Source organism: Neobacillus massiliamazoniensis (assembly GCF_001048695.1).
In the GTDB taxonomy this organism is placed as follows: Bacteria; Bacillota; Bacilli; order Bacillales; family Cytobacillaceae; genus Neobacillus; species Neobacillus massiliamazoniensis.
On record NZ_CVRB01000002.1, the window covers coordinates 922,384 to 980,054 of the forward strand.

55 protein-coding genes and 1 pseudogene (2 of these 56 only partly in view) are annotated in these 57,671 nt (G+C 44.0%); 46 read left to right on the forward strand and 10 right to left on the reverse strand.

Translation table 11 applies throughout. From position 1 onward, the window contains the following. Positions 1 to 663: the 5' portion of a bacillithiol biosynthesis deacetylase BshB2 gene (gene bshB2 / locus BN1082_RS12220; protein ID WP_090634687.1), read on the reverse strand. 9 nt of this gene lie to the left of the window's left edge; 663 of the gene's 672 nt are visible here — the first part of the coding sequence; the start codon lies at positions 661 to 663; its stop codon lies beyond the left edge, outside the window. 21 nt (positions 664 to 684) lie between these two features. Next, on the reverse strand, positions 685 to 1,032 hold the full coding sequence (locus tag BN1082_RS12225) for a YojF family protein (protein ID WP_090634689.1): 348 nt from the start codon (positions 1,030 to 1,032) through the stop codon (positions 685 to 687). Positions 1,033 to 1,376: 344 nt separating this feature from the next. Here BN1082_RS12225 and fdhD point away from each other — a divergent pair, with 344 nt between their 5' ends. The 14 genes and pseudogenes from fdhD to BN1082_RS12295 all read left to right on the forward strand — a co-directional run bounded on the left by fdhD (position 1,377) and on the right by BN1082_RS12295 (position 14,427). Then, a complete protein-coding gene (gene fdhD / locus BN1082_RS12230) occupies positions 1,377 to 2,117 on the forward strand; it encodes a formate dehydrogenase accessory sulfurtransferase FdhD (RefSeq protein WP_090634692.1) in 741 nt (246 codons plus the stop codon). Positions 2,118 to 2,217: 100 nt separating this feature from the next. Continuing rightward, on the forward strand, positions 2,218 to 2,781 hold the full coding sequence (locus BN1082_RS29005; RefSeq protein WP_245640398.1) for a twin-arginine translocation signal domain-containing protein: 564 nt from the start codon (positions 2,218 to 2,220) through the stop codon (positions 2,779 to 2,781). A gap of 12 nt (positions 2,782 to 2,793) precedes the next feature. Beyond that, positions 2,794 to 5,193 (forward strand): annotated as a pseudogene (gene fdnG, locus BN1082_RS12240) (formate dehydrogenase-N subunit alpha); the annotation flags it as partial. Between the two features lie 2 nt (positions 5,194 to 5,195). After that, positions 5,196 to 6,023, forward strand: a complete 828-nt coding sequence (locus BN1082_RS12245; RefSeq protein WP_090634701.1) for a 4Fe-4S dicluster domain-containing protein — start codon at positions 5,196 to 5,198, stop codon at positions 6,021 to 6,023. Next, positions 6,016 to 6,720 (forward strand): formate dehydrogenase subunit gamma, encoded by a 705-nt coding sequence (locus tag BN1082_RS12250; protein ID WP_090634703.1) that lies wholly within the window; start codon positions 6,016 to 6,018, stop codon positions 6,718 to 6,720. The genes BN1082_RS12245 and BN1082_RS12250 overlap by 8 nt, the downstream gene beginning before the upstream one ends. A gap of 424 nt (positions 6,721 to 7,144) precedes the next feature. Continuing rightward, a complete protein-coding gene (locus BN1082_RS12255; RefSeq protein WP_245640399.1) occupies positions 7,145 to 7,957 on the forward strand; it encodes a formate dehydrogenase accessory protein FdhE in 813 nt (270 codons plus the stop codon). Positions 7,958 to 7,968: 11 nt separating this feature from the next. Beyond that, positions 7,969 to 8,568 (forward strand): molybdenum cofactor guanylyltransferase, encoded by a 600-nt coding sequence (mobA, locus tag BN1082_RS12260; RefSeq protein WP_090634708.1) that lies wholly within the window; start codon positions 7,969 to 7,971, stop codon positions 8,566 to 8,568. Positions 8,569 to 8,573: 5 nt separating this feature from the next. Next, positions 8,574 to 9,806: a molybdopterin molybdotransferase MoeA gene (locus BN1082_RS12265; protein WP_090634711.1), complete on the forward strand. Its 1,233-nt coding sequence runs from the start codon at positions 8,574 to 8,576 to the stop codon at positions 9,804 to 9,806. A gap of 13 nt (positions 9,807 to 9,819) precedes the next feature. After that, positions 9,820 to 11,748, forward strand: coding sequence for a molybdopterin biosynthesis protein (locus BN1082_RS12270; RefSeq protein WP_090634713.1), 1,929 nt, complete (start codon positions 9,820 to 9,822; stop codon positions 11,746 to 11,748). A gap of 5 nt (positions 11,749 to 11,753) precedes the next feature. Beyond that, on the forward strand, positions 11,754 to 12,218 hold the full coding sequence (locus BN1082_RS12275) for a molybdenum cofactor biosynthesis protein MoaE (RefSeq protein ID WP_090634715.1): 465 nt from the start codon (positions 11,754 to 11,756) through the stop codon (positions 12,216 to 12,218). After that, positions 12,211 to 12,444, forward strand: coding sequence for a molybdopterin converting factor subunit 1 (gene moaD, locus BN1082_RS12280; RefSeq protein ID WP_090634718.1), 234 nt, complete (start codon positions 12,211 to 12,213; stop codon positions 12,442 to 12,444). Before BN1082_RS12275 ends, moaD begins: the two co-directional genes overlap by 8 nt. Before the next feature lie 8 nt (positions 12,445 to 12,452). Continuing rightward, on the forward strand, positions 12,453 to 13,472 hold the full coding sequence (locus BN1082_RS12285) for a thiazole biosynthesis adenylyltransferase ThiF (protein ID WP_090635004.1): 1,020 nt from the start codon (positions 12,453 to 12,455) through the stop codon (positions 13,470 to 13,472). A gap of 275 nt (positions 13,473 to 13,747) precedes the next feature. Beyond that, positions 13,748 to 14,038 (forward strand): YwdI family protein, encoded by a 291-nt coding sequence (locus BN1082_RS12290; protein WP_090634720.1) that lies wholly within the window; start codon positions 13,748 to 13,750, stop codon positions 14,036 to 14,038. Positions 14,039 to 14,055: 17 nt separating this feature from the next. Beyond that, entirely contained in the window at positions 14,056 to 14,427 is a 372-nt protein-coding gene (locus BN1082_RS12295) for a DUF423 domain-containing protein (RefSeq protein ID WP_090634722.1), read from the forward strand. Between the two features lie 176 nt (positions 14,428 to 14,603). Here BN1082_RS12295 and gerQ read toward each other — a convergent pair whose 3' ends face one another. Both gerQ and hemQ read right to left on the reverse strand, forming a co-directional pair. Beyond that, positions 14,604 to 15,092, reverse strand: a complete 489-nt coding sequence (gene gerQ / locus BN1082_RS12300; RefSeq protein WP_245640400.1) for a spore coat protein GerQ — start codon at positions 15,090 to 15,092, stop codon at positions 14,604 to 14,606. Between the two features lie 233 nt (positions 15,093 to 15,325). Next, positions 15,326 to 16,069 carry a hydrogen peroxide-dependent heme synthase gene (gene hemQ / locus BN1082_RS12305; RefSeq protein ID WP_090634724.1) on the reverse strand — a complete coding sequence of 248 codons (744 nt, stop codon included), beginning with the start codon at positions 16,067 to 16,069 and terminating at the stop codon, positions 15,326 to 15,328. Positions 16,070 to 16,291: 222 nt separating this feature from the next. On the opposite strand from hemQ, the gene pta reads away from it, so the two are divergent. Both pta and lipL read left to right on the forward strand, forming a co-directional pair. Further along, complete coding sequence (pta, locus tag BN1082_RS12310; RefSeq protein WP_090634726.1) at positions 16,292 to 17,263, forward strand: phosphate acetyltransferase; 972 nt, start codon at positions 16,292 to 16,294, stop codon at positions 17,261 to 17,263. A gap of 305 nt (positions 17,264 to 17,568) precedes the next feature. Further along, a complete protein-coding gene (gene lipL / locus BN1082_RS12315) occupies positions 17,569 to 18,384 on the forward strand; it encodes an octanoyl-[GcvH]:protein N-octanoyltransferase (RefSeq protein ID WP_090634729.1) in 816 nt (271 codons plus the stop codon). A 45-nt stretch (positions 18,385 to 18,429) separates the two neighbouring features. Here lipL and BN1082_RS12320 read toward each other — a convergent pair whose 3' ends face one another. After that, complete coding sequence (locus BN1082_RS12320; RefSeq protein ID WP_090634731.1) at positions 18,430 to 19,164, reverse strand: RsfA family transcriptional regulator; 735 nt, start codon at positions 19,162 to 19,164, stop codon at positions 18,430 to 18,432. A gap of 369 nt (positions 19,165 to 19,533) precedes the next feature. Between BN1082_RS12320 and BN1082_RS12325 the strand changes: the two genes are divergently transcribed. The 3 genes from BN1082_RS12325 (at position 19,534) to BN1082_RS12335 (ending at position 21,730) form a co-directional block, all read left to right on the forward strand. Next, positions 19,534 to 19,755, forward strand: coding sequence for a YuzB family protein (locus BN1082_RS12325; protein ID WP_090634733.1), 222 nt, complete (start codon positions 19,534 to 19,536; stop codon positions 19,753 to 19,755). Positions 19,756 to 19,887: 132 nt separating this feature from the next. Then, complete coding sequence (locus BN1082_RS12330; RefSeq protein ID WP_090634735.1) at positions 19,888 to 21,189, forward strand: HD domain-containing protein; 1,302 nt, start codon at positions 19,888 to 19,890, stop codon at positions 21,187 to 21,189. A gap of 31 nt (positions 21,190 to 21,220) precedes the next feature. After that, complete coding sequence (locus BN1082_RS12335) at positions 21,221 to 21,730, forward strand: YwgA family protein (RefSeq protein WP_090634739.1); 510 nt, start codon at positions 21,221 to 21,223, stop codon at positions 21,728 to 21,730. 185 nt (positions 21,731 to 21,915) lie between these two features. Here the strand turns inward: BN1082_RS12335 and BN1082_RS12340 are convergent, their stop codons facing one another. Next, on the reverse strand, positions 21,916 to 22,101 hold the full coding sequence (locus BN1082_RS12340; protein WP_090634741.1) for a 2-hydroxymuconate tautomerase: 186 nt from the start codon (positions 22,099 to 22,101) through the stop codon (positions 21,916 to 21,918). A 171-nt stretch (positions 22,102 to 22,272) separates the two neighbouring features. Between BN1082_RS12340 and BN1082_RS12345 the strand changes: the two genes are divergently transcribed. Together BN1082_RS12345 and BN1082_RS12350 are read left to right on the forward strand one after the other, a co-directional pair. Further along, entirely contained in the window at positions 22,273 to 22,923 is a 651-nt protein-coding gene (locus BN1082_RS12345) for a site-2 protease family protein (protein WP_090634743.1), read from the forward strand. 18 nt (positions 22,924 to 22,941) lie between these two features. After that, positions 22,942 to 23,445 carry a YwhD family protein gene (locus tag BN1082_RS12350; RefSeq protein ID WP_090634746.1) on the forward strand — a complete coding sequence of 168 codons (504 nt, stop codon included), beginning with the start codon at positions 22,942 to 22,944 and terminating at the stop codon, positions 23,443 to 23,445. A gap of 291 nt (positions 23,446 to 23,736) precedes the next feature. On the opposite strand, the gene BN1082_RS12355 is transcribed toward BN1082_RS12350, so the two are convergent. Further along, positions 23,737 to 25,800, reverse strand: coding sequence for a transglycosylase domain-containing protein (locus tag BN1082_RS12355; RefSeq protein WP_090634749.1), 2,064 nt, complete (start codon positions 25,798 to 25,800; stop codon positions 23,737 to 23,739). 390 nt (positions 25,801 to 26,190) lie between these two features. Here BN1082_RS12355 and speE point away from each other — a divergent pair, with 390 nt between their 5' ends. From speE to argS, 4 genes are all read left to right on the forward strand, one after another. Beyond that, positions 26,191 to 27,018 carry a spermidine synthase gene (gene speE / locus BN1082_RS12360; protein ID WP_090634751.1) on the forward strand — a complete coding sequence of 276 codons (828 nt, stop codon included), beginning with the start codon at positions 26,191 to 26,193 and terminating at the stop codon, positions 27,016 to 27,018. 179 nt (positions 27,019 to 27,197) lie between these two features. Beyond that, positions 27,198 to 28,070, forward strand: coding sequence for an agmatinase (gene speB / locus BN1082_RS12365; protein WP_090634753.1), 873 nt, complete (start codon positions 27,198 to 27,200; stop codon positions 28,068 to 28,070). Positions 28,071 to 28,251: 181 nt separating this feature from the next. Continuing rightward, positions 28,252 to 28,650 carry a YwiB family protein gene (locus BN1082_RS12370; RefSeq protein ID WP_090634755.1) on the forward strand — a complete coding sequence of 133 codons (399 nt, stop codon included), beginning with the start codon at positions 28,252 to 28,254 and terminating at the stop codon, positions 28,648 to 28,650. Beyond that, entirely contained in the window at positions 28,647 to 30,317 is a 1,671-nt protein-coding gene (gene argS, locus BN1082_RS12375) for an arginine--tRNA ligase (RefSeq protein ID WP_090634756.1), read from the forward strand. The genes BN1082_RS12370 and argS overlap by 4 nt, the downstream gene beginning before the upstream one ends. A gap of 58 nt (positions 30,318 to 30,375) precedes the next feature. Here the strand turns inward: argS and BN1082_RS12380 are convergent, their stop codons facing one another. Continuing rightward, positions 30,376 to 30,621 carry a DUF2164 domain-containing protein gene (locus tag BN1082_RS12380; RefSeq protein ID WP_090635008.1) on the reverse strand — a complete coding sequence of 82 codons (246 nt, stop codon included), beginning with the start codon at positions 30,619 to 30,621 and terminating at the stop codon, positions 30,376 to 30,378. A 196-nt stretch (positions 30,622 to 30,817) separates the two neighbouring features. Here BN1082_RS12380 and BN1082_RS12385 point away from each other — a divergent pair, with 196 nt between their 5' ends. Next, positions 30,818 to 30,997, forward strand: a complete 180-nt coding sequence (locus tag BN1082_RS12385; RefSeq protein ID WP_090634758.1) for an H-type small acid-soluble spore protein — start codon at positions 30,818 to 30,820, stop codon at positions 30,995 to 30,997. A gap of 221 nt (positions 30,998 to 31,218) precedes the next feature. Here BN1082_RS12385 and cls read toward each other — a convergent pair whose 3' ends face one another. Then, positions 31,219 to 32,412 (reverse strand): cardiolipin synthase, encoded by a 1,194-nt coding sequence (cls, locus tag BN1082_RS12390; RefSeq protein ID WP_090634760.1) that lies wholly within the window; start codon positions 32,410 to 32,412, stop codon positions 31,219 to 31,221. A gap of 494 nt (positions 32,413 to 32,906) precedes the next feature. On the opposite strand from cls, the gene BN1082_RS12395 reads away from it, so the two are divergent. The 10 genes from BN1082_RS12395 to BN1082_RS12445 all read left to right on the forward strand — a co-directional run bounded on the left by BN1082_RS12395 (position 32,907) and on the right by BN1082_RS12445 (position 47,519). Then, positions 32,907 to 35,054 (forward strand): heterodisulfide reductase-related iron-sulfur binding cluster, encoded by a 2,148-nt coding sequence (locus BN1082_RS12395; protein ID WP_090634762.1) that lies wholly within the window; start codon positions 32,907 to 32,909, stop codon positions 35,052 to 35,054. 245 nt (positions 35,055 to 35,299) lie between these two features. Then, positions 35,300 to 36,487 (forward strand): acetyl-CoA C-acetyltransferase, encoded by a 1,188-nt coding sequence (locus BN1082_RS12400; RefSeq protein WP_090635010.1) that lies wholly within the window; start codon positions 35,300 to 35,302, stop codon positions 36,485 to 36,487. Positions 36,488 to 36,690: 203 nt separating this feature from the next. Next, positions 36,691 to 37,542, forward strand: a complete 852-nt coding sequence (locus BN1082_RS12405) for a 3-hydroxybutyryl-CoA dehydrogenase (protein WP_090634764.1) — start codon at positions 36,691 to 36,693, stop codon at positions 37,540 to 37,542. A gap of 12 nt (positions 37,543 to 37,554) precedes the next feature. Further along, positions 37,555 to 38,685, forward strand: a complete 1,131-nt coding sequence (locus BN1082_RS12410) for an acyl-CoA dehydrogenase (protein WP_090634766.1) — start codon at positions 37,555 to 37,557, stop codon at positions 38,683 to 38,685. 222 nt (positions 38,686 to 38,907) lie between these two features. Next, positions 38,908 to 40,047 carry an acyl-CoA dehydrogenase gene (locus BN1082_RS12415; protein WP_090634767.1) on the forward strand — a complete coding sequence of 380 codons (1,140 nt, stop codon included), beginning with the start codon at positions 38,908 to 38,910 and terminating at the stop codon, positions 40,045 to 40,047. Between the two features lie 13 nt (positions 40,048 to 40,060). Next, positions 40,061 to 40,726 carry a TetR/AcrR family transcriptional regulator gene (locus BN1082_RS12420; protein WP_090634768.1) on the forward strand — a complete coding sequence of 222 codons (666 nt, stop codon included), beginning with the start codon at positions 40,061 to 40,063 and terminating at the stop codon, positions 40,724 to 40,726. 91 nt (positions 40,727 to 40,817) lie between these two features. Further along, positions 40,818 to 44,063: a fused isobutyryl-CoA mutase/GTPase IcmF gene (gene icmF, locus BN1082_RS12425; protein WP_090634770.1), complete on the forward strand. Its 3,246-nt coding sequence runs from the start codon at positions 40,818 to 40,820 to the stop codon at positions 44,061 to 44,063. Between the two features lie 475 nt (positions 44,064 to 44,538). Then, positions 44,539 to 44,748 (forward strand): hypothetical protein, encoded by a 210-nt coding sequence (locus BN1082_RS12435; protein ID WP_090634776.1) that lies wholly within the window; start codon positions 44,539 to 44,541, stop codon positions 44,746 to 44,748. A gap of 146 nt (positions 44,749 to 44,894) precedes the next feature. Then, positions 44,895 to 45,497 carry a DNA-directed RNA polymerase subunit delta gene (rpoE, locus tag BN1082_RS12440; protein WP_425412145.1) on the forward strand — a complete coding sequence of 201 codons (603 nt, stop codon included), beginning with the start codon at positions 44,895 to 44,897 and terminating at the stop codon, positions 45,495 to 45,497. A 426-nt stretch (positions 45,498 to 45,923) separates the two neighbouring features. Beyond that, positions 45,924 to 47,519 carry a CTP synthase gene (locus tag BN1082_RS12445; RefSeq protein WP_090634781.1) on the forward strand — a complete coding sequence of 532 codons (1,596 nt, stop codon included), beginning with the start codon at positions 45,924 to 45,926 and terminating at the stop codon, positions 47,517 to 47,519. A 635-nt stretch (positions 47,520 to 48,154) separates the two neighbouring features. Here BN1082_RS12445 and BN1082_RS12450 read toward each other — a convergent pair. Beyond that, positions 48,155 to 48,676 carry a DUF2529 domain-containing protein gene (locus BN1082_RS12450; RefSeq protein WP_090634783.1) on the reverse strand — a complete coding sequence of 174 codons (522 nt, stop codon included), beginning with the start codon at positions 48,674 to 48,676 and terminating at the stop codon, positions 48,155 to 48,157. Positions 48,677 to 48,830: 154 nt separating this feature from the next. On the opposite strand from BN1082_RS12450, the gene BN1082_RS12455 reads away from it, so the two are divergent. From BN1082_RS12455 to prfA, 10 genes are all read left to right on the forward strand, one after another. After that, on the forward strand, positions 48,831 to 49,202 hold the full coding sequence (locus BN1082_RS12455) for a response regulator (protein WP_090634785.1): 372 nt from the start codon (positions 48,831 to 48,833) through the stop codon (positions 49,200 to 49,202). A 194-nt stretch (positions 49,203 to 49,396) separates the two neighbouring features. Next, the gene (locus BN1082_RS12460) at positions 49,397 to 50,254 is read left to right on the forward strand and encodes a class II fructose-bisphosphate aldolase (protein ID WP_090634787.1); all 858 of its coding nucleotides are present in this window, start codon (positions 49,397 to 49,399) and stop codon (positions 50,252 to 50,254) included. A gap of 342 nt (positions 50,255 to 50,596) precedes the next feature. Beyond that, the gene (gene fsa, locus BN1082_RS12470) at positions 50,597 to 51,247 is read left to right on the forward strand and encodes a fructose-6-phosphate aldolase (protein ID WP_090634790.1); all 651 of its coding nucleotides are present in this window, start codon (positions 50,597 to 50,599) and stop codon (positions 51,245 to 51,247) included. Positions 51,248 to 51,416: 169 nt separating this feature from the next. Then, positions 51,417 to 52,703: a UDP-N-acetylglucosamine 1-carboxyvinyltransferase gene (locus tag BN1082_RS12475; RefSeq protein ID WP_090634792.1), complete on the forward strand. Its 1,287-nt coding sequence runs from the start codon at positions 51,417 to 51,419 to the stop codon at positions 52,701 to 52,703. Between the two features lie 63 nt (positions 52,704 to 52,766). Next, positions 52,767 to 53,729 carry a class II fructose-bisphosphatase gene (gene glpX / locus BN1082_RS12480; protein ID WP_090634793.1) on the forward strand — a complete coding sequence of 321 codons (963 nt, stop codon included), beginning with the start codon at positions 52,767 to 52,769 and terminating at the stop codon, positions 53,727 to 53,729. Positions 53,730 to 54,073: 344 nt separating this feature from the next. Then, positions 54,074 to 55,339, forward strand: coding sequence for a transcription termination factor Rho (gene rho / locus BN1082_RS12485; protein WP_090634795.1), 1,266 nt, complete (start codon positions 54,074 to 54,076; stop codon positions 55,337 to 55,339). 225 nt (positions 55,340 to 55,564) lie between these two features. Next, the gene (rpmE, locus tag BN1082_RS12490; RefSeq protein ID WP_090634796.1) at positions 55,565 to 55,771 is read left to right on the forward strand and encodes a 50S ribosomal protein L31; all 207 of its coding nucleotides are present in this window, start codon (positions 55,565 to 55,567) and stop codon (positions 55,769 to 55,771) included. A 253-nt stretch (positions 55,772 to 56,024) separates the two neighbouring features. Next, entirely contained in the window at positions 56,025 to 56,621 is a 597-nt protein-coding gene (locus BN1082_RS12495; RefSeq protein WP_090634798.1) for a thymidine kinase, read from the forward strand. A gap of 138 nt (positions 56,622 to 56,759) precedes the next feature. Further along, positions 56,760 to 57,236 carry a hypothetical protein gene (locus tag BN1082_RS12500; RefSeq protein ID WP_090634799.1) on the forward strand — a complete coding sequence of 159 codons (477 nt, stop codon included), beginning with the start codon at positions 56,760 to 56,762 and terminating at the stop codon, positions 57,234 to 57,236. A 228-nt stretch (positions 57,237 to 57,464) separates the two neighbouring features. Beyond that, positions 57,465 to 57,671, forward strand: partial view of a peptide chain release factor 1 gene (gene prfA / locus BN1082_RS12505; RefSeq protein WP_090634800.1) — the beginning only. 867 nt of this gene lie beyond the right edge of the window; 207 of the gene's 1,074 nt are visible here — the first part of the coding sequence; its start codon is at positions 57,465 to 57,467; the stop codon falls past the right edge of the window.

A 57,671-nucleotide genomic window follows, 5' to 3' on the forward strand; every position in this document is an offset into this window, starting at 1 on the left:
ATATTTGTAGGTCCAAAATCGTTCATGAAGAATCCTTGCCATCACTTTAGGGTCCTGGGTCTTTAAACCTTCAGACATGTTGGCAAACATTTGCTCCGTTTGCGAACGGTGAGCCCGAATGGCTCCTAGTTTCTTTTCGACAACGGCATTTATATTATTTACGATGTCTGGCTCGCCGAGCTCCTCGACACAATTATTCGAGAATGCAACGCAATGTAATGTCGGCCTTGCGGCGCTCGGAATCTTCCCAACAGCACGAACGACGGCCGCACCGGTCGCGTCATGGTCGGGATGGACAGCGTAGCCTGGATAAAAGGTAATGATGAGAGAGGGTTTTACCTCTTCAATTAATGAAAGCATCCTATTGGTTAGCTTGTCGTCATCCTCAAATTCAATTGTTTTATCACGATAACCCATCATTCGAAGATCTTGAATCCCCAAAATGCTGGCGGCGTTTTTCAATTCTTCCTTCCTGATTTTCGGAAGGTTTTCTCTGTTGGTAAAAGGGGGATTTCCCATGTTTCGGCCCATTTCACCTAAGGTTAAACAAGCATAAGTAACGGGTGTCCCATTTGCAACATGGGTTGCGATGGTGCCTGACACCCCAAAGGCTTCGTCATCCGGATGAGGAAAGACGACCAGGAGTTGTCGTTCTTTTTCCATTCCTATTTCTCCTTTCCGGTATTAATCAAACGGTATTTGGCTTATTTCAAGGGCCACGGCTAGTTTCCCTTGAGTGTCGTGACCGGCTAAAAGCAGTCGTCCTTGTTCATCCATTTCATAATGGGTAAGTCCCTCTGCATACACCCAGCCGAGGTTGATTTTCAACCCAACCCTATAGGGGTCGTTTCCGGTGATTTTCCCTATCTCATACCGAACTTGTGCATTTCGGATATACGCCCCTGCTGAAAAGAACGATTCGTTGAAATGCGATGCATAAGCACCGTTCGTCGTTTCGAGATGGATGTAGACATCTTGATTGGCAAAGTGGTTGATATGAGCTTGCACTGTTTTTACATCAATTCGTTCCAAAATAACGCCCCCCTTCCATTTAAAAAGAAGCACTGAATTCATTTTTAGTTAAGAATGTAATTATCATACTAAAATTAGTAAAAAAAAGCGAAGTTTGTGCCTTGATATCCCCTTTAGCAATGACAATAGTAAAAGACCAGCCAGGAGTTTTTCTAATGGCTGGTCTTTTTGGTAATGAATTAACAATATTTAGACGTTGCTTAACTTGGCGGTTCACAAAAAAGCAGGAAAAAAGACACAAATATGAAAATAATTTGTCAAATTCCCGTCGGACAAAATTGGTAATTTAATATAAATTTAAGTTACCTACGATGAATAAATAAAGAAAGATTAGAGGGAAGAAGATGAATCATAAAGGAAGTCCTGATGAATATCCCATTCCTTTGGTGTTAAACGGCTATGAGATTGCTGTTTTTCAGCTTACAAAAGCGGATCTCGAGGACTGGACATATGGTTATTTGTTTTCTGAAGGATTTATTCAGGATCCAGATGAGATAAAAACGATCCGCATTAATGAAGAAACAGGAAGTATCCACGTTACCCTCCGAACTAATTTTGATGCCGAACAGCTCTTTTCGAAAAAGAAACACTATACCGCAGGATGCGGCAGGGGTGTAACGTTTTTTTCAATGACAGACGTGAAAAATTTCCAAAAGATATCCTCTGGTAAGACCTACCAACTTAGTTATCTTTTAAAAAAACGCAGTGAGTTTGCTCAAAATTCGACACTGTACCTTGAAACTGGCGGTATGCATGGGGCCTGTATTATTGATGAAAAAGGAAATATGACCATTCGTGAAGATATCGGCAGGCATAATGCTGTCGATAAGATTATTGGCTATTGTTTACGAAACCGCTTACATCCAAAGCGTTTAATTTTACTTACGACCGGCAGGGTTTCCTATGAAATGCTTTCGAAGGCGGCGAAATTTGGCTTTGCTGTGATTGGATCAAGGACAGCTGCTACCAGGCAGGCCATCCAATTAGCTAAATTTTTACATATAGAGGTAATAGGCTATTTAAGAGGAAAAATGGCTATGATTTATACCTCAGAGGGCCGAGTACAAAACGATATACAAGAATAGCTCTCCGTAGAGATGCTTTGAAAGGGGGGGATTATTTAGAGAAGAAGATTAGGTGGATAGAGATCAATTCATGATGGGAAGGAGATTAGAGATGGTAGAAATGAACCTGAATCGTCGGCAATTCTTAAAGCTTTCGGGCGCGGCCGCTGCTACTTTAGCCGTTGTAGAGCTCGGCTTTAATGAGAAAAAAGCCTATGCCACAACAAAAGAATTCAAAATTGCCCAAGCTACTGTAACGCCAACCATTTGCTGCTATTGTGGCGTCGGCTGTGGGATTCTTGTCCACACCAAAAACAACACTGTGGTTTATACGGAAGGGGATCCGGATAACCCCATCAACGAAGGAAAGCTTTGCAGCAAAGGGACTACAATCAGACAATTATATACCTCTGAAAAACGTTTAACAAAACCTCTTTACCGCGCACCCGGCAGCAGTAAATGGGAAGAAAAAGACTGGGACTGGATGCTCGACATGATTGCGAGTCGAACAAAAGAAACTCGCGATCATTCATTTGTCGAGGTGGAACAGGGCATTACCGTAAATAAAACGGAAAAGATCGCCAGCCTTGGCGGCGCAGCCCTTGATAACGAAGAAACGTATTTGCTGTCGAAACTAATGAGAGGGCTTGGTGTCGTTTATTTAGAGCATCAAGCACGGATATGACATAGTTCTACGGTTGCCGGTCTGGCACCCTCATTTGGTCGTGGAGCAATGACTAACCATTGGAATGATTTGCAGCATACTGATTGTGCATTGATTATGGGCGCAAACCCTGCTGAAAACCATCCTATCAGCTTTAGATGGTTAACGAAAGCGAAGGAAAACGGAGGAAAAATTGTTTCCGTTGATCCTCGTTTTACAAGAACATCCGCACAGGCTGACATTTATGCACCACTCCGTTCAGGTACGGATATTGCATTTCTTGGCGGAATGATTAACTATGCGCTGCAAAATAATCTGATTCACAAAGAGTATGTTGCTAAATATACAAATGCTTCTTTTATTGTGAAAGAGGGCTATGACTTTAAAGACGGCCTCTTCACTGGATATGATGAAACGAAAAGAGCTTATGATAAAACAAAATGGGCATTGGAAGCAACAGAAGACGGCAAGCCGGTGAAAGATGAAACATTAGAAAACCCACGAACCGTATTCCAATTAATGAAAAAGCATTATTCGCGTTATGATGTGGATAAGGTTATCTCCGTAACAGGTACGCCAAAAGAAGATTACTTAAAGGTGTGCGAAGCCTTCTGTTCAACAGGAAAGACTGGAAAATCCGGTACGATTCTGTATGCCATGGGCACAACCCAGCATACAGTAGGGACCCAAAATGTTCGTTGCTACGCCATCCTGCAGCTTTTATTAGGAAACATCGGAATTCCTGGCGGTGGTATTAACGCTATGCGCGGCGAATCCAATGTTCAAGGCTCAACAGACTTTGGCCTATTGTACGATAACTTAACAGGATATCTCGGTGCGCCAAAAGCAACCGTTCCTGAGCATGCCACCCTAAAAGGCTTTCTCGATAAAGAAACACCAAAAACGGGCTATTGGAGCAACAAACCAAAATTCGTTGTCAGCTTATTAAAAGCATGGTATGGAGAAAATGCCACAAAGGACAACGAGTTTGGCTATCAATTTTTACCAAAAGGCAATAAAAACTATTCGCATATTAATCTATTTAATGCTATGTATCAGGGCCATCTTGACGGGGCTTTTCTATTTGGGACAAACCCGGTCGTCGGCGGACCGAATTCCGGTAAAGAGAAAGAAGCCCTCAGCAAACTAAAGTGGCTTGTTGCTATTGATCTATGGGAAACCGAAACCTCCTCTTTCTGGCAAAAGGAAGCTGGCAGCAACCCGGCGAATATTAATACCGAGGTATTCCTCCTGCCGGCATCCGCATCATATGAGAAAGAGGGCAGTGTATCCAATAGTTCACGATGGATGCAATATCGTTGGAAAGCCATTGATTCAAGAGGTGAAGCAAGACCAGACCTTGACGTCATTCATGAGCTTGCCTTAAGAATGAAAAAGCTTTATGCCGATAGTACGAAATCAGCTGATAAGCCTATTCAAGCGCTTGATTGGAGCTACGGCACAGGTGAGACGCCGGATATCGACCTTATTGCAAAAGAAATCAATGGCTACGATCTCAAAACAGGCAAACTGCTCGCAGGCTTTGGCTCCTTATTAGATGACGGAACAACCTCGAGCGGTAACTGGATTTACTCCGGCTTCTATCCGGCAGAAGGGAAAAACCTATCAAAACGCCGTGATAACAAGGATACCGGCAATGCCAACTACTTAAACTGGTCTTATGCTTGGCCAATGAACCGCCGGATTCTTTACAACCGAGCTTCAGCAGATCCAAGCGGCCAGCCATGGAGCAAGGAAAAAGCAGTCATTTGGTGGGATGCCATTCAAAAGAAATGGGTAGGTAATGATGTCCCTGACTTTAAAGCCGTTACAGCACCTACCGAGCCGGACGGCACAGGGCCATTTATCATGAACAAAGACGGAGTAGGCTTACTATTTGCGCCAACTCTAAATGACGGGCCGTTCCCTGAACATTATGAACCGTTTGAAAGCCCTGTTCCGAATGTTTTTTCAAGTCAGCAAATGAACCCTACGACTGTTATTATTCAAGGGGACTTTAATAAAAAAGGTGAAAAGAAAGACTTCCCGATTGTAGCGACCAACTATCGAGTAAGCGAACACTGGCAGTCGGGCTCGATGACACGAAACCAAGAATGGCTTTCAGAGCTTGCCGGCCACATGTTTGTTGAAATGAGTGAGGAGTTAGCACAAGAAAAGGGAATCAAAAATAAAGACATGGTCATTGTCAGCTCAGCGCGCGGTGAAATTAAAGCTTATGCAATGGTCACAAAACGCTTTAAGCCGTTTACCATTCAAGGCAAAAAAGTCCATCAAATTGGGATGCCATGGCATTTTGGCTTTAAGGGCTTTGCAACCGGTGATACAGCAAACAGGCTGACACCGCATATTGGGGATGCAAATACAACAATTCCTGAATACAAGGCATTCCTCTGTAACGTAAGGAGGGCTTAAGGATGACGGAATATGTGAAATATGTAGATGTTACCAAATGTGACGGCTGTCGTGCTTGTATGGTGGCATGCAAAAACTGGAATGACCTGCCGGCGGAGAATACCGAATTCCTCGGCAGTGTCCAATCACATAAAAAAGTAACTGCAGATACGTGGAATGTGCTGCAATATATTGAGCATGAGAATGGCAAGGGCAATCTTGAATATCTTTTCCGCCATTCCTCCTGCTTCCATTGCCATGATGCTGCTTGTGAAAAGGTATGCCCTGAAGACGCCATCAGTCACACGAAATATGGCTCTGTAGTTATTGATCACGACAAATGCATTGGCTGCGGCTATTGCGTACAAAACTGTCCGTTTGAAGTTATTTCCTTAAAGGAATACAAAGATAAAAACGGAAGCACGTACCGGAAATCACAAAAGTGCACATTGTGTACCGACCGCCTCGATGAAGGTTTACAGCCGGCCTGTGTCACCACCTGCCATACAGGGACGATGGAGTTCGGCGACAAAACGGCGATGATCAATAAGGCCGAGCAGCGTGTACGGGAAATCAAGAGTCGTTTCCCTAACGCCCAGGTTTATAATCCATCAGGTGTCGGCGGTACGAATACTATTTATGTTTTAGCGGAAAAACCATCTGTTTATGGTCTGCCGGAAAGCCCTAAAGTCCCAACATCGGCGGTTGCTTGGAAGGATTATGCCCAACCAATCGGCAAACTGATGCTGGGGGCCACAACAATGGCTGTTGTCGGTGCTTTTGTAACGAACAGGCTTTTCAATAAAGCAGGAAAAGGCGAGACGCAAGACGGGGGTGGAAGCCATGAGTAATCAGAAAAAACCAGATGTGCAAGTAAGACGTTTTTCGAAAGCGTTCGTTATCGCCCATGCTGTAAATGCGTTTTCTTTCTTTGCTCTCTACATTACGGCTTTGCCAATGTACGCCCATTCCTTTAACTGGCTTTATACGGTTCTTGGCGGCCCAGCGAATGCTCGCTTGCTTCACCGCATCTTTGCCGTTATGTTCGTCACCCCAACGATTATCTTTTTGATTTTTGACCGTAAAGGCTTCTTTAATTGGATGAAAGAACTTGTTACATGGAAAAAAAGAGATCTTCAATTTTTTACCGAATTTGTGAAAGAATTGTTTGGTTTAAACTTTAAGCATGTAAGGCAAACATTTTTTAATGCCGGTGAAAAAATTAACTCAATCCTCCAGATTTTGTGTGCCATTATCATTATCTGTTCAGGATTCATCATGTGGTTTCCGCAATTTTTCCCAAGGGCTGTTTTTCAGTGGGGCTACTTCTTACATGACTTCGGCTTTGGCCTTGCGATTGCCGTCATTGTCGGCCACATTTACTTGAGCGTTGTTCATAAAAATTCAAGACCAGGCTATTCTGGAGTGGTAACGGGAAAGGTTCCTGCATGGTGGGCAAAGGATCACTATACCGACTGGTATGAAGAAGAAGTCAAAAAAGGCAACTTCCCAAAATTGGATGATCCGAAAAAGAAGAAGCATGCTTAATTTTAATAGGGGGAATGGCCTTGGTGAGGCTATTTCCCTTAAAAATTCGATTCGCGCATATCCCGAGTGAATTCGCGCATAAAATGAAAAATTCGCGCATATCCCGAGTGAATTCGCGCATAAAATGAAAAATTCGCGCATATCCCGAGTGAATTCGCGCATAAAATGAAAAATTCGCGCATATCCCGAGTGAATTCGCGCATAAAATGAAAAATTCGCGCATATCCCGTGTGGATTCGCGCATAAAAATAGAAAATTCGCAGATATATCATGTGGATTCGCAGATAAAATGGAAAATCCGCAGAGATATCGTGGGGATCCGCAGATAAAATTAGAATCCCGAAGATATATCATGTAGATTCGCAGATAAAACTGTAAAATTCGCAGATAAAGTCGTGAAACAGCCCAAAAAGAATGAGGTGACATGGTGAAAAAGTCTGTTGTGAACAAAGAATATCAAAATTTGAATAAAACAATTGTTGATTTACAAGAAAAATGGAAGAATAGTTTACGAGAAGAGGCAGTTCTGCCGAAAGTGGATAAGGCGGCGCTAGATGCAGGGGTGCCGGTTATCGCTTTAACGGATTTTCATTTTGATATTTCTCTATTTTTACAGTGGATAGAGGAAGTTGTGGAAGCGATTATCGCCTCAAATGGCGAATTAGCAGTAAAGCTGGACAAGCTTTCCGACATCATGAACGAGGAAGTGGGACTGCGCTGGATCCAGGAAGCACTCGCCTTCAATCAAGCCTATTTTACAGAATTTGCTGAAGAAAAAGACCTTGAAGAATGGATTCCCTCATATTTCGCGGAAACAGCTGTCCGGCCATATTTGCAGCTTTTAGCCGAAAGCGTCCAAGACCGGATTGAATATGCGGTTCCGGATGAAGGCTGTCCTGTTTGTGGTGAGCCGGTAAGGCTGGCAGCGCTTGAGGAGGAAGGGAAAAAGGTGGTCCATTGCCCTCGCTGTCTGGCTCATTGGCAAGGGAAACGCTTAGAATGCGACCATTGCGGCAATGATGACCATCAAAAATTAAAGTTCTTGACCATTGAAGGAGATGCCATTTCACAAATCCAAGTTTGCGAGGTATGTAACGGATATATGAAAGTAATCGATACGAGGCAATATATTACAAAGCCATCAGCAGCACAGATCGACTTAGACACCATTCATTTGGACTTTGTAGCCCAGCAAAATGGTTATCGGGCAGTTGGCGAGAAAAAAATAACGAATTAAGAGGTGGAATCATGAAGGCGGCTGCAATTATTTTATCCGGCGGGAAATCGAGCAGAATGGGCACGAATAAAGCCCTCCTGAAAATTAATGAGAAAACCAATATTGAGAGAATTGTAGATAGGTTAAAGCCGCTTTTTGATGAAATGATCCTAGTTACAAATAATCCAAAGCAATATGAATTTTTGGAATTGAAAACGGTGACTGATCATTTTCCCGGCATGGGTCCGCTTGCAGGTGTGCATGCTGGGCTCGAGGCCAGTTCCTATGAAACCAATTTTATCGTTGCCTGCGATATGCCGTTTGTTTTAGGGGAACTAGCCCGGGCCCTAGTGGACAAGAGCAGTGGTTATGATGCAGTGATTCCAGTCATTTTTGGAAAACAGCATCCTTTATTTGCAGTTTTCCAAAAAAGGCTTGTCCCAACTGTCGAGCAGTGCCTAAAGGAAGAGCGACTAAGGGTGAAGAATTTGCTTGATCAGCTACATGTCCGTTACGTTACGGAAAATGACTTGACGGAGTTTGACCTTGCCCGTGTTTTTTTCAACATGAATCACCCAAATGAGTACGAAGATGCTTTAATGTGGGCCAAGAATGAGCAAGAGGGGAAGTAAGGCAGATGCAATTTTTCAAGGTAAAAACAGTCGAAGAGACATATGCCTTAATCGATGAAATGATTCCTTCCATTCAAGATGTGGAGGTCCGTTCACTTGAAGAAGCGCTCCACTATATCTTAGCCGAGCCGGTCGCAGCAACGGAAAACGTCCCGGGCTTTGACCGTTCAACGGTGGACGGATATGCGGTAAAAGCCAAGGACACGTACGGTTCATCTGAATCAATGCCTGCATTTTTAACGGTTATCGGCGAAGTAAAAATGGGTGAAGGTGTCAGGCACCACATCGGGTCCAGTGAGGCAGTATATGTTCCAACAGGCGGGATGCTCCCTCCCGACAGCGACAGCGTCATCATGATCGAGCATTGTGAGGATATGGATGGTCTCCTCAATATATACAAACAAGTGGCACCGGGCGAAAATATCATCCGTGCCGGTGAAGATATTAGAAATGGAGATCTTCTTCTTCCGGAAGGGACGAAACTAAGGCCGCAGGAGTTAGGGGCACTTGCGTCGTTAGGGGTTACGCATGTCCGAGTGTACCGCAAATTAAAGGTCGGTTACCTTTCATCCGGAGATGAGATCGTTCCCTATCAAACCAAAACGCTTTCCACCGGACAAATTCGTGACGTGAACTATTTAGCTATTTTAGGTCTGGCAAGCGAATGGGGTGTGGAGGTACTGTACGGTGGAATTGTTAAAGATGATATTTCTCAGTTTCAACAAAAAGCCCGCGAGCTGTATGACCAAGTTGATTGCTTAATTCTTTCCGGCGGCAGTTCAGTTGGGGTCAAAGACTATACAATTGAAGTTATTGAAGGGCTAGGCGAGCCTGGGGTGTTTGTTCACGGCATATCAATCAAGCCTGGGAAACCGACGATTCTCGCCCTGGCAGATGGAAAGCCCGTCATCGGCTTACCAGGGCACCCGGCATCAGCAATGATTATTTTTAAGCTTTTTGGCGAGCGCATTGTGAGAAAGCTGCAAGGGGAAAAAATTGCTAAGAAGCCTGACCGAATTTTTGCCCGAATGACGAAAAATATCCCCTCCTCTCCGGGGCGGTCAGATTATATTCGTGTCCGATTATTCGAGCTAAACGGCGAATGGTGGGCAGAACCCATCATTGGGAAATCAGGATTGATCACAACGCTCGTCAAAAGCGATGGCATTGTGGAGATTGCTTCAGAAAAAGAGGGTATTCTGCAAGGTGAGAATGTCCCTGTAATTCCATCGAGATAAAGGGGGAACTGACATGAAGAACTTTGAGCGAAAAATATATTTAGAGGACAAACCCCGATCCGCAGCCAAGGAAGAACTTCTCGAGGCGTTCCAACAGACCCCTAAAACAGAGTATATCCCAGCTGCTGATACCTTAGGCCGTATCACCGCAGAACCGATTTTTGCCCGAATCTCGATGCCGCACTATCACGCCTCCGCGATGGATGGCATAGCTGTTGTCGCTGAAAGCACCTATTCTGCGCATGAGCAGAACCCACTTTTGCTTAAAAACGGTGAACAATTTCGCTATGTTGATACCGGGAACGCCATCCCCTCCCCGTTTAACGCAGTTATTATGATTGAGAATGTCCATGTTGTCGATGAGAAAACAATAGAGATTATTGAACCGGCTACTCCATGGCAGCATATTCGCCCGATTGGCGAAGATATTGTTCAAGAAGAAATGCTTTTTCCCCAGGGGCACACGATTCGACCGGCCGATATCGGTGTTTTACTCGCTTCCAGGCAAACGAAAATTCCGGTCGTGAAAAAGCCGGTTGTCACGATTATTCCTACAGGAAATGAGCTTGTTCCGGCTGATGCGGCTCTCGCGTCCGGACAAATTATCGAATTCAACGGAACAGTATTTGCAAATTTTATCAAAGAATGGGGCGGCGAAGGCCGGCTTCATCCAATCGTTAAGGACGATCCTGAAAAAATTAAGCAAGCTCTGTCTCAGGCTGCAAATGATTCCGACATTGTTGTCATTAATGCCGGATCATCAGCGGGATCGAAGGACTATACTGTTCACATTATTGGTGAGTTAGGATCTGTTTTTACCCATGGTGTTGCTACTCGACCAGGTAAGCCTGTTATTTTAGGAAAAATTCATGATAAAATAGTAATCGGAGTACCAGGATATCCGGTTTCGGCCTACTTTGCGCTCGAATGGTTTGTCAAACCTTTGATCTGCAAGTATTTACAGATTCCTGAACCGAAACGGCAAACCTTATCCGTTAAACTCGGTCGTCGAATTGTGTCGACGATGGGTGCGGAGGATTTTGTGCGAATGAGCATCGGCTATGTGAATGGACAATATATGGCGAATCCGCTTACAAGAAATGCAGGGGTGACGATGTCGTTTGTCAGAGCAGACGGCCTGCTCGTTGTGCCACCAAATGAGATTGGTTTGGAACAAGGCACGGTAGTCGAAGTCGAGCTGCTGCGGCCGCTTGAGGAGATAAAAAATGCAATTGTGTTTTGCGGCAGCCATGATCTAACCATTGACCTGTTGTCAGCCCAGTTAAAATCGTTGCGGACAGACATGAAAATTGTCTCCTCCCATGTTGGTAGCATGGCAGGGCTGATGGCGATTCGCAAGGGAGAGGCCCATGTAGCGGGCGTTCATTTGCTCGATCCAGAGACAAAGCAATACAATATTTCATATGTAAAAAAAGTATTGGCAGGGCAGGATGTTGTTCTATGCCCATTTTTAAAAAGAAAGCAGGGCTGGATTGTTCCGAAGGGAAATCCGCTCTGCATCACGAATGTGATCGATATTGCAGAAAAGAATGCTGATTTTGTAAATCGCCAAAAAGGCGCCGGTACGAGAATTTTATTTGACCTTTTACTAGATAAAGTGGGCTTGTCTTCCGAACAAATTAGCGGCTATGACCGGGAGATGTTCTCGCATCTGGCCGTTGCGGCTGAAGTAAAGGGCGGCACGAATGCTGTTGGCCTCGGAATTTTTCCAGCAGCTAAAGCGATGGAACTGGACTTTTTCCCAGTTGCTGATGAAGAATATGATTTAGTGATGACAAGAAGCTTCTACGAAAGTGAAAATGGCCGTTTTCTGTTGGAGCTTATCCATTCAGAGGTTTTTAAACAGCAGGTTAAAAAAATCGGCGGCTATGTCGTGGTGGAAAATACGGAGCCAAAGTTATTGACTAGGGCAGAAAGGTGAAAAATTTGCGATACGAAATTTCAAAAGAACCAATAAACGTCCAAGCTGTTATTGATAAAGTCGTACAGCGTGAAGCGGGTGCGATCACGACCTTTATCGGCACCGTCAGGGAATTAACATATGGTAAGAAAACCTTGTTTTTAATTTATGAAGCATATGAGGCGATGGCTGTTAAGAAGCTTGAGCAAATCGGGACGGAAATTGAACAGCGCTGGTCGGGTGCAAAGGTTGCAATTACCCACCGGGTCGGGCGCCTCGAGATTACGGATGTGGCAGTGGTCATCGCGGTTTCTACTCCGCACCGGGCTGATGCCTACGAAGCCAACCGCTATGCGATTGAGCGAATCAAAGAAATTGTCCCGATTTGGAAGAAAGAGCATTGGGAAGATGGCGAAGAGTGGGTCGGTAATCAGCTCGAAACCGTTTCCTATCCGAGCGGTAAACCAGAGGAGGCCGATGTTGATGAATAAGGTGTTGTTTTTTGCTCATTTGCGCGATGCAGTGGGTAAGGAATTTTTAATGCTGGATGCCTCTGGAAAGACCGTTGCCGAGCTAAAAGAGGATTTGTCCAATACCTATCACTTGCCAAAAATGGACACGGTTATGACGGCAGTGAATGAAGAGTTTGCGCCTGATGTGGTCATCATTGAAGACGGCGATGAAATTGCCTTCATTCCACCGGTGAGCGGGGGTTAAAGATGTCTATGTCTGAGCGGTATTCAAGGCAAGTCCTTTTTCCAGGAATCGGTAAAGAAGGCCAGGAAAAAATCAGTAGGAAGCATGTGCTGATCATTGGGGCCGGCGCACTTGGCTCAGGAAGTGCGGAAATCCTTGTGCGAGCAGGAGTTGGAAAAATCACGATCGTCGACAGGGATTATGTCGAAGCAAGCAATCTTCAGCGCCAGCAGCTTTACACAGAAGAGGATGTCGCGGAAAAGCTCCCTAAGGCCGCTGCGGCGGAAAAGCGCTTAAAGGCAATTAATTCTGATGTCATAATCCGGTCTATCATTGGCGATGCCACACCTGAGGTGCTGGAAGAGCTGATTGTCGGAGTCGACTTGATGCTTGATGCCACCGACAATTTTGAAACGCGGATGGCAATGAACGATATAGCACAAAAATACGATGTTCCCTGGATTTACGGGGCCTGCGTCGGCAGCTTTGGGATGAGTTTTTCTATTATTCCTGGCAAAACCCCTTGTTTAAATTGTCTGCTGCGGACGATTCCGCTGCAGGGAATGACGTGCGACACCGGAGGGATTATTTCACCTGCAGTGCAAATGGTGATTGCCCATCAAACAGCGGAGGCTCTAAAAATACTGGTCGAGGATTGGGATGCAGTCAGGACCTCATTTGTTAGCTTTGATGTATGGCGAAACCAATACACAACGATGAAAATGTCAAAAGCAAAGTTTGCCGGCTGTTTGTCATGCGGTGAGGAACGGACTTATCCATATCTCGATCGTGAAAATATGACAAAAACAACGGTACTTTGCGGCCGTGACACAGTGCAAATCCGCCCGTCCTCTGTCCGTGGGCTATCTCTTGAACGTCTTGCTGAACAGCTAAGTGCGCTCGGCTACGATGTGAAAGGGAATCCCTATTTATTATCAGTGGAAATGGAAGCTGAGCGGATGGTGATTTTCCAAGACGGCCGCGCCCTCATTCACGGCACAAAGGATTTAACCCATGCAAAATCAATTTATCAGAGGATATTAGGATAGTTCTCCCCCGTACCCGTTGTGGTACGGGGTTTTTGGTCGTTACGAGAACGTGAGAGGTTATACTACAAATTCCAGAGAGTTATCTACAAAATCAGGAGTCCTTACTTCAATTTATAGGCATAGATGCAATTTCCGCATTCTTCACTATCACATCCACCAAATTTCGACTTGTTTCACGTGGAACATAGAAATATGTCGAATGGTCTAATTGTTCGAAAAAAAGGTCATACTCGTGTAAGATGGTATTGAGAATGAATTTGTGAGGTATTTCAAACATGAATATATCTGTCAAAAAGCTATTAGCGAAAATAGAAGAGGAACTACAACTGGCAAAAAACAGTCCGCAGGAGGAGAGCTTGCGGGAAAAGATTTACTCTATAAAAATATTATGCGAGTTGATCTTGGCTGAAAAGCATGCGGTAACAGCACAAACCATACAGCCAGTCATACCACAGCCAACAGGATTCAATCAGCAGATAGTATTCCAGCAGCCTGTTCCCATCAATCAACCGAAAAAATTAGAGGTGGAAGACGGGGCAAACGGCGATTCATTATTTGATTTTTAAAAAGGGGATGATGGAACATGAAAACATTTATCATTATTGGGGCAATTAATGCCTTTTTGGCGGTGGCACTTGGAGCATTCGGTGCCCATGGATTAGCGAATAAGCTTGAGCCGAAGTATTTGGAGATTTGGAAAACAGGCGTAAACTATCAAATGTTTCATGCACTTGGAATGTTAGCAGTGGCTACAATACTTGGTCAATACGCAGCATGCTCGATATTCAGATGGTCAGGCTGGTTAATGTTGATTGGCGTAATTTTATTCAGCGGCAGCCTTTATGTACTAAGCTTAACGAAGATCAGCATTATCGGGGCCATTACACCTATCGGTGGGGTTTGCTTTTTAGCAGCTTGGCTTCTATTGGTTATTGGGGCCGTTAAAAATATGTAAATAAGAAAAGCGGAAGCGCCCTGGTCAGCGGCGTATGGCCTCCTCGAAAAAGCTAACGCTTTTTCTTCGTGCGATGCTAATGCTGCCGAAGCTAGACAATTCTCGAAGTCGATTCGATATAAATTTTGGTGAGATAAGAAGAAGAGGCATTGGTCCAGCAACCAATGCCGTTTTGTTTATCTTGGAGGATAAGTCCCCATAGAAGGCCCTGCACCAAATGGATACTCATACTCGATCTCTTCACTAAAGGTAATGTAATCGACGGCTACCATTGGAATCAGGTACCGTGTTCCGGTTTGGGGGTCGCTTAAAATAACATGATCCCTTCCTGCTGCTTCGATAATCCCTCTAAACTCTTTTGCATTCCATTGGGTATTGCCCTCGAAGGTGGCAAATACGGTGACAAGCTTTCCTTTGTTTAGCCGTAAAATATTTTCGATATAGGATTGCTCAATGGGAAGCATTCCTGGAATTTGCTGCCCGGCGCCCGGAGCTGGCATGGTGGGCATGGTCGGCATAGTGGGAGCTCCTGCAGTCGAGAAGCCCGGCTGGCCGGCAAAAAAGGCTTGGTGTCCGCCCCCTCCCTGAAAGGTTTGTGCACCTTGCTGTCTTGTCGCTCCAGTATAAGGCTGCTGAAACCCTTGTGGATTGTAATATTGGTTCATTTTTTCCCCTCCTAAAAATGAATAAACGTATGGCCCAACATTCTATTCCTACTCTGCTAACCCCAAAGTGGTTCCATCGGGGTAGGATTTTTCTCCTCATTCCCATGAGAAGCTTCGGGACAGTTACTAAAAACTCGCTGTTTAATAGTATGAAAGGATGGGGGAAAATATGACTTGCCAACGGGGTGAATAATTAAAAAAAGCCCTCAGCATTTGCTGAAGACTTTTATAATTTAGACGTGAAGAAAGCTTGAAATCCGTTCTTCCTCGAGGATATTTCCTACAAAGAACGCTCCAAATTCACCATAGCGGGCGCTTACTTCATCAAAACGCATTTCATAGATAAGCTTTTTAAATTGTAGGACATCGTCGGTAAACAGTGTGACTCCCCATTCATAGTCGTCAAAACCAACAGAACCAGTGATGATTTGCTTAACTTTGCCTGCATATGTCCGGCCAATCATTCCATGGCTGCGCATCAGATTGCGGCGCTCCGCCATCGGCAGCATGTACCAGTTATCATTGCCCTGGCGGCGCTTATCCATTGGATAAAAACAAACATGCTTTGCTTTCGGAAGGATAGGATAAAGACGAGCTAACACATGTGGGTTTTGATAAGGGTCTTCCCCATCAGGCAAATAATTAGAAAGCTCGACGACCGAAACATAGGAATGTGCCGGAATCGTAAATTCCGCTAATTTTGTTTTGTTAAATTCTGTTTCGATGGCGTTTATCTCTTCCATTGTCGGCCGTAAAATCATCATCATAAAATCAGCCTTTTGTCCGACAATTGTATACAAAGCATGACTGCCTTCTTTACGTTCCTGAACGGTATTCCATTTTTCAACTAGACTTAAAAACTCGTGAATGGCGGCTTGGCGTTCATCGCTAGAAAGCATTTTCCAAGTTGTCCAATCGACCGTGCGAAAGTCGTGTAAACAGTACCAACCATCAAGTGTTTGTGCTGCTTCACTCATTATTATCACCCCTATGTTATCATTCGCAATAACTATAACATAGTTTGACCAAGGGATGCCTGAAAAAAACCTTACCGAATGAAAATTAAGGAAGAAGCAAATCATAAAGGAGTGGAATTTTTGAAAAATAAAGACTTTTGTCATGAAACCGCTATCTGGTTTGAATTTTTTTTACGGTAAAGTATGCTAATATTACAAGTTCTACTAAGGGAGGATACATACATGAGTGATTTGTTTGAAGGGTTAAAGCAAAAGATTTCTGGCCGTAATCTGAAAATCGTGTTTCCGGAAGGATTGGACGCGCGGATTTTAACAGCTGCCGGCAGATTGGCTAAAGAAAATCTAGTAACACCGATTTTAGTAGGAAATATTGAAGAGGTTCAAGAGAAGGCAAAAGAGCTTGGTATTTCTTTGGATGCTGCTGAAATCTATGATCCGAAAAGCTATTTTGCGATGGATGAGCTCGTTTCTGCCTTCGTTGAGCGCAGAAAAGGGAAAGCAACGGAAGAGGATGCACGAAAAATTTTATTAGATGAAAACTATTTTGGAACGATGCTTGTTTATTTAAATAAAGCGGACGGGCTTGTCAGCGGTGCGGCCCACTCTACTGCTGATACGGTTCGCCCTGCCTTGCAAATTATTAAAACAAAACAAGGTGTTACCAAAACGTCAGGTGTTTTCATCATGGTACGTAATGATGAAAAATATGTCTTCGCTGATTGCGCGATTAATATAGCTCCGGATAGCCGCGATTTAGCGGAAATTGCTATTGAAAGTGCGAAAACGGCGAACATGTTCGATATTGAACCGCGCGTTGCGATGTTAAGCTTTTCAACGAAGGGCTCAGCGAAATCCCAAGAAACGGATAAGGTCAATGAGGCTGTGGCAGAAGCGAAACGCCGCGACCCATCACTTATGATTGATGGTGAGTTCCAGTTTGACGCCGCCTTTGTTCCATCTGTTGCAAAAAGCAAAGCACCGGGTTCGCAAATCCAGGGCGACGCGAAGGTATTTATTTTCCCAAGCTTAGAGGCAGGAAACATCGGCTATAAAATTGCCCAGCGCCTAGGCGGCTTTGAAGCTGTTGGCCCAATTTTACAAGGCTTAAACAAGCCTGTAAATGACCTCTCCCGCGGCTGTAACGATGAAGATGTTTACAAGCTTGCGCTGATCACTGCAGCACAAGGATTGTAATATAATGAGGGTAAGCCGGTCCTGTTTGGGGCTGGCTCTTTATTTTTAAAAGAAAAGAAAGTATAAATTTCGACTTCGAGAATTGTCTAGCTCCAGGCGCCCAGCGCCTAGTGTACTTCGCTCTTCTCCCTACGATAAGTCAACATCGGATCGCTTGCGCTCTCCGTGTTTCCTTTATCTCAGTCGAAGCGCTCCAGTCCATACGGCGCTAAACGGGCGCCTTGCGCTTTTCTTATAAAGCCAGTTTAACTAAACAGCAGGATTTTGTTAAAATAACCTTAATTCATTCGTAAGGAGCTGCTAAAATGAAAAGCTTGCTATATCAGCCTGAGTGGCGGGTCATTGATCAGTCTGCTGTGGGTACGCATTTTCTCGCGCTGCAGTCATTTGCCACCGACGACACCTTGTGTGCGTCTGTAGGGACTGGCCAAGCACCCGCGACAGTACGGACATGGGTCCATCAAAATACTATTGTTTTAGGCATTCAGGATACAAAACTGCCATTCTTGCAGGCAGGGGTGGAATTTCTTGCCCAGCAGGGATTTAAGTCCATTGTCCGGAATTCGGGTGGATTAGCAGTCGTTCTCGATGAAGGGGTTTTGAACATCTCGTTAATTTTGCCGGAATCGGAAAAAGGTATCGACATAAACCGCGGCTATGATACGATGTTGCAGCTGATTCAAGAGATGTTTGCCGATTTTCCGAAGCAAATTGAGGCACGAGAAATTGTTGGCTCTTATTGTCCCGGAAGCTACGATCTCAGTATTGATGGAAAAAAATTCGCCGGTATATCCCAACGTCGCTTAAAAAAAGGCGTAGCCGTTCAAATATATCTTTGTGTGAGTGGCAGTGGCAGCAAGCGCGCCGAGTTAATTCAGCAGTTTTATAGGATGGCCATGCAAGGGGAACAAACCAAATTTTCTTACCCCGAAATTGTGCCGGATGTCATGGCCTCTCTATCGGAACTGTTAGGGGAAAATATAACGGTGTCTGATTGTCTTCTCAGACTCTTACATCAATTAAAAAGCAATTGTGATCATCTTTATGCCGGGCAATTGAATAGCTATGAAATGGAGCTGTTTCCCGGCTATTATCAAAGAATCGTTGAACGGAATCAATAGTAAAAAGCCGTAAATCTTAAGTGATTTACGGCTTTTGTTTGAATTCTACTCTGCTACTTTTTCTAAATTCCCATTGCGATCCATTTTGAATTTTGTAGCTGGTCTTTCCTCTTCCTCGAATAAAACAAGCTTGCGTGCCCGATTCATGATTTTCATCAATGTCTCGTAATCTTCCTGCATGGTTTCAGAATTTTCCTCTAGACCATTGATTTTTGCAGACAATTCTTCATTGTGGGCTTTAATCTCGGCTACTTCTCTTTTCAATCTTTCATTCTCATTTTTTAACGCTTCATTTTGCAGATTGGCATGATGAAAGTTTTGCAAATAATCGATAACCTTATCAAGCGTAAGACCTGTTGTTGCAGGAGTCCTATAGCTTTGAACGACAGGCTGTACATATACCTCCCCTGCCATTTCTACCGCTAAATCCTCTCTTTCAAGTACTTCTTGAACAGTTTCAGCCGGTATAGGTAAGGTGTCCAATTCTTCGGTATGTGAGACCGGAGGACTGTATAGTAATTTTTTCTTGCCGCCTTGGTCTTTTCCTAAAATTCGTTGTCGTTGTTTCCGCTGTTTTTTTGATAATTGCAATGCTTTTTCATAGCGGTGGCGGACGACAGCGTTCCACCTAAAGCCACAGGCTGCAGAAGTACGGTTCAGCTTGTCGCCGACCTCTTCGAAAGCGTTGAGCTGGGTGCTTCCCTCTCGAACATGCCTGAGAACAGTCTCAGCCAAAAGTAAATCATTCTCATCTGTCCATGCATCTTGACGAACTTTCATTTGATCAACTCCCTAAAATAATTAATGTTTTTAAAAGTTCTAGTCTTAGCATGGACAAGTTTTTTAGTCTTTATACCAATATCGTTAAAAGGATAGTAGATTTTTAATCAAGAATAATTTCGACTTCGAGAATGGCAAAGATCCGTAAGAGTAAGCTTTGGCGTGAGAGGTATCTTTCGCTTTTTTATTAAATATTGTATCTTGCATTGAAAACGGAGAAAGCGTAAAATACCTAAGGAGTTATGCTGTCAGTTTTTTGGATAAATGTTTACGTGCCATTTGGAGGCGCAGTTGAATTTATCCTTTCTTACAAGCTAAAATAATGATGAAATGGTTAAATAGATTGACCGAGAGAAAGGGTTGTCAGAAATGTCGAATGAATTCCGTGTTTGCGATGATTGTCAGGCCGTAAATTTAAAGACATTAATCCCTCGATTAAAAGAGGTAGATCCGGAAGCTGAAATTAAAATTGGCTGCCAATCATATTGCGGACCAGGTCGGAAAAAGACGTTCGCTTTTGTCAACAATCGTCCGGTTGCTGCCTTAACGGAAGAGGAATTAATTGAGAAAGTCAATAAAAAGATTAAATAATCACCTTTTGTAGCATACATGGGTGATTTTTCTTTGGTCCAGAATTGTCGAAATCTCCCGTAGAATTTTGCTGAAAAAAGGGTGATTTTTGGGATATAATAGAAACACATGTAATGGAAGGTTGGGTTGCCCATGGCTTATGCGACGGAAAAATTAGATGAAGAAAAAGTTTTTAAAGATCCCGTACATCGTTATGTTCACGTCCGTGACCGAGTGATTTGGGATTTAATCGGGACGAAAGAGTTCCAGCGCCTCCGTCGAATCAAGCAGCTGGGTACCACGTTTTTAACCTTTCACGGTGCCGAACACAGCCGCTTCAACCATTCTCTTGGCGTATATGAAATTGTCCGCCGCATCATCGATGATGTGTTTGCTGGCCGACCCGAATGGAATGATGATGACCGTCTTCTAACTCTATGTGCCGCACTTTTACATGATTTGGGGCATGGTCCTTTTTCCCATTCATTTGAAAAGGTATTTGATTTTGACCACGAGGACTTCACCCGCAAGATTATTGAAGGGGAAACAGAAGTGAATCAAGTGCTGACGAAGGTGAGTGCGGACTTTCCGAAACAGGTGGCAGAGGTCATCGCCAAAACGTCGGAAAAGAAGCTGGTCATAAGCCTCATTTCAAGCCAAATTGATGCGGACCGGATGGATTATCTGCAGCGGGACGCCTATTATACCGGGGTAAGCTACGGACATTTTGATATGGAACGGATATTGCGCGTCATGCGGCCGAGAGAGGACCAGGCTGTCATTAAGCAAAGCGGCATGCATGCGGTCGAGGACTATATTATGAGCCGCTATCAAATGTACTGGCAGGTCTACTTCCATCCAGTCTCAAGAAGTGCCGAAGTCATCTTATCGAAAATATTGCACCGTGCCAAAGATTTATTTGCGCAAAACTTTGCTTTTAAACATGAACCGCTCCACTTTTATTCTTTTTTCCATGAAAAAGTGACCTTAGAAGACTATTTAAAATTAGATGAAGCGATCATGTTCTACTATTTTCAAATATGGCAGGAAGAGGCTGACCCTATTTTAAGCGATTTATGCAAGCGGTTTGTCAATCGGAATTTATTTAAGTATGCCGAATTTGACCCGGCGAAGGAATATAAAAAGCTGGCGAAATTGACCAATCTTTTTGAAAAGGCCGGAATAGACCCAGAATATTATTTGGTCGTCGATTCCTCCTCCGACCTACCGTATGATTTTTACCGTCCTGGTGAAGAAGAGGAGCGTCTTCCGATTCACCTATTAATGAAAAACGGAGAATTAAAGGAATTTTCCCGGGAATCAGAGATTGTCGATGCCATTTCCGGAAAAAGAAGGACCGACCATAAGCTCTATTATCCGGCTGACTTGATCCTGGATGATGACGCTTCGGAAATGAACAAGCAAATACGTAAGCTATTAGACATAGAAAATTGATCTGTTTAAATGGAGTAGGAGTTGACGAAAGGTGTTAAAGGATCATGCAAAGGTGATGCAGGCCATTTTAGTTTCCGGTGAAATTATCGGGAGAAAAAAGCTGCAAAAGATGATTTACATTGCAAAAAAAGTAGATTTTCCATTCCAGGAGAGGTTCCAGTTCCATTTTTACGGACCTTATTCCGAGGAATTAACGTTACGGGTTGAAGAGCTTTGTAATATGGGATTTTTAAATGAAGTGAAGGAAAAAAAGGGCGGTTACTTCCAATATCGCTACACCCTGACCGAGGACGGAAAAGAGTTTTTAAGTATGAATGAAGTAGACATGCCGTTTTTACAAGATTGCTTTACCGATATGAACGGACGGAATGCTAGATTTCTCGAGCTTGTTTCAACGGTTTTATATTTTGATAACCTTGCAAAAGAAGAAGTGGCGGACAAGGTGTTCACCTTAAAAAGCAGCCAGCGCTACACCGAGGCAGAAATCGATGAGGCGTACTCATACATTGAAGGATTAAAACAAAAAGCTAAGCTCCTCTAGTAGGGCTTAGCTTTTTGTACTTCACGCTGGTTCGACTAGATTTGTGGTGATAACCACTTTTCTATTGTCCAGCTCCAGCGCCTAGCCCCTCGGGTCATAAGCCACTCCCCAAACGAAGGCAAAAAGCGCCTTCTTTTTGGAAGCGTCTTATGCCTGTCGGGGTTGACCAAGGCGCTTCCGCTTTTCTATTTGTCGCTTGCTCTTACTCCGGCAACGGCGTAATGATTTTTTGACATTTCTTCAATAAAAACGGTGATGTTTTCCTTTGGTGCTCCAGTTGTTTCGCTGACCGCATCAGTCACTTTTTCCACTAGCGCCTTTTTCTGGTCGTCTGTACGACCTTCGAGCATTTTGACTGTAACATATGGCATGGGGATCCCTCCTTTATTGATTCTCGAGTTTAGTTTTTCATAAAAGGAGAAAAAGCGCAAGAAACCATCTATCATTTTCTTTTTTGGTAGGACTTCATGTATACTAAAAAGGAAAATAAAAGAAGAAGTGGCGGATAAGGAAAATCCGTTAATCTCAGGGAGGAGAATGATATGGGAGGATTTCATCTTGCTTATCCACTTAAAGACATTCCATATGTCGCGATTACGCTAATTTTGGCCTTCACATTTCATGAGTTTGCTCATGCCTATGTTGCTTATAAATTCGGGGATATGACCGCAAAAAAGCAAGGACGTTTGACGTTAAATCCCATCCAACATCTTGACCCAATCGGGACGCTGTTAATTTTTATTGCTGGCTTTGGCTGGGCGCGCCCTGTGCCGGTCAACCGTTTTTACTTTAAAAAGCCGCGCCTTGCCGGTGTGCTTGTATCGATTGCAGGACCCTTGAGCAATCTCATCCTAGCATCGCTTGGCTTTATTGTCGGCTATGCCTTTAGCAGATTTGGAGCTCCTTCAAGTAATTTTATTTATTTTTTAAACTTATTTATTCAATTAAATGTGGTTCTGTTTGTTTTTAACCTGCTGCCATTCCCACCGCTCGACGGCTACCGGGTTCTCGAAGATCTGGCTCCAAATGAAGTGCGGGCGAAAATGACGCAATATGAACAATACGGGTCTCTTATTTTTTTAGTATTCGTAATTACGCCGCTCAGCAATTACACGATTCAGCCTATTTTTAATATAGTAGTACCATGGGTGTTAGGTGGATTAAGCAATTTCTTTTATCAATTTTTTTTCTAACTGGGGGGTAGAGCATATATGGATGAAAAAAAGAAAATGGGCTTTAATATTATAAAAAGCGATCCAACGGACGGGCATAAGGGCTACGGAAAGGGTGCCTTGAGCCTTGATAATGTTTCGCCTGTCATCATTGATGTTGAATCAGGTGATGCGGTCATTGATATCGGTGCAATGCATGCTCGCAGTGCGGTCGAAAAAGGCATTAAATTTTTGCCAAATAAAGAAGAAGTGCCGAACGGCAAACCGTATTGGCTCGTCTGGGTTACGATTGACCGGAGAGTGGACGGTCCTTATTATGCAGGGGTGACCGCTTGTGAAATGACGGTGGACCGGGAAATCCGCCGCGGCTACAAGTCACTTCCTGAGCATGTGAATCGGATGGATAAATCGCTGAAACGACACATCATCGTTGACCACATGGATGAGAAATCGAAGAAAATTTTAGCCGATTTCCTCCGTGGACACAATGAACAGCTTTGGAACCATTCCTCTGATGAACTGAAAAAAAGCTTATTAGTGTAACAATAGTCATTGTAGTTTTTAGATAAAATGGTAAAATAATATCTAATGTGGAAAACACAGGTAATCTAGGACACAAAAAAGCTTCGGAGTGATTCCGGAGCTTTTTTGTTTTTAACTTTGGTTATGCGCAACTTTAAGACGGTTATCCACAACTTTTATGAAGTTATCCACGACTTTAAGGTGGTTATCCACAGTTTTTATGAAGTTATCCGCAACTTTCAGACGGCCATACGCAACTTTTATGCAGCTATCCACTACTCAAGGGCACTCCATCCGACAGTAACCCCTTCCCTATCCTCCAAAGATCCGCTTATACCACGGAACTTTTTTCTGTGTTTGTCCCTTTTTAACAGAATTGGAGTCTTTGTTCTTCAAATGTTCGGTGCAATATTCGGTTGGTTCGGTCCCGGTTACAAAATAGGTAAACCGGCGAACGGGGCAATCCTTGGTAGCGAGCTTTCCATTGGAAGGGTCGACATACACACCGACAACGCCTTCTTTTGGCGGCTTAAAGGCTTTAACGGGCTTATCCTTTAAGGCTTCCTCCATAAATTGCGCCCAGATATTTTTGGCATATGATTTTTCGGCGACAAGGTCAATTGGCTTTGCGGCATCGTAGCCGGCCCAGACAGCCGTGGCAAGCTGTGGCGAGAAACCAATCATCCAGCTGTCTGTTTCTGTAGATCCAGATTTTCCGGCATAGGGACGAGTCAGGTCGTTTATGACGCTGTTGCCGGTAACTGTTGTATAGCCATTTAATTTTGGGTCGAAAATTCCTGACAGCATCTGGGTCATGACATACGCTTTGGCTGGGTCCAAAACTTTTTCTTTATCATCTTTCTTTTCGTAAATAATGTGTCCGTTGTAATCTTCTACTTTTGTAATAACTGTCGGGCTGATCTTTTTTCCGCCATTGGCAAACATGGCGTAAGCATTAGCCATTTCAATGACCCTTACTCCAGAGGTGCCAAGGGCGAGGGAAGGAACCTGCTCCATTTTTGTGGAAATGCCAAACCGTTTCGCCGATTGAATGAGCGCATCCTCCCCTAAAAACAAGTGTGTTTTGATGGCAAAAATATTATCAGACACGGCCAATGCCTGCGCCATCGTAATTTCCCCATCCGCATACTTATCATTATAATTATGCGGGGTGTAGTCAGGGCTGCCATCAAAATGAAAGGTCGTATACTCGCTCCTCATTGTCGTTGATGGGGTAAACCCGTGTTCGAGCGCCGCATAATAGAGGATCGGTTTAATCGTCGATCCAGGCTGGCGGATGGCCTGGACCGCACGGTTAAACGGGCTTTTTTCATAATCTTTGCCGCCAATCATCGCTTTAACCTGGCCGTTTTTCGGATCGATGGCGACTAAAGCGACTTGGATCTCCGACGAATTGGACATATTCTTCTTGATTTGCTTTTCGGCTGCTTCCTGGTCTTTCACGTTCAGGGTGGTAAACACTTTTAACCCACCCAGCGCAATCGTACTGTCACTTAAATGAAGTTGATTTTTCAACGCATTTTTTACCGCATCCTGAAAGTATGGTGCCACCTTTACTTGCTGATTGGAATAAGCACCGACAAGTGTTAACGGTGTTTGCTCAGCTTGTTGGGCTGCCTTTTTTGAGATGTATTCGTTTTTTACCATGCTGTTTAAAATAAAGTTCTGGCGTTCTTTGGCATTTTTCATCGAGGACAGCGGTGAATAAAGCTCGGGTCCCTTTGGAATGCCGGCAAGCATCGATGCCTCTGCTAAGGTTAAATCGGCTGCATTTTTACCAAAATAATATTGGCTGGCGGCTTGGACTCCATACGCGCCATTTCCGTAATAAATCGTATTTAAATAGCCTTCAAGAATATCTTTTTTCGAATAATTCATTTCGATACGGATGGTATAGAAGGCTTCAAGCAGCTTGCGCTTCCACGTCTTATCATGCGCGAGAAAAAGATTTCTTGCGTATTGCTGGGTGATGGTGCTTGCTCCTTGAACCTTCCCAAAAGCGCGGATATCTGCCAACACGGCACCGCCGATTCGTTTAACATCAAAGCCATGATGGTAATAAAAATTTTTATCCTCAATTGAAACGGTCGCGTTCACTAAATCTGGCGAGATATTCTTAAGTGAAACCCAATAGCGCTTCTGACCGCTGTTGCTCTCTCCAATTAAGGTGCCATCATCGGAAAAAAATAAGGTCGATTGCGGAACCGCGAGCGGGGGCGCACCTAATATTTTTGCATAGGCGAGAATACCGAAAAAAAGAATCAGCACACAAATCATGCCAATCAAACTGATGATAATCAGCGCACGCAAATACTTAATCGTTTTTCGAAACCCTTGATCGGTCATGATTTCCATTGAACATCACCTCTCTGTTTTTCATTTCCTAAATTAGCTATTATTAGTATGAAAAAAATGGATTCCTTTTAAACATTTATCTATCAAAAATAAAATTTTCATAAAATTACTAGACTTTTTCCTGCGTTTGTAATTCAATAGTTTGGGTAGTATAAAAAAAGAAAAGCGGAAGCGCCTTGTTCAGCCACGACAGGTATAAGACGTTTCTAAAAAGAAGGCGATCTTTGCCTTCATTTTGGAAGTGGCTTATGACCCGAGGGGCTAGGCGCTGAAGCTAGACAAAGAAAAGTGGGGGCGCTGAAAACTTCACTTTTTTCGGCGTGCGAGGTATTGTTACCGAGCCTACTCATATAGAGCTAGACAATAAAAAACACTAGGAGGAAAAAGAACATGGCAATTTGGTTCACAGAGTATCAAACCGAAAAGTTTGGGATTACGATGAAAGTTAAACAAACTTTACATACAGAGCAAACAGAATTTCAAAAGCTAGATATGATCGAAACGGAAGAATGGGGCAACATGCTACTGCTTGATGACATGGTCATGACAAGCGTGCGCGATGAATTTGTTTACCATGAAATGGTCGCACATGTGCCGCTATTTACTCACCCAAACCCTGAGAATATTTTGGTTGTCGGCGGCGGCGACGGCGGTGTTATTCGCGAAGTGTTAAAGCATCCTAGCGTGAAAAAAGCAACGCTTGTTGATATTGACGGCAAAGTAATTGAGTATTCAAAGAAATTCCTTCCAGAAATTGCTGGAAAGCTGGATGATCCACGCGTGGATGTCCGTGTTGACGATGGCTTTATGCATATCGCCAAAAGTGAAAATGAATACGACGTTATTATGGTCGACTCAACTGAGCCAGTAGGACCTGCAGTAAACCTTTTCACAAAAGGATTCTATGCTGGAATTTCAAAAGCTCTGAAGGAAGACGGGATCTTCGTTGCTCAATCAGACAACCCATGGTTTAAAGCTGATTTGATCCGTAACGTACAAAAGGACGTGAAAGAAATCTTCCCTATTACGCGTCTTTATGTTGCTAACATTCCAACATACCCAAGCGGCTTATGGGCCTTCACAATCGGCTCCAAAAAATACGACCCGCTTGAAGTAAGCGATGATCGCTTCCATGAAATTGAAACCAAATACTACACTAAAGAACTTCACAAAGCCGCATTCGTCCTACCTAAATTCGTCGGCGACCTAGTGAAATAAAATAGGTGTAAATGGGTGTCAGGCACCGTCCGTGTACATTTGTCCGTCTCCAGTGGACACTATGTGAATGGTGCCTGACACCATATGATTTTAGATGAAATAATGAGGGACTGTCCGCCCCACGTGGACAAAATCGGTGTTTTGTCCACGGACGGTGCCTGACACCAGGAGGAATGTTGATGCGTTTTGATGAGGCGTATTCGGGGAAAGTGTTTATTAAGAGTCACCCGGATTTTGATGAGAGTAAGGTTGTTTTGTACGGGATGCCGATGGATTGGACGGTTAGCTATCGTCCGGGCTCACGCTTTGGCCCGGCGCGAATTCGCGAGGTGTCAATTGGTCTTGAAGAGTACAGCCCATATTTGGACCGCGAGCTCGATGAGGTGAAATATTATGATGCGGGTGATATTCCGTTGCCGTTCGGAAATCCGCAACGAAGCCTTGATTTGATTGAAGAATTTGTTGACCAGGTATTGGATGCTGGGAAATTCCCACTTGGAATGGGCGGAGAACACTTAGTATCTTGGCCAGTTATGAAGGCTGTTTATAAGAAATACCCTGATTTGGCGATTATTCATATGGATGCCCATACGGACCTCCGTGAAAATTACGAAGGCGAGCCATTATCGCACTCGACCCCAATCCGCAAGATTGCTGAGTTGATTGGGCCGCAAAACGTCTTCTCCTTCGGGATCCGCTCGGGAATGAAGGAAGAATTCGAATGGGCAAAGCAAGCCGGCATGCATATTTCGAAATTCGAAGTCCTCGAGCCGCTAAAGGAAATCCTGCCGAAGCTAGCAGGACGTCCGGTCTACGTTACGATTGACATCGACGTACTCGACCCGGCCCACGCTCCTGGAACAGGAACAGTGGATTGCGGTGGCATCACTTCAAAAGAGTTGCTCGCATCCATTCATGAGATTGCAAAATCGGATGTGAAAGTAGTTGGCGGAGACTTAGTCGAGGTGGCGCCAATTTATGACCCATCTGAACAAACCGCTAACACGGCGAGCAAATTGATTCGTGAAATGCTGTTAGGCTGGGTGAAATAAGTAGTACTTTTCATTTGCGAAGTTTACTGAAAGATTCTTTTTGATGCCTGTCTCTAATTAGGGACGGGCATCTTTTGAATGACGGGCAAGTATTGGTTATAATAGAAAAAGTGGTATAAGGACCGGAACGCTTCGAATGAGCTTTACGTGGTTCCTTTTTAAAAAATGAGGTGTGAAATGATTGTCCACTCCTGTAAAAATTAATGTGAAAACGACGATTAATGAGCAAGAAACGTTTGAGTTAGTCGTGTTTGGCCAATATGATCAAAAAGAGCATTCCAGCTATCTTCGATATGAAGAGGTGTTGGAAGAAGGATCGGTTCGCACGATTGTCAAGACGACTGATGATGAGGTGCTCATTTTACGAAGCGGTGCAGTTAAGATGAGATTACCTTTTCAATTACATAAAAAAATGAAGGGCAGCTTTGAAACGCCGTTAGGTCGGTTTGATACGACGACAACGGCGCAGCGGCTGCAGCATGGCAAAGGCATGATTGACATTCTGTACGATTTTTCGCTGCAGGGCAGTCATGCAGGTACGTACCATATGGAAATAAGCTTTCAGGAGGATAAAATATGAATATAGTGCAACAGGTTCAAACAAGAATTAAGGAGGAAATCCGCGCTGCTGTTCTTAAAGCAGGACTTGCAGCTGAAGAGCAGATTCCTGATGTGATTCTCGAAATCCCAAAGGAAAAGGCTCACGGCGATTACTCCACGAATATGGCGATGCAGTTGGCCCGGGTGGCGAAGAAGGCACCAAGGATGATTGCGGAGGAATTGGTAGCGAACTTCGACCGTTCGAAGGCATCGATTGAAAAAATTGAGCTGGCGGGGCCGGGCTTTATTAATTTTTATATGAATAATAGCTATTTGACTGATTTAGTTCCAACGATTCTAAATGCAGGGGAAAAGTACGGGGAAACGAATGTAGGGAACGGTCAAAAAATTCAAGTTGAATTTGTTTCTGCGAACCCAACTGGTGACCTTCACCTTGGACATGCACGCGGCGCGGCAGTCGGCGATTCGCTTTGCAATGTTTTGGCTAAGGGCGGCTATGACGTCTCGCGCGAATATTATATTAATGACGCCGGCAATCAGATCAATAATCTGGCTTTATCGGTTGAAGCGCGTTATTTCCAGGCGCTCGGACTAGATAAGGCAATGCCTGAGGACGGCTATCATGGCGAGGATATCATCGGTATTGGCCGCGAATTGGCTGAACAATATGGGAAGAAATATGTCGAGACTTCCGCTGAGGAACGCTTCGAATTTTTCCGCGAGTATGGTTTGAAATACGAAATGGCAAAATTGAAAAAGGACCTGGAGGATTTCCGTGTCGGCTTTGATGTCTGGTATTCGGAAACGTCCCTTTATAAAAATGGCAAAATTGATGAAGCGCTAAAGGCATTGCGTGAGAGCGGCTATATTTATGATCAGGATGGTGCGACATGGCTGCGCTCGACCGATTTCGGCGATGACAAAGACCGTGTGTTAATTAAGCAGGATGGCTCCTATACGTATTTGACTCCGGACATCGCTTATCATAAGGATAAGCTTGACCGTGGTTTTGAACAATTGATCAATATTTGGGGTGCAGACCATCACGGTTATATCCCAAGAATGAAAGCGGCGATTCAAGCGCTCGGTTATGACCGCGATGCCCTCGAGGTTGAAATCATTCAGCTTGTGCACCTGTTTAAAGACGGTGAGAAGATGAAGATGAGCAAGCGAACCGGTAAGGCTGTGACGATGCGCGATTTGGTCGATGAGGTTGGCCTCGACGCGACCCGCTATTTCTTCGCGATGCGCAGCTCCGATACTCATCTGGATTTCGATCTTGATTTGGCTGTTTCCCAGTCCAATGAAAACCCGGTTTATTATGCTCAGTATGCACATGCTCGGATTTGCAGTATTCTCCGTTCTGGCGCAGAACAGGGCGTTCAGTGGGATGCTGGTGTCGACTTGAGTCTGATTGAAGCGGAGAAGGAAATCGATCTGTTGAAAAAGCTGGGTGAGTTCCCTGCGGCAGTCGGAGAGGCCGCGTTGAAACGAGTGCCACACCGTATTACGAATTATATTTTTGAACTGGCGTCGACGTTCCACAGCTTTTACAATGCCGAAAAGGTGCTCGACAGCGAGCAGCCTGAGCGCACGAAAGCCCGCCTTGCTTTGGTAGAAGCGGTGCAAATCACCTTGAAAAACGCGCTTGCATTGATTGGCGTATCCGCTCCGGAAAAAATGTAATTAGATGCGTATGTGAAATAAAAAGAGTGAAATGCTGAGCCATTTCACTCTTTTAAAATTATCTTTTAATCGGACGTTCAAGGGTTAAGATTTCATCTTCAAGAGAAGAGAATTGCTGTTCAACTACATGTTTCACATCTAAGACAGCAGCGTTATAGAAATGTGGAGCAAGTGACTCCTTAACGAAATCCAATACTCTTTCAGCAGCAAATTCAGATATCTCTTCATCTCTTTCTTGAGAAAAGAAAGATTGTATGTCCGCTATCATGAATTGTTTCTGCTCTTTTGTAAGCTTAATAAACAAAGACAAAGTAAATCACTCCTTGAAAAATTCATTACTGTAACTATACAAGTGAAATTTAGAAAATGATAGGCTATCTTTTTCCGGGAAATTGTGTCCATCTCCATTTAATTCGGTAGACGTTCACTCGAAAAGCAATGAATATTTCCCTCGAATTGGTAAATATTATAAGGGTAATTTTTTTTGAGGAGTGAACCAAATGAATGTTGGAAGAGCGAAGGAAATTGTTGAGTCCGCAGATATGTTCAATGTGACGTATGAGGGGGCACCGGTTATCATTCAGCATGTCGATGAAAAATCGAAAATGGCCCGGGTTTATTTTCGAAAAAGTCCTGAAGAGGAACGGGATGTGCCTGTATTAAACCTAATCGAAGAATAAAAAGGAGTCTCCGAAAGCGTTTCGGGGACTCTATTTAATAGGATAAGAAAGTATAAAAATTGACTTCGAGAATTGTCCAGCTCCAGCGCCTAGCCCTTCGGGTCATAAGCCACTCCCAAAATGAAGGCAAAAAGCGCCTTCTTTTTGGGAGCGTCTTATGCCTGTCAGGGCTGACCAAGGCGCTTCCGCTTTTCTTATTAGGCGCGAATTATTTATATGGGTTATAAAAAATACGACACTGCCCCGGCAATGACTTCCTTTATCGATCGATACAAATTCGGTGTATTTAAATCAGCCAATGTTAACGGTCGGGAGTTCTGGATATCCCAATTCATTACGTTCTTCACGCGGCTAATAAATTCGCGGTCGTAAATATAGCAGTTAATTTCTTTGTTTAAATACAGACTTCTTTTATCAAAATTGGCCGAGCCGATGTCACAAACCTTGTCATCAATCACAATTGTTTTGGCATGGTAAAAGCCATTATTAAATTGAAAAACCTGGACCCCTTGTTTCAGAAGCGGACGCAGATAGCGGAAGGAGGCCTCCTGAACAAGGATATGATCGGCGGTATAAGGAACAATGATCGTAATTTTGACACCACGGTGCTCTGCCTTGAGCAGTTCTGTGACCATTTTTTTGCTCGGAATAAAATAAGGTGTTCCAATGATAATGGCATCTTCTGCCGACTGGATCAGTTTGATATATTTTTCCTCAAGCCCATGAGCTTCGGTCGGGATAAATTGATGGCGAATACTCCCATCATGGGATTCAGGGAAATACTTGGAGTCATCCAACAAATTTTCTCTCCCATATTCTTTCCAATCAATCAAAAACTCTTTTTGTAAAGAGGGAACGCCGGCGCCGGTTATTTTTAAATGATAGTCACGCCAAGGGCTAAGTTTCGGATCCTCGTCAATGTATTCCTTTGCGACATTAAACCCGCCAAGATAACCTATTTTCCCATCAATGATTGAAACTTTACGATGATTGCGTACCTGTGAGGAATAAAACAGAAAGGGAAGCCGAATCGAATTACTATAGGCAAAATGCACTCCCGCTTCCCGAAGCTCCATGACCATTTGTTTTGACACCTTCAGGCTGCCGAGACGGTCAATCAGAAGCCGCACTTCCACACCTTCACGAGCCTTATCTTTTAAAATCTGTAAAAATTCCCGGCTAAATCGATCGTTCTTCACGATATAAAACAAGATATGAATATGTCTGGCCGCGTTTTTCAACTCGGCAAAATAATCAGCGAACAGCTTCTTTCCATGGGGGAAAATATCAAGATTTCCATGGACAATCGGTGTCTCTCTTATTTTAGAAAGCCGAAGATGCTTTTTTCTGCCTAAAATAAAATCGCAAGTACACCAAATGATAATGAATAGTACGACATACCCTACAACTTTCATGGATTTTTCTCCCCACATCCTTTCAAATAGTTAGCTTTCCCAAAACATTTTCTCACTATGTTAGAAAAGCGAAAGCGCCTTGTTCAGCCCCGACAGGCATAAGACGCTTCCAAAAAGAAGGAGTTTTTTTCCTTCGTTTTGGAAGTGGCTTATGACCCGAGGGGCTAGGCGCTGGAGCTGGACAAAGAAAAGCGGAAGCGCCTTGTTCAGGGGCGACAGGCATAAGACGAGCCGGCGTGAAGGTTGTTCTTTAACCTTCATGAAGGATTGGCTTATGACCCGAGGGGCTAGGCGCTGAAGCTGGACAAAGAAAAGCAGTAACGCGGTATTGCTTACTCTTATGTAGCTAGACAATTCTCGAAATCGAAAATATATTCTTTTTTTTCAAAAAAATCCGTTGACTGAACGCTCGCTCATAATATAATAGAGATAAGTTCAGAAAATTTATTTGTTTTTAAATTTTCTTCATTATAAAAAGGGAAGGGGCGATTTATTTGAATGGACTTTTATGGGTAAACCTCGTTGCATTCCTAGCTGTAACCGCTTACGGAATCGGTTTATTCGCTTATGTAGTGAAGACTAGGATTCAATACATTAAGCTCGGCAAAAAGGTCGAATTTGACAACAATGTCAAAGAGCGGATGAAAAAGATCTGGGTCATGGTCTTTGGACAGAAAAAACTCTTAAAAGATAAAAAGAGCGGCGCTATCCACGTTATGTTTTTCTATGGATTTATTCTCGTTCAATTCGGCGCAATTGATTTTATTTGGAAAGGAATTAAGCCGGGCTCGCATTTGCCGCTTGGGCCTTTATACGCAGGCTTTACCTTCTTCCAGGAAATTGTCACTCTCGTTATTTTAGTAGCGGTAGTTTGGGCGTTTTATCGCCGCTACATTGAAAAGCTTGTCCGCTTAAAAAGAGGCTTTAAATCAGGCCTTGTGCTCATCTTTATCGGCGGCTTAATGCTTTGGGTGCTCATCGGGAATGGAATGGACATCGTTTGGCACGGTGAAGACCCATCCTGGACTGAACCGATTGCATCCCTTCTATCACTTCTCTTCGCAGGAATTGGCAAAACAGCAGCAATTGCTATTTTCTATGTAGCTTGGTGGCTCCACTTGATTTTCTTGTTAGCCTTCTTAGTTTATGTACCACAGGGAAAGCACGCGCACTTAATTGCCGGACCGGCCAATGTGTATGTGAACCGCTTAGATAAACCAGGAAAGCTTAGAAAAATTAATTTTGAAGATGAATCACAGGAATCCTTTGGGGTTGGAAAAATTACTGACTTTGACCAGCTGCAAATGCTTGATTTTTATGCATGTGTCGAATGCGGCCGCTGTACGAATATGTGTCCGGCGACAGGCACAGGCAAAATACTATCGCCAATGGATTTAATCTTGAAAATGCGCGATCACTTGACCCATTACGGGGCATCCGTCACCTCGAAGCAGCCATGGGTGCCGAAATTTGCCTTTGCAAATACAAAAGGAAATCAACTCGCCCTTGCTGCAAGCGGCCAAGGGGCAGAAGAATCTGCAGCAGCCGTTGCTTACAACCCAAGTTTGATCGGCGATGTGATTACTGAAGAAGAAATCTGGGCATGTACGACCTGTCGAAATTGCGAGGACCAATGTCCAGTTATGAACGAGCACGTTGAGAAAATCATCGACCTGCGCCGTTTTCTTGTTTTAACAGAAGGAAAAATGAACCCTGATGCACAGCGTGCGATGACCAATATTGAGCGGCAGAGCAACCCTTGGGGCTTAAACCGCAAAGAGCGGGAAAAATGGCGCGAGCTTCGTGATGATGTTCATGTTCCGACCGTTAAAGAACTGAAAAAGGCCGATGAAGAATTTGAATATCTCTTCTGGGTAGGTTCAATGGGTTCTTACGATAACCGCAGCCAGAAGATTGCTTTATCATTCGCAAAGCTGTTAAACGAAGCAGGTGTGAAATTCGCGATCCTCGGGAACAAAGAGAAAAACTCCGGCGACACAGCGCGCCGTCTTGGTAACGAGTTCCTGTTCCAGGATCTTGCTGCTAAGAATATCGAGGAATTCGAAGATGCAGGGGTCAAGAAAATTATTACCACTGACCCGCATGCCTACAATATTTTTAAAAGTGAATACCCTGATTTCGGGCTAGAGGCAGAAGTGTATCATCATACCGAGATTCTGGATCAGCTTGTGAAGGAAGGAAGACTTGTTCCGAAATACGCAGTGAACGAAACCATTACCTTCCATGATTCCTGCTATCTTGGCCGTTACAATGATGTTTACGATCCGCCGCGGGAAATCTTGAAAGCCATTCCGGGCGTCAAGCTTGTGGAAATGGAGCGAAACCGAGAAAAAGGAATGTGCTGCGGTGCTGGAGGCGGCTTAATGTGGATGGAGGAAGATACTGGCCAGCGTATTAACGTTGCTAGAACTGAGCAGGCGCTTGAAACAAAATCGACGGCCATCAGCTCAGCATGTCCATATTGCTTAACCATGCTTTCAGATGGAACGAAGGCGAAAGAAGTAGAAGACAAGGTCGCCACATACGACGTTGCTGAATTGCTTGAAAAAGCAGTTTGCGGCGAAAGAACAGCGGAAGCGACCGTTAGCGACGTACACGAGTCGCTGGAGTTAGACAGTTAATGAGCGTATAGCGTTGCAGAAGTTGCTTTGTGAATTCATAAAATTTTAGGAATTTTGTGTAAAACATTTCAACTTCTGCTTCTTTTTTTGTAAAATAAATTATGAAGTAAAACGCTTACATTTCTTTAACGCAGGATCTGCGTTACTTTTTTCGAGCAATTTCGAGCGAGCGTTCAGTCGCCTCAAAGGGAAGTTGCTTAGGAAAAAGGAGCCAATGGTAATTTTTGAAAAAGGGAAGTGTTTTCATGGAGAGAACGGTTATTTTAAGTGGGGTTAGAACACCATTCGGAAAGTTTGGCAACGCATTAAGCGGCCTTACAGCATCGGAGTTAGGCGGAATCGTTGTTAAAGAAGCATTACAGCGGGCGGGTGTTAAGCCAGAGGAAGTTCAAGAAGTCATTTTGGGAACGGTTTTACAAGGGGGACAGGGACAAATTCCTTCGCGTCAGGCAGCAAGACATGCCGGACTGCCATGGGAAGTGAAAACAGAAACGGTTAATAAGGTATGCGCTTCAGGGATGCGCAGTGTGACCTTGGCAGATCAGATCATCCGCGTCGGTGACGAAGAGGTCATCGTCGCTGGCGGAATGGAATCGATGAGCAATGCCCCGTACCTGATGCCAAAAGCACGCTGGGGTCTACGCATGGGCGATGCCCCGGTGGTTGATTTAATGGTTCATGATGGCTTAAGCTGCAGCTTTACCGGTGTTCACATGGGGACGTACGGGAACTCGACAGCTGTTGAGATGGGGATTAGCCGCGAAGCGCAAGATGAGTGGTCGTACCGCAGCCACCAACGTGCAATCGCAGCCATCGAAAGCGGGAAATTTGCTGAAGAAATCGTTCCGGTCATAATACCGCAGCGAAAAGGCGACCCAGTGGTAGTTAATCACGACGAATCCCCAAGGAAAGACACCTCTTTAGAAAAGCTGTCTAAACTTGGACCGGTATTTAATGGTGAAGGGACGATTACGGCCGGGAATGCTCCTGGAGTCAATGACGGTGCGGCCGCCCTCGTCCTAATGAGTGAAGAGCGCGCAATCCAAGAAGGAAGAAAAGTCGAAGCAGTTATCCTTGCTCACGCCGCGATTGCTTTAGAAGCAAAGGATTTCCCGAAAAGTCCTGGAGTTGTCATCAATGAGCTGTTAAGAAAAACAGGCAAAAGCGTGGAAGAAATCGACCTTTTCGAAATAAACGAAGCCTTTGCAGCAGTAGCCTTAGCAAGCGAAAAAATTGCCGGGCTTGACCCAGAAAAGGTCAATGTCAATGGCGGTGCAGTCGCATTAGGGCATCCAATCGGGGCAAGCGGGGCACGTATTATCATTACCTTGATGCATGAATTGAAGCGTCGCGGCGGCGGAATCGGAATTGCCGCTATTTGCAGCGGCGGCGGCCAAGGCGATGCCGTTATGATTGAAGTTCCAAAGGCGTAAATGGTGCGTTCGCGCATAACTTGGTTGGATTCGCGCATATCTCGCTTCAAATCGCGCATAATTCGGCAGTAATAATCGATTCGCAGATAAAATGTAAGTTTCGTAGATATATCCGTTCAATACACGGATAAAACAAAATAATCGCAGATAAATTCGTTCAATTCGCAGATAAATTTTAAAAAAACGAACCTGGAGGGGAAATCATGAAGGTTGAAAAAGTAATGGTAATCGGAGCAGGACAAATGGGGTCAGGAATTGCCCAAGTTTGCGCACAAGCAGGGTATCAAGTCGTATTACATGACTTAAAACAAGATTTTGTTGATCGCGGCTTAGGCATCATCAATAAAAATCTATCACGTAACGTGGATAAAGGCCGGTTAACCGAGGAGCAGAAGCAAGTCATTTTGGGCCAGCTTACCACTTCAACAGATTTGAAGAATGCAGGCGACGTTGACCTTGTCATCGAAGCTGCTGTGGAAAATATGGAAATTAAAACGAAGCTGTTTGCAGAGCTAGACAAAATTGCTCCGGCACATGCTATTTTAGCAAGCAATACCTCCTCGCTGCCGATCACAGAAATCGCCGCTGCGACCACCCGACCAGAAAAAGTAATCGGCATGCATTTTATGAATCCAGTGCCGGTTATGAAGCTTGTTGAAATTATCCGCGGGCTCGCCACTGCAGATGAGGTTTACCAAGTCATTGAGGACATGACGAAATCATTGGGCAAGGTGCCGGTTGAAGTTAACGACTTTCCAGGCTTTGTATCTAACCGTATTCTCATGCCGATGATTAACGAAGCGATTTATACATTGTACGAAGGAGTAGCCACGAAAGAAGCCATTGATGAAGTGATGAAGCTGGGGATGAATCATCCGATGGGACCGCTTACCCTAGCTGACTTTATTGGCTTGGATACATGCCTTTATATTATGGAAACTCTTCAGGAAGGCTTTGGGGATGACAAGTACCGTCCATGCCCGCTCCTTCGCAAATATGTAAAAGCAGGCTGGCTCGGCCGTAAAACGGGTCGTGGTTTTTACACATACGAATAAGGGGAGAGCAACATGAATTTGACCTTCACAGAAGAACAAGAAATGATGCGGAAAATGGTGCGCGATTTTGCTGCTAGCGAAATCGCACCCTTTATCGAAAAAATGGAAAAAGGGGAATTCCCGCGCGAGATTCTTCGCAAGATGGGCGAACTCGGCCTTATGGGCATTCCTGTTCCTGAAAAATACGGCGGTGCTGAGATGGATTTCACCTCTTACATCATCGCCATCAATGAAATCTCTCGAGTCAGCGCCACTTTGGGCGTGATTCTTTCCGTCCATACGTCTGTTGGCACGAATCCGATTCTCTATTTTGGCACAGAGGAGCAGAAGCAAAAATACTTGCCAAAGCTGGCATCAGGGGAGTATTTAGGCGCCTTTTGCTTAACGGAGCCAAGCGCGGGCTCAGATGCGGCCAGTTTAAAGACGCGTGCTGTAAAGGATGGCGACCATTATGTTCTTAATGGCTCTAAGGTGTTCATCACCAACGGCGGAGAAGCGGACATTTATATTGTGTTTGCCACAACCGACCCTAAATTAGGAACAAAGGGAATCGTGGCCTTTATTGTTGAAAAAAATACGCCCGGCTTTGTCATCGGTAAGGATGAACAGAAAATGGGGCTGCACGGCTCAAGAACAGTCCAGCTGACCTTTGATAACATGCGGGTTCCAGTGGAGAATATGCTTGGAAAAGAACACGAGGGCTTTAAAATTGCGATGGCAAACCTCGATGTAGGCCGAATTGGGATTGCCACCCAGGCGCTAGGAATTGCAGAGGCGGCACTCGAGGCGGCAACGAACTACGCCAAGGAGCGACAGCAATTCGGCAAACTGATTGCTGCCCAGCAAGGAATCGCCTTTAAGCTTGCGGATATGGCGACAAGCGTCGAGGCTGCAAGATTACTAGTTTATCGTGCAGCCGATCTACGGACGAACGGCTTAAAATGCGGGCTAGAAGCATCGATGGCGAAGTTATTCGCGTCAAGGACAGCGGTTGAAGTTGCAACCGAAGCGATCCAAGTGTTTGGAGGCTACGGCTACACCGAGGATTACCCGGTCGAACGCTACTTCCGCGACGCTAAAATAACGGAAATCTACGAAGGCACAAGCGAGATTCAGAGGATTGTTATTAGTAAAAATCTATAAGTTTTTCAGATAAGGATAGAGCTTTAAAGATTTATTTTGTTATGCGTTTCCTTATTTTTCTAAAAAATGTCGTAAACAACCTAAAATTTGTAGTAAGTCATCGGAAATATGTTGTAAAGCACTTAAATGGTGTTGTAAGTCTAAAAAAATGGTCGTAAGTCACCTGATATATGTAGTAAGCCTCGAATGACCATACAGGAAAACCACAAGGGGGACTCAATAATGAACTTTAAATTAACCGAAGAACATGAAATGATTCGTAAAATGGTTCGCGATTTTGCCAAAAATGAAGTGGCGCCGACTGCAGCTGAACGGGATGAGAACGAAACCTTTGACCGTGAAATTTTTGACAAAATGGCCGAGCTTGGCTTAACGGGGATTCCGTGGCCGGAAGAATACGGCGGCATCGGCAGTGATTACCTCGCTTACTGTATTGCTGTTGAAGAGCTTTCCCGTGTCGACGCGTCCATTGGCGTAACTCTTTCAGCTCACACTTCGCTAGCAGGCTGGCCGATTTTCAAATTCGGTTCCGAAGAGCAAAAGCAAAAATTTCTTCGTCCGATGGCAGAGGGAACGAAGATTGGTGCTTACGGCTTAACAGAGCCTGGCAGCGGTTCGGATGCAGGTGGGATGAGAACGGCGGCCCGTCTTGAGGGCGATCATTACGTCCTTAACGGTTCTAAAATTTTCATCACAAATGGTGGTGTGGCTGATATTTATGTAGTGTTTGCCTTAACAGATCCATCCAGCAAACAAAGAGGAACGACCGCTTTTATTGTTGAAAAAGACTTTCCAGGATTTTCTGTTGGGAAAAAAGAAAAGAAACTCGGTATTCGTTCATCACCGACAACGGAAATTATTTTTGAAGATTGCAAGGTTCCTGTTGAAAATCGCCTTGGCGAAGAGGGAGACGGCTTTAAAGTTGCGATGATGACGCTTGATGGCGGTCGCAACGGGATCGCAGCTCAAGCGGTGGGAATAGCCCAAGGAGCGCTTGATGCAGCGGTTGATTATGCAAGAGAGCGCCACCAGTTCGGCAAGCCAATTGCCGCCAACCAAGGAATCAGCTTTAAGCTTGCAGACATGGCTACAGGCATTGAAGCTGCAAGACTATTAACATATCAAGCAGCATGGCTTGAATCAAACGGACTGCCATACGGAAAAGAATCGGCGATGTCGAAGCTGTTTGCCGGTGATACAGCAATGAAGGTTACAACAGAAGCAGTACAGGTTTTTGGCGGCTATGGATATACAAAGGATTACCCGGCTGAACGCTTCATGCGCGATGCAAAAATTACGCAAATCTACGAAGGAACGCAAGAAATCCAGCGCCTTGTAATTTCACGGATGCTAACAAAATAAGGCGGTTAAACGGATGAAGAAGCGGGAAGTAATGGCCTCGGTCAAGGATGAGCGTTTGGTGCAAAAACGGCGTGATCAAATGATCAAAGGAGCGGTAGCCCTTTTTAAACAAAAGGGGTTCCACCGGACAACGACGAGAGAAATTGCCAAAGCGGCGGGCTTTAGCATCGGGACGTTATACGAATATATTCGCACAAAGGAAGATGTCCTTTACCTTGTATGTGACAGCATCTATGACCATGTAAGTGATCGTCTGGAAAAAGAGCTTGATAATAAAAAGGGTACATTAGAAAGCTTGAAGCTGGGAATAGCGAACTTTTTTCAAGTCATGGATGAAATGCAGGCCGAGGTTCTGGTGATGTACCAGGAGGTAAAATCACTATCAAAGGATGCCCTTCCATATGTTTTGAAGAAGGAAATGGATATGGTAGGCATGTTTGAGAACCTGCTGACACGCTGCGTGGAAAACGGTGAGCTCAAGCTTAGCGAACAACAAGTCAAAATCATTGCCCACGACATCTTTGTTCAAGGCCAAATGTGGGGCTTCCGCCGCTGGGCCCTCCAAAAACTATTCACGCTCGAACAGTACATCGAGCTGCAAACAGAGCTGTTGTTCACAGGAATCAAAGGCGATGCCTTAAAAATGGTGCCTGACACCAAAATGGATGTTGGAAAATGAACTGTCCACTCCACACGTACAAAAGAGGGGTTTTGTCCACGAGCGGTGCCTGACACCAAAACATCAATAGGGAAGAATAAGGGGGAGAAGGATGAGCACGACGGGAAATTATCAGCCAAAGCATCATATTCGGTTTGTAACGGCGTCTAGTTTGTTTGACGGTCACGATGCTTCCATCAATATTATGAGACGGATCCTTCAAGCGAGCGGGGCCGAGGTCATTCATCTTGGCCACAACCGCTCGGTAGAGGAGGTTGTGAACGCGGCAATCCAGGAGGATGTGCAGGGGATCGCAATTTCTTCCTATCAGGGGGGACACGTTGAATACTTCAAATATATGTACGATTTATTAAAGGAAAAAGGTGCACCTCATATCCGCATTTACGGCGGCGGGGGTGGCGTTATCATTCCACGCGAAATCAAGGAACTTCAAGACTACGGTATTTCCGGAATCTTTTCACCTGAGGATGGCCGGAGACTCGGGCTGCAAGGGATGATCAACGTTATGCTCGAGGAGTGCGACGTTGCAACGGTGACCACAGAAGTCACAGAGCAGATGAATAAGCTCCCATCCGGTGATGCCGTCGCCGTCGCCAAGCTGATTACGCTTGCTGAGCTTCATGTTGATCAAAACGAAGAGGCAGCAGCAGCGCTAGAGAAAGTGAAAGAGCTAACCAAAAATGTACCAGTAATCGGTATCACAGGTACGGGCGGTGCTGGAAAAAGCTCGCTGACCGATGAGCTCATCCGCCGCTTCCTCAATGAGCTGCCAGATAAAAAAGTGGCGATTCTTTCTGTTGACCCGACGAAACAAAAAACAGGCGGTGCTCTCTTAGGAGATCGGATCCGCATGAATGCGATTTTTTCACCAAATGTCTACATGCGCAGCCTTGCAACAAGGCATTCGAAAAATGAGCTTTCGCTGGCGATTAAAGATGCAGTGACCGTCACGAAAGCAGCCGGCTTTGACCTCGTCATCGTCGAAACGAGCGGGATTGGCCAAGGCGATGCCGAAATCACGGAAATTTGTGATGTTTCCTTATATGTGATGACGAGCGAATTCGGTGCGCCATCCCAGCTAGAAAAAATCGATATGATTGACTTCGCTGACCTCATTGTCATCAACAAATTTGAGCGCAAAGGCTCCGAGGATGCGAAGCGCCAGGTGCAAAAGCAGTACCAGCGTAGCCATATGCTGTTTGAAAAAGACGCATCCGAAATGCCGGTCTATGGCACGATTGCCAGCCAGTTCAACGACCCGGGAACGAACGCTTTGTTCGCGGCGTTAATTGAAACTATCAATCAAAAAATGAACACAGCTTGGGAAACTTCTTTTAGCAAAAACGCCCTTGTAGAAAAACAAAATGTCATCATCCCAACGGACCGCCGCTATTACTTAAGAGAAATCTCGGAAACCGTAAGACGTTACCATCAAAATGCGGCAGTGCAGGCGGATTTAGCACGGAAATTATTCCAGCTTGAGGGTGCCATGGCCCTTGTAAACGATCAGCCAGAAGTCCTTCAATCATTAGAGGCTATCAAGCAAGACGTTGAAAGCAAACTAACAGCGGAATCGAAGAAAATTCTCGCCAGCTGGGAAAATACAAAGAAAGAATATGCTGCCGACCAGTTTGTCACGAGAATTCGCGACAAAGAAATCATTACCGTTTTAAAAACAAAAAGCCTTTCCGGCCTCGATATTCCGAAAGTGGCCCTGCCAAAATTTAAAGACTACGGCGAAATTCTCCGCTGGGTCTACCAAGAAAATATTCCAGGTGCGTTCCCGTACACAGCAGGAGTATTCCCGTTCAAGCGTGAAGGCGAAGATCCGAAACGGCAATTTGCCGGCGAAGGAACACCGGAAAAAACGAACCGCCGCTTCCACTACCTGTCAAAGGATGACCCTGCGAAGCGCCTGAGTACCGCGTTCGATTCCGTGACCTTGTATGGCGAAGATCCTGATTACCGTCCCGACATTTACGGTAAAATCGGTGAGAGTGGCGTCAGCGTTTGTACGCTAGATGACATGAAAAAACTGTACGCAGGCTTTGATTTATGCCATCCATCTACATCTGTCTCGATGACGATCAATGGTCCGGCGCCGATTATTTTAGCGATGTTCATGAATACCGCGATTGATCAGCAGGTGAAACTGAAGGAGGCAGAGCTTGGCCGCATCCTTACACTTGAAGAGTTCGCCGCTGTGAAGGCTTATACATTAAAAACTGTCCGCGGTACAGTGCAGGCTGATATTTTAAAAGAAGACCAAGGACAAAACACATGTATTTTTTCAACCGAATTTGCTCTAAGGATGATGGGGGATATCCAGCAATATTTCATCGATCATCAAGTCCGTAATTACTATTCGGTATCGATTTCTGGCTATCATATTGCTGAAGCAGGAGCCAATCCGATTTCGCAGCTAGCCTTCACCCTTTCTAATGGCTTCACTTATGTTGAGTACTATTTAAGCCGTGGCATGAACATCGACGATTTTGCGCCAAACCTGTCGTTCTTCTTCTCCAATGGCTTGGATCCAGAATATACGGTCATTGGCCGCGTGTCACGCCGCATTTGGGCAACGGTCATGCGCGATAAGTACGGGGCAAACGAGCGTAGCCAAAAGCTGAAATACCATGTTCAAACATCCGGCCGTTCGCTGCACGCTCAGGAAATTGATTTTAATGATATCCGTACAACGCTGCAGGCATTGATGGCGTTGCATGATAATTGCAACTCGCTTCATACGAATGCCTATGACGAAGCGATTACAACGCCAACGGAAGAGTCTGTACGTAGGGCGATGGCGATCCAGATGATCATCACCAAAGAACACGGTTTAACGAAAAACGAGAACCCGCTTCAAGGCTCGTTTATTGTTGAAGAGTTAACCGATCTCGTTGAGGAAGCGGTCCTTCAGGAATTTGAACGTTTAAACGACCGCGGTGGGGTGCTAGGCTCGATGGAAACCCAGTATCAGCGCGGTAAAATTCAAGACGAATCAATGTATTATGAAATGAAAAAGCATACTGGCGAATTACCGATCATCGGTGTGAACACCTACTTGAACCCAAATCCTCCTTCAGAGGAAGATGTGAATAATATGGAGTTAGCAAGGGCAACGACTGAGGAAAAAGAATTGCAAATTCACAATTTGCGTGCCTTCCAGGAAGCCAACGTGGAAGTAGCAGCTCCGGCCTTAAAGCGGTTAAAAGAAACGGCGGTGTCGGGCGGCAATATTTTTGCAGGATTAATGGAAACCGTCAAGGTGGCAAGCCTCGGCCAAATCACAAGGGCACTGTATGAAGTGGGCGGTCAATATCGTAGAAATATGTAGGTCGTCTTCAGAAGTCGTGAATACACCGACAGATAGCATCACCTAAAAAAGGCAAGAGGATGTCCCAAAAGGGTCCGACCCCTCGTTCAAAACTCAATCTATAGAAGCTGATGAAGCAAAGTTTACTATAAATTGTGGGTTGAGGGGTCTGGCACTTTGTTTTGGGTTATCCTTCTTTTTTTTTGCTAAGGCTGTGTTAAAGGTCATTGTTGATTTTGCCACAATGTTGATTGGAGCGGATGGCGCTCGACTCCTGCGGGAGTGCCGAGGAGGCTCCCCGGACCGCCCGCGGAAAGCGATCGCCTGGAGCGGAAATCAACAGGCAAGTTTAACAGGACCTTTGCTAAAAATAGACGCTGTTTATGCTAAAGGGCTTACAATTGCCGAACGAAAATAAATTATTTGTTTTACTATCAATATCTTATATAATAGATTAGCAAACAATCTTTGCTTTCAACAGGCGGGTGACAACAGAATGAAGTTTATATATGCTGTGATTATTATAGCTGTATTAGCCTGGCCGTTTAATTATCTTTATCAGATGCAATTAGGGTCGATTCCCTTCTTGTTGCTGGCGCTTTTCTTTATTTTTATGACCGTGAGACAGATAAAAAAAGTAAAGGCTCAAAAAGGGGTTAACAAGGATCAAGCAAAACGGGAAAAAATCAAGAGAAACAAAGGATAGAACTAGCATAAACGGCAGGAATTTGTTTATAATGAAGAATATGTATTTTGGAAAGATAAGCTAAAGGCGCCTTGACTAGGCGCTGAAGCTGGACAAGGAGAATGTCCTTTAACCACTCTTTTAAGAGTGTTAAATAGAGAAAGGAAGTGCCTATATTGAGTTTAAAACAATACTCAAAGGAGCAATTACAAGAGTTTTCTCTTATTGAATTGGCTTACGAATTTTTAAAAAATAGTAAGCAGCCGATTGCTTTTAATGATTTAGTAAACGAAATTGCCACAGCAGCGGGAATTTCAGCAGAAGAAATCCGCACAAGACTTGCACAATTTTATACCGATATGAATATCGATGGCCGCTTCCTTACACTAGGGGAAAACCGCTGGGGTCTTCGCGTTTGGTATCCAGTAGATACGGTTGAAGAAGAAGTGATAACCTCTGCGAAGCCTAAGAAGAAAAAGGCGAAGAAGGTTGTCGATGAGGATGTCGTTGACGAATTCGACGAGATGGACGAGATGGAAGAAGAAGACTACGATGATCTCGATGATTTTGCTGACGATGAAGATCTTGGTGAAGATGAAGACGACTTCGATGATATTGACGACCTAGATGAAGACGAGGATGTCATTGAGGAAGATGCTGACTTCGATCTTGGTGAAGATGAAGATCTTGGTGAAGATGAAGATCTTGATGAAGACCTCGACGAGGATGACGAGTTAGTCGACGAAGATGAAGAAGAGGAAGATAAATAATCGGCTTGACTTTTCATTCATGCCCTTGTAAAATCTTTTTTGGGCTCCTTAAAATAGGAACGATTCAATCATTAATCAAAATGCGCTCCCTTACTTATTGTAGGGTGGGCGCTTTTTTATTTTTGTCTAGCTTCAGCGCCTAGCCCCTCGAGGTCATAAGCCAATCCGTCATGAAGGTTAAAAAGCAACCTTCCTGCCGGCTCGTCTTATGCTTGGCTACAGAAGGCTAACGCCTTCTGTGCGCATTAAGGGAGACTAAGGCACTTATCAGTGCCAAGTCTCCCTATATCGGGGCTGATCAAGGCGCTTACGCTTTTCTTATTGTTTCACTTCCTTGTCGAAGAGCGACGAGGCGAAATTATTTTAGATAAATTAGCCTTAAACCATTTAGAAATTGTACACACTGAATTAGAGGGGGAATAATCAATGACAAAGTATATTTTTGTAACAGGCGGTGTGGTTTCATCACTTGGAAAAGGAATCACCGCAGCTTCACTAGGTCGTTTATTGAAAAATCGCGGGTTAAGTGTGACCATTCAAAAATTCGACCCTTATATTAACGTAGACCCAGGAACGATGAGCCCATATCAGCATGGCGAAGTATACGTTACGGGCGATGGTGCAGAAACGGATTTGGATTTAGGACACTACGAGCGGTTTATTGACATTAACCTTACTAAATATAGTAACGTGACATCCGGAAAAATCTACTCGACCGTTTTACGAAAAGAGCGCCGTGGTGATTATTTAGGTGGCACAGTCCAAGTAATTCCGCATATCACAAACGAAATTAAGGACCGCGTTTTCCGTGCCGGCAAAGAAACAAATGCTGATGTTGTTATTACCGAAATTGGTGGTACTGTCGGCGATATCGAATCTCTGCCGTTTTTAGAAGCGATCCGCCAAATTAAAAATGATATCGGCCGTGACAATGTAATGTATGTTCATTGTACATTAGTTCCGTATATTCGGGCGGCAGGTGAAATGAAAACGAAGCCGACCCAGCACAGCGTGAAGGAATTACGCAGCCTCGGAATCCAGCCAAATATTATTGTGGTAAGAACAGAAATGCCGATCTCGCAGGATATGAAGGACAAAATTGCCTTGTTCTGTGATATTGACGCCAAAGCGGTGATTGAATGCCGTGATGCCGATACGCTTTATTCTGTTCCGCTTGCTCTTCAAGATCAGAAAATGGACCAAATTGTCTGCGACCATCTTAAATTGACAACACCTGATCCAGACATGACAGAATGGAAGGCGCTTGTCGATAAGGTTTTAAACCTTTCAAATAAGACACGCATTGGTCTTGTCGGTAAATATGTTGAGCTTCAGGATGCCTATATTTCCGTTGTGGAAGCATTGCGCCACGCAGGCTATGCTTTTGACACCGACATTGAAGTGAAATGGATTAATTCTGACCATGTAACAGAAGAAAATGTGGCAGACTATTTGCATGATGTTGATGGTATTCTAGTTCCAGGTGGGTTTGGAGACCGCGGCATCGAAGGAAAGATCCATGCAACTCGCTATGCCCGTGAAAATAAAGTTCCGTTCCTCGGCATTTGCTTAGGTATGCAGCTGGCAACTATTGAGTTTGCTCGCAACGTTCTTGGCTACAAAGATGCACACTCGGCAGAATTCCGTCCAGATACGGAATATCCAATTATCGATTTACTTCCTGAACAAAAGGATGTTGAGGACCTTGGTGGTACATTACGATTGGGTCTTTATCCATGCCGCCTTGTCGAAGGAACGAAAGCGTTCGAGGCGTATGAAGAAAATGTTGTTTACGAACGCCACCGCCATCGTTATGAGTTTAACAACCATTATCGTCAAGAGATGGAAAGTGCAGGCTTTGTCTTCTCAGGAACAAGCCCAGACGGCCGTTTAGTCGAAATTATTGAATTGAATGATCATCCATGGTTTGTAGCATCCCAGTTCCATCCAGAATTCGTTTCAAGACCAACACGTCCACAACCGCTCTTCCGCGATTTTGTCAAAGCAACAATTCAAAAATAAACAAGTGTAATAGGCCAGCTCTGCTGGCCTATTTTTATGCATGGGGTTGGTTTGGCAATGGCACATGAGTGGGTCAAAACGGCACATAAGTGGGTCAAAACGGCACATAAGTGGGTCAAAACGGCACATAAAATCCAAAAATGGCACATAAAATGGAAAAACGGCACATATCGTATTTAAAGCAGGGGAAATCTGCAAAAAAGTAACTAAAAAGAGCAGCAGCCACAGTCAGAAAACAGGCGTTTTAGAAGGATTGGATAGACTTTTAAGAGAAACGGCACATAAAAAAGAAAAATGGCACATAAGTGGGCCAAAACGGCACATAAAATCCAAAAATGGCACATAAAATGGAAAAACGGCACATATCGTATTTAAAGCAGTGGAAATCTGCAAAAAAATAACTAAAAAGAGCAGCAGCCAGTCAGAAAACAGGCGTTTTAGAAGGATCGGATAGACTTTTAAGAGAAACGGCACATAAAAAAGAAAAATGGCACATAAGTGGGTCAAAACGGCACATAAAATCCAAAAATGGCACATATATCGGAAAAATGGCACATATATCGGAAAAACGGCACATAAATCCAATCGCCGTCGGTCCGCCACAACAAAAAAACGGCCTTTCTCCTGGCCGCTTTTTACAGATCATATTCCTCCAAAATTTCCTCAATCGTGAACTTCAGTCCATAATAAACAAACAATCCTGCCATCGAAGAGGGTATACAGAAGCGATTGCCGAATTCATCTGGAAGCAACCCCTTTTTAAGAGCTAAATCAATATGAACATCCGCTAGTTCCGCGAGCTTGCCCTCACCGTTCAGAGCAGTGGATACACCAACAAACGGGATTTCTTTTTCCTGTAGCTGTATAGCAAGTTCGACAGCATCGGAATCAGACGCATAACGGGTAAAAATGACCACCCGGTCCGCATCTGTTACTTCTTCAATATTTGCAAACGGTTTGGCAAATTTGAATGGTTCTGCACCTTCTATGGCCTCATTCACAATTGCTTTCATTTCGTTTGGCCCGTAAAGATAAATCACCCCATCACCAACCGGTGCTTGGGCTAGCAAGCGGGCTCCGTCCTCAAATGAAAATGCTTCTTTTTCCTCGATGCGCTTAAACAAGCCAGTTAATTGGGTCGTTAACATTTTTAACAAAACTACCACTCCTTTCAAGCCTTTATTATAGACTTTTTCCAAAAAAGAAAAAATAAAAGTCAATTTCCACAATATAGAAACAATTTAAGAAGGAATTTTGATAAAATAAGTAGAACTATATTCATAGGTATTGAAATAGGAAGAGGTGAAGGTTGTGAAAGAGAAGATTTTAATCGTAGATGATCAGTTTGGAATTCGGATTTTACTAAATGAGGTGTTTCAAAAGGAGGGGTATCAAACCTTTCAGGCTGCAAATGGACTCCAAGCGTTAGATATTTTAAAAAAGCATGACCCAGATCTTGTCCTTTTAGATATGAAAATACCAGGAATGGATGGAATTGAAATTTTAAAACGTATGAAAGTGATTGACCCGGATATTCGAGTTATTATCATGACCGCTTACGGGGAATTGAATATGATTCAAGAAGCCAAAAATCTCGGGGCTCTTACGCATTTTGCCAAGCCGTTTGACATTGATGATATCCGCGCTGCTGTAAGAAAACATATGCCTCAGAAAACTAATTAAAAAGTGGCTACGCTTACAATGTTACAGTTTGATCAGAGTGATGGAATTTCTTCTTTCCTTTTGTTATGATACATATGAACTTCACTAGATGGTTAACTTTTTTCGAGAATACATAATTGCAAAAATAGAGGGAAAACCTTTATATGGAAAGTCATGTTTCGAATAAAGTAACCAAAATTTAAGGAGGAATTCAAATGCCTTTAGTTTCTATGACTGAAATGCTTAAGAAAGCAAAATCAGAAGGATATGCTGTAGGACAATTTAATATCAATAACCTTGAATTTACTCAAGCCATTCTACAAGCAGCGGAAACAGAAAAATCACCAGTTATTTTAGGTGTTTCTGAAGGTGCTGGCCGCTATATTGGCGGTTTCAAAACTGTTTGCAAAATGGTAGAAGGCTTAATGGAAGATTATAAAATTACCGTTCCGGTTGCAATTCACCTTGACCACGGTTCTAGCTTTGATAAATGTAAAGAAGCAATTGATGCAGGCTTTACTTCTGTTATGATTGATGCTTCTCACCATCCTTATGAAGAAAATATTGAAATCACTACAAAAGTGGTAGAGTATGCTCATTCTAAAGGTGTTTCTGTTGAAGCTGAGCTTGGAACAGTCGGCGGACAAGAGGACGATGTAGTTGCAGACGGCATTATTTATGCAGATGCAAATGAGTGTGTGGATCTTGTGAAACGCACTGGCATCGATTGCCTTGCTCCAGCGCTTGGTTCCGTTCACGGCCCATACAAAGGTGAACCAAAGCTTGGTTTCAAAGAAATGGAAGAAATCGGAAACCTTACAGGTGTTCCATTAGTACTACACGGTGGAACTGGAATCCCTACAAAGGATATCCAAAAATCAGTTTCCCTTGGAACTGCAAAAATCAATGTTAACACTGAAAACCAAATCGCTTCTGCTAAAGTAGTGCGTGAAGTGTTAGCAGCAAAACCAGCAGAATATGATCCACGTAAATATTTAGGACCAGCACGTGACGCCATTAAAGAAACAGTTATCGGCAAAATGCGCGAGTTTGGTTCTTCAAACAAAGCATAATAAAGAGCGGCGCTAATCGAAGATGTGACTTGCGTCTCTTGCAAATAGGTTACAATCTTTGGTAACATTTGATTGAAGTGAAGCCGCCCTTGCCAAAAGGGCGGTTTCAAATGTTTTTTAAAGAAAAGCGGAAGCGCCTTGCTCAGGGGCGACAGGCATAAGACGAGCCGGCTTGAAGGTTGGTTTTTAACCTTCATGACGGATTGGCTTATGACCCCGAGCCCCTAGGCGCTGGAGCTGGACAAAAGAAAAGCGGAAACCGATACTCTTTTGAAGCTGGACATTACTCAAGATCCAAAGAAACAAATTCTAATAAAAATAACAAACTTGGAGGAAATCATCATGAAATTTTTTATTGACACAGCAAATATTAATGAAATCCGTGAAGCAAATGAGCTTGGCTTACTTGCAGGCGTAACAACTAATCCATCGCTTGTAGCAAAAGAAAAAGGCGTCTCATTCCATGACCGCTTGAGAGAAATCACTACGCTTGTCCCAGGTTCCGTAAGCGCTGAGGTAATTGCATTAGACGCAGAAGGAATGATTCGTGAAGGAAGAGAACTTGCTGCGATCGCACCAAATATTACAGTTAAAGTTCCAATGACTCTTGAAGGATTAAAGGCAGTCCATGCTTTTTCTAAAGAAGGTATTAAAACAAACGTTACTTTGATTTTTAATGCAAACCAAGCCTTGCTTGCAGCAAGAGCAGGAGCTACATATGTTTCTCCATTCCTTGGCAGATTAGACGATATCGGACAAAATGGGCTCGATCTTATTTCAACGATTTCTGAAATCTTTGACGTTCATGGTATTGAAACAGAAATTATCGCGGCTTCTATTCGTCATCCTATGCATGTGACTGAAGCAGCTTTAAGAGGTGCACATATTGCCACAATTCCTTATAATGTTATTATGAGCTTATGCAAGCACCCGTTAACTGATAAAGGCATTGAAGCATTCTTAAAAGATTGGAATTCACGTACAAACGCCTAATTTTCCGCAGTTTTTCCATTTTCGAATATTTTTTTAAATAGGAATACATGAAAATAAAATTTTCGTGTAAACTATATAAATAGACAAGCTGTCGGAATTTGCTGTTTAATGTTGGAAAAAAATACCTTGAGCTACACTAGGCGATTTCAGGCTTAGAAGGGAGTCGAAAATGGAAAAACTAAAGATTGCAGGCGGCTACCCATTAAAAGGAACCGTTCGGATCAGCGGTGCAAAAAATAGCGCAGTTGCCCTAATTCCAGCCACTATTTTAGCAGAATCACCGGTCACCATTGAAGGATTACCGGATATTTCTGATGTTGAAATTCTAAAGGGCTTGCTCGAAGAAATCGGCGGGAAAGTCACGCTAACCGAAGATGAAATGACAGTGGACCCTACCACGATGATTTCTATGCCGCTTCCAAACGGGAAGGTAAAAATGCTACGCGCATCCTATTATTTAATGGGGGCGATGCTGGGTCGGTTTAAAAAAGCAGTCATTGGTTTACCTGGTGGCTGCCATCTAGGCCCAAGGCCGATTGATCAGCATATTAAAGGTTTTGAGGCCCTAGGTGCAACCGTTACCAATGAGCAAGGAGCTATTTATTTGCGCGCCGATGAACTCCGAGGTGCAAGGATTTATCTTGACGTCGTCAGCGTCGGGGCGACGATTAATATTATGCTTGCTGCGGTAAAAGCTAAAGGGCGGACCATTATCGAAAACGCTGCTAAGGAACCAGAAATCATTGATGTAGCCACGTTATTGACGAATATGGGGGCGAAGATCAAAGGAGCCGGAACAGATGTCATTCGCATTGACGGTGTTGATTGTCTCCATGGTTGCCGCCACACCATTATTCCCGACCGAATCGAAGCGGGGACCTATATGATTATCGCCGCAGCGGTTGGGGAAGGAATTTTAATCGATAATGTCATCCCGCAGCATTTAGAATCCTTAACGGCTAAATTGCGTGAAATGGGTGTTCAGGTAGAATCAGGCGATGATCAAATTTTTATTAGCGGTTCATCTGCATTAAAAACCGTTGATATCAAGACGCTTGTCTATCCTGGTTTTCCAACAGATTTGCAGCAGCCGTTTACCACCCTGTTAACTCGTGCAGCTGGCTCTAGTGTGGTTACCGATACTATTTATGGTGCCCGCTTTAAACATATTGATGAGTTAAGAAGAATGAATGCCAATATTAAAGTTGAGGGACGTTCGGCGATTACTAACGGTCCGGTCCAACTTCAGGGGGCAAAGGTTAAGGCAAGCGATCTAAGAGCCGGTGCGGCATTAGTCATTGCTGGGCTGATTGCAGAAGGCATTACCGAAGTGACGGGGCTCGATCATATTGACAGGGGATACAGCAATCTTGTCGAAAAACTAAACGGGCTTGGGGCAACAGTCTGGCGTGAAGCATTAACGAAAGAAGAAGTCGAGCATTTAAAGAACATCTAAGAGTTCAAACGGTAAGACTAAAAAATCTGATCGTTAGGAATCAGAATTGGGAGATGGAAACCGATGGAAAGAAGTTTATCGATGGAGCTTGTCCGTGTAACAGAGGGTGCTGCCCTCGCTTCAGCCCGCTGGATGGGCCGTGGAAAAAAAGATGAAGCAGACGGAGCGGCAACATCGGCCATGCGTGACGTGTTTGACACAGTTCCGATGAAAGGAACTGTTGTTATTGGTGAAGGAGAAATGGATGAGGCGCCGATGCTTTATATTGGCGAAAAACTTGGAACTGGCTTTGGTCCTCGCGTGGATGTGGCCGTTGACCCCCTTGAAGGGACAAATATTTTAGCCTCTGGCGGCTGGAATGCGCTTGCCGTCCTTGCTATTGCCGATAATGGCAATCTCCTCCATGCACCAGATATGTACATGGAAAAAATAGCCGTTGGTCCTGAAGCCGTAGGACTTGTAGATATCAATGCTTCTGTACTCGATAATTTGAAAGCGGTGGCAAAAGCTAAAAACAAAGATATCCAAGACGTTGTGGCAACAGTCTTGAACCGTCCGCGTCATGAGCATATCATTGCCCAGCTTCGCGAAGCAGGCGCAAGGATTAAACTTATAAACGACGGAGATGTAGCCGGTGCCATCAATACAGCGTTTGAAACGACTGGCGTCGACATTTTATTTGGTTCAGGTGGAGCGCCTGAGGGAGTGCTTTCAGCGGTTGCCCTCAAATGCCTTGGCGGCGAGCTAATCGGAAAATTGCTGCCGCAAAGCGATGCAGAGCTCGAGCGTTGCATTAAAATGGGTCTTGATGTCAACAAGGTGCTCAGGATGGAAGACCTTGTAAAAGGTGACGATGCTATATTTGCCGCAACAGGGGTTACAGACGGCGAATTATTGCGCGGTGTCCAATTTAAAGGCTCATACGCGTCAACCCACTCCCTTGTTATGAGAGCAAAATCAGGCACCGTCCGCTTTGTTGAAGGCCGACACAGCTTGAAAAAGAAACCGAATTTAGTGATAGGTTAGGATTGCAGGAGGATGTCCCAAAAAAAGTGTCAGACCCCTCTCCCTACAATATATAGTTGAAAACGACAATATATTGAGTGTTGAGCCAGAGGTCAGACCCTTTTGGGACATCCTCTACCCCAAAACTTCAAGAGTTAACTTCCTCCCGAGAAAATTTTTCCAAACAAAAAATGTAGTTGATTATTTTTTTAGTAAAAGGGTAAAATAGAAGTTGTTTTATTATGCTTTTTTTTCTGCCAATCTATTCATTTCATTTATACTTCTTTCATCCTTCTTTGAAAAAGATGTATACTTTCTACCCCAAAAAACTCTAAAGAGAAAAAATATTAAAGAGTGGTGTACACATGGACTTAACAATTTCAGGTTTAGAAAATATGAAACTAAAGGAACTTTATGAGCTTGCTCGCGAATATAAGGTGACCTATTACAGCAAATTAACGAAAAAAGAATTAATTTTTGCCATCCTCAAATCCCGTGCAGAACAGCAAGGTTATTTTTTCATGGAAGGCGTCCTAGAAATAATCCAATCCGAAGGGTTCGGATTCTTACGGCCAATCAACTACTCTCCAAGCTCAGAGGATATTTATATTTCGGCATCGCAAATCCGCCGATTTGATCTTCGCAATGGTGATAAAGTTTCTGGTAAGGTACGGCCTCCAAAAGAAAATGAACGCTATTACGGACTTTTACACGTAGAAGCGGTGAACGGTGAAGACCCTGAATCCGCGAAGGAACGTGTTTACTTTCCAGCTTTAACTCCTCTCTATCCAGACAGACAGATGAAGCTCGAAACCAATCCGAAACATCTTTCCACAAGAATTATGGATTTAGTAGCACCGGTTGGATTTGGCCAAAGGGGATTGATCGTTGCGCCTCCGAAAGCTGGTAAAACGATGCTGTTAAAAGAAATTGCCAATAGCATTACAACAAACCATCCGGAAGTCGAACTGATTGTACTGTTAATTGACGAACGTCCGGAAGAGGTAACCGACATTGAACGCTCCGTAGCGGGTGATGTTGTCAGCTCTACCTTCGATGAAGTGCCGGAAAATCATATTAAAGTGGCCGAGCTTGTTCTCGATCGAGCGATGCGCTTAGTCGAGCACAAACGCGATGTAGTCATCCTGATGGATAGTATTACTCGCCTGGCGCGTGCATACAACCTTGTCATTCCACCAAGTGGCCGGACACTCTCCGGAGGGATTGACCCAGCTGCCTTCCACCGTCCGAAGCGCTTCTTCGGGGCTGCCCGTAATATTGAAGAGGGCGGCAGCTTAACGATCCTAGCGACCGCATTGGTCGATACCGGTTCACGGATGGATGACGTCATTTATGAGGAATTTAAAGGGACGGGAAATATGGAGCTTCACCTTGACCGTACTCTTGCCGAACGTCGCATTTTCCCTGCCCTCGACATTCGCCGTTCCGGAACACGGAAAGAGGAGCTGCTCATTCCGAAGGACCATCTCGACAAATTATGGGTGATTCGCAAATCAATGTCAGACTCGCCAGACTTTGCCGAACGCTTCTTGAAAAAATTAAAACAAACAAAGTCAAACGAAGAATTTTTCGAGCAAATAGGGGAAGAATTGAAAACCCGCCGTTCATAATGGTAGGACTTAGGAAAAATATGAAGGATAAGATTACGCTAAAACTAAATTCGGTCTTGGAGTCTGGTTGCTTGAGGGCTAAAATCCTAAAAATCCCATCTTGCAAAAGCGAGTTCTCCTTGCTATAATAGTTGCAGTGTGTTTTTAGTATATTGGTGCTGGTTTTAGACAAGCACTTATGATAACTCTGTTTCGAAAGATTCAGGGCAGAAGGAGCTGAAAATAATGAAAGCAGGAATTCATCCTAATTACAAAACAGTTAAGGTGACTTGTGCATGCGGAAATACGTTTGAAAGTGGATCTGTTAAACAAGAGATTCGCGTAGAAACTTGCTCTGAGTGCCATCCATTCTATACTGGTCGCCAAAAATTCGCTGAAGCAGGCGGACGTGTTGACCGCTTCAACAAAAAATACGGCCTTAAGCAACAATAAGCTCAGAAACAGGCAAGCAGAGACACTACTTGCCTGTTTTTTATTTATCATTAATAGCTTTTCAGTAAGTGTCCAGCTAGAGCCTAGGGACTATTAGAGCCCCCTGACCAAGGAGTTTGGGCATTTCTTAAATAATATATGTTTGAAAAGTGAAGTGCTCAACTTCAGTATCGCTGGGCACTTCAACTATTCACGATCAAATAGATACAAATAATGTAATTTAGGGTTTGCGCATAGGAAGGAGTCGCCATTCATGTACGTAATGAAGCAAAGCGGATGGGTTGAGATTATCTGCGGCAGTATGTTTTCAGGAAAATCAGAGGAATTGATTCGTCGCGTCAGACGTGCTCAATTTGCTAAACAAAAAATCGCTGTTTTTAAACCGAAAATTGATAATCGCTACAGTGAACATTCTGTAGTATCCCATAATGGATCCTCTTTTATTGCGACGCCAATATCCCACTCCATCGAGATTTTACATCATGTCGAATCAGATATTGAAATTATCGCGATTGACGAAGTACAGTTTTTCGACGAAGGAATCGTCCGTGTCGTTCAGCAGCTTGCTGACAGCGGCCACCGCGTCATTGCCGCTGGGCTTGACCAGGATTTTCGCGGCGAACCATTTGGCCAAATGCCAGAATTAATGGCCATCGCAGAACAAGTAACCAAATTACAGGCCGTCTGCACCGTTTGCGGCTCGCCATCAAGCAGAACACAGCGTCTCATCGACGGCAGACCAGCATCCTACCATGACCCAGTCATCCTAGTCGGCGCCGCTGAAGCCTACGAGCCTCGCTGTCGCCATCACCACGAAGTCCCAAAAACCATCCCAGTCAACACCCGCTAAGAGTTGGTGTCTCCCTGTTGGTGCCTGACACCCTTGGTGGACATTTGTCCGCGTGGGGTGGACAGTGGTGGTTGGAAAGATTTTTCTTGAGCGATTGAGTGTGTAGGCTGGGCATCCTAGTAATAGGAGGTGGAAATAGTGAAAAAGTTCATTTTTCCCTCACTATTACTATTGATTATGGCGATTCTTGTCTGTGGCTGTCAGGGCATTAAGAATAATGAAACAGCCTATGATTTTCGCAAGGATAAAAACGCACCCAACTATATGTCAAACGAACTGACAGGTCCCGACAAAGGAAGGGTTATGGGGAATGACGTAACCAATCAAAACCCGAATTTCCTTAAGCTGAGAGGAACAAGGAATGGCAATGCATCAGGGGGCAGCGGTAATCTTGGTGTAGATGCCGATAAAGCTAAGCAAGTCATAGCAGATACAAAAGAGTTCAGAACTGATTCCGTATGGATTAACGGCGACCGGATGTGGGTCAATGTTTATAAAATGGACCAGCTTACTATTCAAGAAAAACTTGACGCTCAAGCACGCCTCCATCGCAAATTAGTCGAAGCCTTACCAAGGTATAATATTGAAGTAAGTGTTCAGGAAGATAGAAGATAGCATGCTCTGATATCAAGGGCATGTTTTTTGTATACAACAAGATGTATGTGCTGTTTTTCAAATTTATGTGCCATTATTAAAATATATGTGCCAAAACAACCTACTTATGTGCCAATCTAACTTTTACCTTTATTTGCAAAATGCTTACAGGGTAAAAATGTTTTTTGACGGTGCATTTTTCCTATAATATAATTAGAATGTTATGGACTAAAACCAGAGGTGAATAGAGTGTTTGATCGTCTTCAATCCGTAGAAGATCGCTATGAAAAGTTGAATGAGCTTTTGAGCGATCCAGAGATAATTAATGATTCCAAAAAACTTCGAGAATATTCAAAAGAACAATCTGATATACAAGAAACCGTCCAAGCCTACCGCCAATATAAAGAAGCGAAGCAGCAGCTTCAAGATGCGAAAGCTATGCTTGATGAGAAGCTT

What these genes read in the sequence shown, in the direction of transcription:
- BN1082_RS12295 (WP_090634722.1), top strand. Translation starts at nt 14,056, where the DNA reads ATGAAAACATTTATCATTATTGGGGCAATTAATGCCTTTTTGGCGGTG.
- BN1082_RS12255 (WP_245640399.1), top strand. Translation starts at nt 7,145, where the DNA reads ATGGTGAAAAAGTCTGTTGTGAACAAAGAATATCAAAATTTGAATAAA.
- rho (WP_090634795.1), top strand. Translation starts at nt 54,074, where the DNA reads ATGGACTTAACAATTTCAGGTTTAGAAAATATGAAACTAAAGGAACTT.
- BN1082_RS12355 (WP_090634749.1), bottom strand. Translation starts at nt 25,800, where the DNA reads ATGGAAATCATGACCGATCAAGGGTTTCGAAAAACGATTAAGTATTTG.
- BN1082_RS12325 (WP_090634733.1), top strand. Translation starts at nt 19,534, where the DNA reads ATGTCGAATGAATTCCGTGTTTGCGATGATTGTCAGGCCGTAAATTTA.
- BN1082_RS29005 (WP_245640398.1), top strand. Translation starts at nt 2,218, where the DNA reads ATGAACCTGAATCGTCGGCAATTCTTAAAGCTTTCGGGCGCGGCCGCT.
- moaD (WP_090634718.1), top strand. Translation starts at nt 12,211, where the DNA reads ATGAATAAGGTGTTGTTTTTTGCTCATTTGCGCGATGCAGTGGGTAAG.
- BN1082_RS12340 (WP_090634741.1), bottom strand. Translation starts at nt 22,101, where the DNA reads ATGCCATATGTTACAGTCAAAATGCTCGAAGGTCGTACAGACGACCAG.
- BN1082_RS12405 (WP_090634764.1), top strand. Translation starts at nt 36,691, where the DNA reads ATGAAGGTTGAAAAAGTAATGGTAATCGGAGCAGGACAAATGGGGTCA.
- hemQ (WP_090634724.1), bottom strand. Translation starts at nt 16,069, where the DNA reads ATGAGTGAAGCAGCACAAACACTTGATGGTTGGTACTGTTTACACGAC.
- BN1082_RS12420 (WP_090634768.1), top strand. Translation starts at nt 40,061, where the DNA reads ATGAAGAAGCGGGAAGTAATGGCCTCGGTCAAGGATGAGCGTTTGGTG.
- speB (WP_090634753.1), top strand. Translation starts at nt 27,198, where the DNA reads ATGCGTTTTGATGAGGCGTATTCGGGGAAAGTGTTTATTAAGAGTCAC.
- BN1082_RS12400 (WP_090635010.1), top strand. Translation starts at nt 35,300, where the DNA reads ATGGAGAGAACGGTTATTTTAAGTGGGGTTAGAACACCATTCGGAAAG.
- BN1082_RS12290 (WP_090634720.1), top strand. Translation starts at nt 13,748, where the DNA reads ATGAATATATCTGTCAAAAAGCTATTAGCGAAAATAGAAGAGGAACTA.
- icmF (WP_090634770.1), top strand. Translation starts at nt 40,818, where the DNA reads ATGAGCACGACGGGAAATTATCAGCCAAAGCATCATATTCGGTTTGTA.
- BN1082_RS12445 (WP_090634781.1), top strand. Translation starts at nt 45,924, where the DNA reads ATGACAAAGTATATTTTTGTAACAGGCGGTGTGGTTTCATCACTTGGA.
- mobA (WP_090634708.1), top strand. Translation starts at nt 7,969, where the DNA reads ATGAAGGCGGCTGCAATTATTTTATCCGGCGGGAAATCGAGCAGAATG.
- BN1082_RS12285 (WP_090635004.1), top strand. Translation starts at nt 12,453, where the DNA reads ATGTCTGAGCGGTATTCAAGGCAAGTCCTTTTTCCAGGAATCGGTAAA.
- BN1082_RS12320 (WP_090634731.1), bottom strand. Translation starts at nt 19,164, where the DNA reads ATGAAAGTTCGTCAAGATGCATGGACAGATGAGAATGATTTACTTTTG.
- BN1082_RS12270 (WP_090634713.1), top strand. Translation starts at nt 9,820, where the DNA reads ATGAAGAACTTTGAGCGAAAAATATATTTAGAGGACAAACCCCGATCC.
- fsa (WP_090634790.1), top strand. Translation starts at nt 50,597, where the DNA reads ATGAAATTTTTTATTGACACAGCAAATATTAATGAAATCCGTGAAGCA.
- BN1082_RS12265 (WP_090634711.1), top strand. Translation starts at nt 8,574, where the DNA reads ATGCAATTTTTCAAGGTAAAAACAGTCGAAGAGACATATGCCTTAATC.
- argS (WP_090634756.1), top strand. Translation starts at nt 28,647, where the DNA reads ATGAATATAGTGCAACAGGTTCAAACAAGAATTAAGGAGGAAATCCGC.
- BN1082_RS12330 (WP_090634735.1), top strand. Translation starts at nt 19,888, where the DNA reads ATGGCTTATGCGACGGAAAAATTAGATGAAGAAAAAGTTTTTAAAGAT.
- BN1082_RS12460 (WP_090634787.1), top strand. Translation starts at nt 49,397, where the DNA reads ATGCCTTTAGTTTCTATGACTGAAATGCTTAAGAAAGCAAAATCAGAA.
- BN1082_RS12245 (WP_090634701.1), top strand. Translation starts at nt 5,196, where the DNA reads ATGACGGAATATGTGAAATATGTAGATGTTACCAAATGTGACGGCTGT.
- gerQ (WP_245640400.1), bottom strand. Translation starts at nt 15,092, where the DNA reads ATGAACCAATATTACAATCCACAAGGGTTTCAGCAGCCTTATACTGGA.
- BN1082_RS12410 (WP_090634766.1), top strand. Translation starts at nt 37,555, where the DNA reads ATGAATTTGACCTTCACAGAAGAACAAGAAATGATGCGGAAAATGGTG.
- lipL (WP_090634729.1), top strand. Translation starts at nt 17,569, where the DNA reads ATGAAAAGCTTGCTATATCAGCCTGAGTGGCGGGTCATTGATCAGTCT.
- fdhD (WP_090634692.1), top strand. Translation starts at nt 1,377, where the DNA reads ATGAATCATAAAGGAAGTCCTGATGAATATCCCATTCCTTTGGTGTTA.
- BN1082_RS12385 (WP_090634758.1), top strand. Translation starts at nt 30,818, where the DNA reads ATGAATGTTGGAAGAGCGAAGGAAATTGTTGAGTCCGCAGATATGTTC.
- BN1082_RS12475 (WP_090634792.1), top strand. Translation starts at nt 51,417, where the DNA reads ATGGAAAAACTAAAGATTGCAGGCGGCTACCCATTAAAAGGAACCGTT.
- BN1082_RS12435 (WP_090634776.1), top strand. Translation starts at nt 44,539, where the DNA reads ATGAAGTTTATATATGCTGTGATTATTATAGCTGTATTAGCCTGGCCG.
- BN1082_RS12415 (WP_090634767.1), top strand. Translation starts at nt 38,908, where the DNA reads ATGAACTTTAAATTAACCGAAGAACATGAAATGATTCGTAAAATGGTT.
- rpmE (WP_090634796.1), top strand. Translation starts at nt 55,565, where the DNA reads ATGAAAGCAGGAATTCATCCTAATTACAAAACAGTTAAGGTGACTTGT.
- cls (WP_090634760.1), bottom strand. Translation starts at nt 32,412, where the DNA reads ATGAAAGTTGTAGGGTATGTCGTACTATTCATTATCATTTGGTGTACT.
- glpX (WP_090634793.1), top strand. Translation starts at nt 52,767, where the DNA reads ATGGAAAGAAGTTTATCGATGGAGCTTGTCCGTGTAACAGAGGGTGCT.
- BN1082_RS12350 (WP_090634746.1), top strand. Translation starts at nt 22,942, where the DNA reads ATGGATGAAAAAAAGAAAATGGGCTTTAATATTATAAAAAGCGATCCA.
- speE (WP_090634751.1), top strand. Translation starts at nt 26,191, where the DNA reads ATGGCAATTTGGTTCACAGAGTATCAAACCGAAAAGTTTGGGATTACG.
- BN1082_RS12495 (WP_090634798.1), top strand. Translation starts at nt 56,025, where the DNA reads ATGTACGTAATGAAGCAAAGCGGATGGGTTGAGATTATCTGCGGCAGT.
- BN1082_RS12345 (WP_090634743.1), top strand. Translation starts at nt 22,273, where the DNA reads ATGGGAGGATTTCATCTTGCTTATCCACTTAAAGACATTCCATATGTC.
- pta (WP_090634726.1), top strand. Translation starts at nt 16,292, where the DNA reads ATGAGTGATTTGTTTGAAGGGTTAAAGCAAAAGATTTCTGGCCGTAAT.
- BN1082_RS12250 (WP_090634703.1), top strand. Translation starts at nt 6,016, where the DNA reads ATGAGTAATCAGAAAAAACCAGATGTGCAAGTAAGACGTTTTTCGAAA.